This is a genomic window from Micromonospora sp. NBC_01796, from assembly GCF_035917455.1.
Lineage (GTDB): Bacteria > Actinomycetota > Actinomycetes > Mycobacteriales > Micromonosporaceae > Micromonospora_G.
Window position 1 is genome coordinate 4,567,672 of sequence record NZ_CP109078.1, and the last position, 55,175, is coordinate 4,622,846.

Annotated in this window: 57 protein-coding genes and 1 riboswitch (1 of these 58 running past the window's edge); of the genes, 37 read left to right on the top strand and 20 right to left on the bottom strand. The window is 71.2% G+C overall.

The window, feature by feature from the left end; translation table 11 throughout:
* Positions 1–43 precede the first annotated feature (43 nt).
* A complete protein-coding gene (locus tag OIE47_RS21080; RefSeq protein WP_326556258.1) occupies positions 44–688 on the top strand; it encodes an MOSC domain-containing protein in 645 nt (214 codons plus the stop codon).
* A 15-nt stretch (positions 689–703) separates the two neighbouring features.
* Positions 704–1,444, top strand: a complete 741-nt coding sequence (locus OIE47_RS21085; protein ID WP_326556259.1) for a VOC family protein — start codon at positions 704–706, stop codon at positions 1,442–1,444.
* Between the two features lie 10 nt (positions 1,445–1,454).
* Here OIE47_RS21085 and OIE47_RS21090 read toward each other — a convergent pair whose 3' ends face one another.
* Positions 1,455–2,318 (bottom strand): hypothetical protein, encoded by an 864-nt coding sequence (locus OIE47_RS21090; RefSeq protein ID WP_326556260.1) that lies wholly within the window; start codon positions 2,316–2,318, stop codon positions 1,455–1,457.
* 191 nt (positions 2,319–2,509) lie between these two features.
* Entirely contained in the window at positions 2,510–3,295 is a 786-nt protein-coding gene (locus tag OIE47_RS21095) for an enoyl-CoA hydratase family protein (RefSeq protein ID WP_326556261.1), read from the bottom strand.
* Positions 3,296–3,312: 17 nt separating this feature from the next.
* Here OIE47_RS21095 and hemW point away from each other — a divergent pair, with 17 nt between their 5' ends.
* Positions 3,313–4,533, top strand: a complete 1,221-nt coding sequence (hemW, locus tag OIE47_RS21100; protein ID WP_326556262.1) for a radical SAM family heme chaperone HemW — start codon at positions 3,313–3,315, stop codon at positions 4,531–4,533.
* 74 nt (positions 4,534–4,607) lie between these two features.
* Here hemW and OIE47_RS21105 read toward each other — a convergent pair whose 3' ends face one another.
* Positions 4,608–5,285: a DUF4870 domain-containing protein gene (locus OIE47_RS21105; RefSeq protein WP_326556263.1), complete on the bottom strand. Its 678-nt coding sequence runs from the start codon at positions 5,283–5,285 to the stop codon at positions 4,608–4,610.
* Between the two features lie 251 nt (positions 5,286–5,536).
* On the opposite strand from OIE47_RS21105, the gene hrcA reads away from it, so the two are divergent.
* From hrcA to OIE47_RS21120, 3 genes are all read left to right on the top strand, one after another.
* Entirely contained in the window at positions 5,537–6,559 is a 1,023-nt protein-coding gene (gene hrcA, locus OIE47_RS21110) for a heat-inducible transcriptional repressor HrcA (RefSeq protein WP_326556264.1), read from the top strand.
* A gap of 100 nt (positions 6,560–6,659) precedes the next feature.
* Entirely contained in the window at positions 6,660–7,793 is a 1,134-nt protein-coding gene (dnaJ, locus tag OIE47_RS21115) for a molecular chaperone DnaJ (protein WP_326563186.1), read from the top strand.
* Between the two features lie 135 nt (positions 7,794–7,928).
* Positions 7,929–8,663, top strand: coding sequence for a 16S rRNA (uracil(1498)-N(3))-methyltransferase (locus tag OIE47_RS21120; RefSeq protein ID WP_326556265.1), 735 nt, complete (start codon positions 7,929–7,931; stop codon positions 8,661–8,663).
* Between the two features lie 10 nt (positions 8,664–8,673).
* Here OIE47_RS21120 and OIE47_RS21125 read toward each other — a convergent pair whose 3' ends face one another.
* Positions 8,674–11,118, bottom strand: coding sequence for a beta-glucosidase family protein (locus tag OIE47_RS21125; protein WP_326556266.1), 2,445 nt, complete (start codon positions 11,116–11,118; stop codon positions 8,674–8,676).
* 191 nt (positions 11,119–11,309) lie between these two features.
* On the bottom strand, positions 11,310–12,776 hold the full coding sequence (locus tag OIE47_RS21130) for an IS4 family transposase (RefSeq protein ID WP_326556267.1): 1,467 nt from the start codon (positions 12,774–12,776) through the stop codon (positions 11,310–11,312).
* Positions 12,777–13,364: 588 nt separating this feature from the next.
* Between OIE47_RS21130 and OIE47_RS21135 the strand changes: the two genes are divergently transcribed.
* Positions 13,365–13,649 carry a hypothetical protein gene (locus OIE47_RS21135; RefSeq protein WP_326556268.1) on the top strand — a complete coding sequence of 95 codons (285 nt, stop codon included), beginning with the start codon at positions 13,365–13,367 and terminating at the stop codon, positions 13,647–13,649.
* A gap of 107 nt (positions 13,650–13,756) precedes the next feature.
* Positions 13,757–13,915, top strand: coding sequence for a hypothetical protein (locus OIE47_RS21140; protein ID WP_326556269.1), 159 nt, complete (start codon positions 13,757–13,759; stop codon positions 13,913–13,915).
* Positions 13,916–14,075: 160 nt separating this feature from the next.
* Here the strand turns inward: OIE47_RS21140 and OIE47_RS21145 are convergent, their stop codons facing one another.
* Entirely contained in the window at positions 14,076–14,831 is a 756-nt protein-coding gene (locus OIE47_RS21145) for an SDR family NAD(P)-dependent oxidoreductase (RefSeq protein ID WP_442791975.1), read from the bottom strand.
* Between the two features lie 22 nt (positions 14,832–14,853).
* Here OIE47_RS21145 and OIE47_RS21150 point away from each other — a divergent pair, with 22 nt between their 5' ends.
* A complete protein-coding gene (locus tag OIE47_RS21150) occupies positions 14,854–15,213 on the top strand; it encodes a histidine triad nucleotide-binding protein (protein ID WP_442791976.1) in 360 nt (119 codons plus the stop codon).
* 30 nt (positions 15,214–15,243) lie between these two features.
* Here the strand turns inward: OIE47_RS21150 and OIE47_RS21155 are convergent, their stop codons facing one another.
* Positions 15,244–16,122 carry an alpha/beta fold hydrolase gene (locus tag OIE47_RS21155; protein ID WP_326556272.1) on the bottom strand — a complete coding sequence of 293 codons (879 nt, stop codon included), beginning with the start codon at positions 16,120–16,122 and terminating at the stop codon, positions 15,244–15,246.
* Positions 16,123–16,233: 111 nt separating this feature from the next.
* Entirely contained in the window at positions 16,234–17,175 is a 942-nt protein-coding gene (locus OIE47_RS21160; RefSeq protein WP_326556273.1) for a sigma-70 family RNA polymerase sigma factor, read from the bottom strand.
* A 206-nt stretch (positions 17,176–17,381) separates the two neighbouring features.
* Here OIE47_RS21160 and OIE47_RS21165 point away from each other — a divergent pair, with 206 nt between their 5' ends.
* The 9 genes from OIE47_RS21165 (at position 17,382) to OIE47_RS21205 (ending at position 25,282) form a co-directional block, all read left to right on the top strand.
* Positions 17,382–18,791: a serine hydrolase gene (locus tag OIE47_RS21165; protein WP_326556274.1), complete on the top strand. Its 1,410-nt coding sequence runs from the start codon at positions 17,382–17,384 to the stop codon at positions 18,789–18,791.
* A gap of 148 nt (positions 18,792–18,939) precedes the next feature.
* The gene (locus tag OIE47_RS21170) at positions 18,940–19,998 is read left to right on the top strand and encodes a PhoH family protein (RefSeq protein WP_326556275.1); all 1,059 of its coding nucleotides are present in this window, start codon (positions 18,940–18,942) and stop codon (positions 19,996–19,998) included.
* 33 nt (positions 19,999–20,031) lie between these two features.
* Positions 20,032–20,499 carry an rRNA maturation RNase YbeY gene (gene ybeY / locus OIE47_RS21175; RefSeq protein WP_326556276.1) on the top strand — a complete coding sequence of 156 codons (468 nt, stop codon included), beginning with the start codon at positions 20,032–20,034 and terminating at the stop codon, positions 20,497–20,499.
* Positions 20,499–21,929, top strand: a complete 1,431-nt coding sequence (locus tag OIE47_RS21180; RefSeq protein WP_326556277.1) for a hemolysin family protein — start codon at positions 20,499–20,501, stop codon at positions 21,927–21,929. Before ybeY ends, OIE47_RS21180 begins: the two co-directional genes overlap by 1 nt.
* Positions 21,922–22,323, top strand: a complete 402-nt coding sequence (locus OIE47_RS21185; RefSeq protein ID WP_326556278.1) for a cytidine deaminase — start codon at positions 21,922–21,924, stop codon at positions 22,321–22,323. Before OIE47_RS21180 ends, OIE47_RS21185 begins: the two co-directional genes overlap by 8 nt.
* An 8-nt stretch (positions 22,324–22,331) precedes the next feature.
* Positions 22,332–23,255: a GTPase Era gene (gene era / locus OIE47_RS21190; RefSeq protein WP_326563187.1), complete on the top strand. Its 924-nt coding sequence runs from the start codon at positions 22,332–22,334 to the stop codon at positions 23,253–23,255.
* A 75-nt stretch (positions 23,256–23,330) separates the two neighbouring features.
* The gene (locus OIE47_RS21195; protein WP_326556279.1) at positions 23,331–23,462 is read left to right on the top strand and encodes a hypothetical protein; all 132 of its coding nucleotides are present in this window, start codon (positions 23,331–23,333) and stop codon (positions 23,460–23,462) included.
* Positions 23,459–23,884 carry a carboxymuconolactone decarboxylase family protein gene (locus OIE47_RS21200; RefSeq protein ID WP_326556280.1) on the top strand — a complete coding sequence of 142 codons (426 nt, stop codon included), beginning with the start codon at positions 23,459–23,461 and terminating at the stop codon, positions 23,882–23,884. The genes OIE47_RS21195 and OIE47_RS21200 overlap by 4 nt, the downstream gene beginning before the upstream one ends.
* 258 nt (positions 23,885–24,142) lie before the next feature.
* Positions 24,143–25,282: an acyltransferase family protein gene (locus OIE47_RS21205; protein ID WP_326556281.1), complete on the top strand. Its 1,140-nt coding sequence runs from the start codon at positions 24,143–24,145 to the stop codon at positions 25,280–25,282.
* Between the two features lie 6 nt (positions 25,283–25,288).
* On the opposite strand, the gene OIE47_RS21210 is transcribed toward OIE47_RS21205, so the two are convergent.
* Positions 25,289–26,071 carry a DUF4097 family beta strand repeat-containing protein gene (locus OIE47_RS21210; protein ID WP_326556282.1) on the bottom strand — a complete coding sequence of 261 codons (783 nt, stop codon included), beginning with the start codon at positions 26,069–26,071 and terminating at the stop codon, positions 25,289–25,291.
* Between the two features lie 147 nt (positions 26,072–26,218).
* Here OIE47_RS21210 and recO point away from each other — a divergent pair, with 147 nt between their 5' ends.
* Positions 26,219–27,061, top strand: coding sequence for a DNA repair protein RecO (gene recO / locus OIE47_RS21215; RefSeq protein ID WP_326556283.1), 843 nt, complete (start codon positions 26,219–26,221; stop codon positions 27,059–27,061).
* 8 nt (positions 27,062–27,069) lie between these two features.
* Positions 27,070–27,870: an isoprenyl transferase gene (locus tag OIE47_RS21220; RefSeq protein ID WP_326563188.1), complete on the top strand. Its 801-nt coding sequence runs from the start codon at positions 27,070–27,072 to the stop codon at positions 27,868–27,870.
* Here the strand turns inward: OIE47_RS21220 and OIE47_RS21225 are convergent.
* A complete protein-coding gene (locus OIE47_RS21225) occupies positions 27,867–28,454 on the bottom strand; it encodes a TetR/AcrR family transcriptional regulator (RefSeq protein ID WP_326556284.1) in 588 nt (195 codons plus the stop codon). The two genes, OIE47_RS21220 and OIE47_RS21225, sit on opposite strands and share 4 nt — an antisense overlap.
* Before the next feature lie 215 nt (positions 28,455–28,669).
* On the opposite strand from OIE47_RS21225, the gene OIE47_RS21230 reads away from it, so the two are divergent.
* Positions 28,670–29,623, top strand: a complete 954-nt coding sequence (locus tag OIE47_RS21230) for an alpha/beta hydrolase family protein (protein ID WP_326556285.1) — start codon at positions 28,670–28,672, stop codon at positions 29,621–29,623.
* Positions 29,624–29,675: 52 nt separating this feature from the next.
* On the opposite strand, the gene OIE47_RS21235 is transcribed toward OIE47_RS21230, so the two are convergent.
* Positions 29,676–30,437 carry an HAD family hydrolase gene (locus OIE47_RS21235; protein WP_326556286.1) on the bottom strand — a complete coding sequence of 254 codons (762 nt, stop codon included), beginning with the start codon at positions 30,435–30,437 and terminating at the stop codon, positions 29,676–29,678.
* A complete protein-coding gene (locus OIE47_RS21240) occupies positions 30,434–30,730 on the bottom strand; it encodes an MTH1187 family thiamine-binding protein (RefSeq protein WP_326556287.1) in 297 nt (98 codons plus the stop codon). The genes OIE47_RS21235 and OIE47_RS21240 overlap by 4 nt, the downstream gene beginning before the upstream one ends.
* Positions 30,731–31,039: 309 nt before the next feature.
* Here OIE47_RS21240 and OIE47_RS21245 point away from each other — a divergent pair, with 309 nt between their 5' ends.
* Positions 31,040–31,294 carry a hypothetical protein gene (locus OIE47_RS21245; RefSeq protein ID WP_326556288.1) on the top strand — a complete coding sequence of 85 codons (255 nt, stop codon included), beginning with the start codon at positions 31,040–31,042 and terminating at the stop codon, positions 31,292–31,294.
* 78 nt (positions 31,295–31,372) lie between these two features.
* Here OIE47_RS21245 and OIE47_RS21250 read toward each other — a convergent pair whose 3' ends face one another.
* Together OIE47_RS21250 and OIE47_RS21255 are read right to left on the bottom strand one after the other, a co-directional pair.
* Positions 31,373–31,903 carry a hypothetical protein gene (locus OIE47_RS21250; protein ID WP_326556289.1) on the bottom strand — a complete coding sequence of 177 codons (531 nt, stop codon included), beginning with the start codon at positions 31,901–31,903 and terminating at the stop codon, positions 31,373–31,375.
* Positions 31,900–33,546, bottom strand: coding sequence for a PHP domain-containing protein (locus OIE47_RS21255; RefSeq protein WP_326556290.1), 1,647 nt, complete (start codon positions 33,544–33,546; stop codon positions 31,900–31,902). The genes OIE47_RS21250 and OIE47_RS21255 overlap by 4 nt, the downstream gene beginning before the upstream one ends.
* A 388-nt stretch (positions 33,547–33,934) precedes the next feature.
* Here OIE47_RS21255 and OIE47_RS21260 point away from each other — a divergent pair, with 388 nt between their 5' ends.
* Positions 33,935–34,462, top strand: a complete 528-nt coding sequence (locus OIE47_RS21260; RefSeq protein ID WP_326556291.1) for a DUF302 domain-containing protein — start codon at positions 33,935–33,937, stop codon at positions 34,460–34,462.
* Positions 34,463–34,494: 32 nt separating this feature from the next.
* On the opposite strand, the gene OIE47_RS21265 is transcribed toward OIE47_RS21260, so the two are convergent.
* On the bottom strand, positions 34,495–35,127 hold the full coding sequence (locus OIE47_RS21265; RefSeq protein ID WP_326556292.1) for a hypothetical protein: 633 nt from the start codon (positions 35,125–35,127) through the stop codon (positions 34,495–34,497).
* A gap of 245 nt (positions 35,128–35,372) precedes the next feature.
* Between OIE47_RS21265 and OIE47_RS21270 the strand changes: the two genes are divergently transcribed.
* The 7 genes from OIE47_RS21270 to OIE47_RS21300 all read left to right on the top strand — a co-directional run bounded on the left by OIE47_RS21270 (position 35,373) and on the right by OIE47_RS21300 (position 43,225).
* The gene (locus OIE47_RS21270; RefSeq protein WP_326556293.1) at positions 35,373–36,680 is read left to right on the top strand and encodes an HlyD family efflux transporter periplasmic adaptor subunit; all 1,308 of its coding nucleotides are present in this window, start codon (positions 35,373–35,375) and stop codon (positions 36,678–36,680) included.
* 90 nt (positions 36,681–36,770) lie between these two features.
* On the top strand, positions 36,771–37,499 hold the full coding sequence (locus OIE47_RS21275; RefSeq protein WP_326556294.1) for a response regulator transcription factor: 729 nt from the start codon (positions 36,771–36,773) through the stop codon (positions 37,497–37,499).
* Positions 37,496–39,223: a sensor histidine kinase gene (locus OIE47_RS21280; RefSeq protein ID WP_326556295.1), complete on the top strand. Its 1,728-nt coding sequence runs from the start codon at positions 37,496–37,498 to the stop codon at positions 39,221–39,223. The genes OIE47_RS21275 and OIE47_RS21280 overlap by 4 nt, the downstream gene beginning before the upstream one ends.
* Before the next feature lie 41 nt (positions 39,224–39,264).
* The gene (locus OIE47_RS21285) at positions 39,265–40,524 is read left to right on the top strand and encodes an efflux RND transporter periplasmic adaptor subunit (protein WP_326556296.1); all 1,260 of its coding nucleotides are present in this window, start codon (positions 39,265–39,267) and stop codon (positions 40,522–40,524) included.
* Complete coding sequence (locus OIE47_RS21290; RefSeq protein ID WP_326556297.1) at positions 40,521–41,294, top strand: ABC transporter ATP-binding protein; 774 nt, start codon at positions 40,521–40,523, stop codon at positions 41,292–41,294. Before OIE47_RS21285 ends, OIE47_RS21290 begins: the two co-directional genes overlap by 4 nt.
* A complete protein-coding gene (locus tag OIE47_RS21295) occupies positions 41,291–42,550 on the top strand; it encodes an ABC transporter permease (protein ID WP_326556298.1) in 1,260 nt (419 codons plus the stop codon). Before OIE47_RS21290 ends, OIE47_RS21295 begins: the two co-directional genes overlap by 4 nt.
* Before the next feature lie 27 nt (positions 42,551–42,577).
* Entirely contained in the window at positions 42,578–43,225 is a 648-nt protein-coding gene (locus OIE47_RS21300) for a hypothetical protein (RefSeq protein WP_326556299.1), read from the top strand.
* Here the strand turns inward: OIE47_RS21300 and OIE47_RS21305 are convergent.
* The 4 genes from OIE47_RS21305 to OIE47_RS21320 all read right to left on the bottom strand — a co-directional run bounded on the left by OIE47_RS21305 (position 43,127) and on the right by OIE47_RS21320 (position 46,948).
* The gene (locus OIE47_RS21305; RefSeq protein ID WP_326556300.1) at positions 43,127–43,843 is read right to left on the bottom strand and encodes a GNAT family N-acetyltransferase; all 717 of its coding nucleotides are present in this window, start codon (positions 43,841–43,843) and stop codon (positions 43,127–43,129) included. The genes OIE47_RS21300 and OIE47_RS21305 overlap by 99 nt on opposite strands.
* A 112-nt stretch (positions 43,844–43,955) precedes the next feature.
* Positions 43,956–44,756: an energy-coupling factor transporter transmembrane component T family protein gene (locus tag OIE47_RS21310; RefSeq protein ID WP_326556301.1), complete on the bottom strand. Its 801-nt coding sequence runs from the start codon at positions 44,754–44,756 to the stop codon at positions 43,956–43,958.
* Between the two features lie 37 nt (positions 44,757–44,793).
* Positions 44,794–46,263 (bottom strand): ABC transporter ATP-binding protein, encoded by a 1,470-nt coding sequence (locus tag OIE47_RS21315; protein WP_326556302.1) that lies wholly within the window; start codon positions 46,261–46,263, stop codon positions 44,794–44,796.
* A 112-nt stretch (positions 46,264–46,375) separates the two neighbouring features.
* Positions 46,376–46,948, bottom strand: coding sequence for an ECF transporter S component (locus tag OIE47_RS21320; RefSeq protein WP_326556303.1), 573 nt, complete (start codon positions 46,946–46,948; stop codon positions 46,376–46,378).
* 79 nt (positions 46,949–47,027) lie between these two features.
* Positions 47,028–47,134, bottom strand: a riboswitch (TPP riboswitch).
* Positions 47,135–47,451: 317 nt separating this feature from the next.
* On the opposite strand from OIE47_RS21320, the gene OIE47_RS21325 reads away from it, so the two are divergent.
* The 3 genes from OIE47_RS21325 to OIE47_RS21335 all read left to right on the top strand — a co-directional run bounded on the left by OIE47_RS21325 (position 47,452) and on the right by OIE47_RS21335 (position 49,785).
* Positions 47,452–48,408, top strand: a complete 957-nt coding sequence (locus OIE47_RS21325; protein WP_326563189.1) for a permease — start codon at positions 47,452–47,454, stop codon at positions 48,406–48,408.
* On the top strand, positions 48,408–49,172 hold the full coding sequence (locus OIE47_RS21330; RefSeq protein WP_326556304.1) for a TIGR03943 family putative permease subunit: 765 nt from the start codon (positions 48,408–48,410) through the stop codon (positions 49,170–49,172). The genes OIE47_RS21325 and OIE47_RS21330 overlap by 1 nt, the downstream gene beginning before the upstream one ends.
* Positions 49,173–49,284: 112 nt before the next feature.
* Positions 49,285–49,785 (top strand): VOC family protein, encoded by a 501-nt coding sequence (locus tag OIE47_RS21335; protein WP_326556305.1) that lies wholly within the window; start codon positions 49,285–49,287, stop codon positions 49,783–49,785.
* Between the two features lie 17 nt (positions 49,786–49,802).
* Here OIE47_RS21335 and OIE47_RS21340 read toward each other — a convergent pair whose 3' ends face one another.
* Entirely contained in the window at positions 49,803–50,333 is a 531-nt protein-coding gene (locus OIE47_RS21340; RefSeq protein ID WP_326556306.1) for a GNAT family N-acetyltransferase, read from the bottom strand.
* An 81-nt stretch (positions 50,334–50,414) separates the two neighbouring features.
* Here OIE47_RS21340 and OIE47_RS21345 point away from each other — a divergent pair, with 81 nt between their 5' ends.
* The 4 genes from OIE47_RS21345 to OIE47_RS21360 all read left to right on the top strand — a co-directional run.
* Positions 50,415–51,035: a TetR/AcrR family transcriptional regulator gene (locus tag OIE47_RS21345; protein WP_326556307.1), complete on the top strand. Its 621-nt coding sequence runs from the start codon at positions 50,415–50,417 to the stop codon at positions 51,033–51,035.
* 93 nt (positions 51,036–51,128) lie between these two features.
* Complete coding sequence (locus OIE47_RS21350) at positions 51,129–51,473, top strand: sigma-70 family RNA polymerase sigma factor (protein ID WP_326556308.1); 345 nt, start codon at positions 51,129–51,131, stop codon at positions 51,471–51,473.
* 105 nt (positions 51,474–51,578) lie between these two features.
* Positions 51,579–51,983, top strand: a complete 405-nt coding sequence (locus OIE47_RS21355; RefSeq protein ID WP_326556309.1) for a hypothetical protein — start codon at positions 51,579–51,581, stop codon at positions 51,981–51,983.
* Positions 51,984–52,227: 244 nt separating this feature from the next.
* Positions 52,228–55,175, top strand: the 5' portion of a protein-coding gene (locus tag OIE47_RS21360; protein ID WP_326556310.1) for a polymorphic toxin-type HINT domain-containing protein. It continues 3,574 nt past the right edge of the window; only the first 2,948 of its 6,522 coding nucleotides appear in the window; it begins with the start codon at positions 52,228–52,230; the stop codon falls past the right edge of the window.

Sequence of the window (55,175 nt, forward strand, 5' to 3'; positions counted from 1 at the left end):
CCGTACGTGCTGGGTGGGTTGCCCGGTCGCTAGGGTGGGTGCCATGACAGGCAGACTCGTCTCGGTCAACCTGGCCGTCGTGACCCAGGCTCCCTGGGCCGGGGATCCGAGCGGACGCAGCGGCATCGACAAGCGCCCGGCCCCGGGGCCGGTGACGCTGCGCGCCGGAGGAGTGGACGGCGACTTCGTCGGTGAACTCTCCGTTCACGGCGGTCCGGACAAGGCGGTCTACTCGTACGCCCGCGAGGACGCCGCCTGGTGGTCGCGGGAGCTGGGGCGGGAGATCCCACCCGGTGGCTTCGGTGAGAACCTCTCCACCGAGGGCCTCGACCTGACCGGGGCGGTGATCGGCGAGCACTGGCAGGTCGGCTCGGCCCTGCTGGAGGTGAGCCAGCCGCGTACGCCCTGCCGGACGTTCGCCGGCTTCTGGGACGTACGGGACCTGATCAAGCGGTTCACCGCGCGGGCGCTGCCCGGCGCCTACCTGCGGGTGCTCCGCGACGGTGCGGTGACGGCGGGCGACACGGTGACGGTGGTGCACCGGCCGGCGCACGGGGTGACGATCGGGGAGACGTTCCGGGCCCTGAACCTCACGCCGGAGCTGCTCCCGCGCCTGCTCGACGTACCGGAACTTCCGGCGCACCTGCGGGAACGGGTCGAGCGGCGGACCGCCCGCCAGCCCCGCTAGCGGAAAGGGGCCCGCATGGCGCTACGACCCGTCCAGGTGAACATCAAGGCCCTCGATGACTCGGCGATCGGCCGGTTCTGGGCCGAGGCGCTCGGGTGGAGTGCGTACCGGCCCGGGGTGACCACCTACGTCGGACCCGTCGGTGGCTTCGTCTGGCCGGACCCGGTCGCCGTCGGCATCAACGTCGTTCCCGTTCCGGAACCCGGGACGACAACGAAGAACCGGGTGCACCTCGATCTCGCCACCACCTCCGCCGCCGACCAGGCCGAGTTGGTTGCGCGCCTGGAGGCTCTCGGTGCGACGCCCGCCGACGTGGGCCAGGGCGACGTGCCGTGGACCGTGCTCGCCGACCCGGAGGGCAACGAGTTCTGCGTCCTGGAGCCTCGGGAGGTCTACCGGGACACCGGGCCGATTGCCGCGGTGGTGGTCGACTGCGAGGACCCACAGGCCATGGCCCGGTTCTGGGGTGGGGCGTTGGACTGGACCCTGCACCAGGTGACCGACGACCAGGCGGTGCTGCGCTCCGCGAAGGGCGTCGGCCCGTACCTCGAGTTCCTCCGTCGGTCGGGCGCGAAGGCCGTGCCGGACCGGGTCCATCTCGACCTGCTGCCGTACCCCGGTGACGACAAGGCGGCGGAGGTGGCCCGGCTGCGGACCCTCGGTGCCACCGACCTCGACCTCGGCCAGGGCGACGTTCCGTGGACGTGCCTGGTCGACCCGGAGGGCCACGAGTTCTGCGTCCTCGCCCCGTCCTGAGGCAGGACCGCTATCCCTCGGCGTAGACCTCGGCCACGACCAGCGCCGAGTTGGCCGACCCGTCGGTGATCGGATGCCACGAGCCCTCGTCGGCGGTCCACTGCAGATTCTCGAAACTGACCCGCTTCACCCCGTTGTCGCCGGCGTGCGAGACGAGCCAGTGGGCGTAACGCCAACCGGTCTGGACACTGGCCGCGGGAACCGCGAGGCCGGTCAGCTCGGCCGGCACCGTGGTCTGCAACTTGCCCCAGTCCAGGTTCAGCCCGGTGGTGAGCGCGGTCGCGGCGGCGGCGCCGCGCAGCAGCGGTTCGTCGCCGACGGTGCAGGCGACGGCGCCGGTCGCGTTGCCCAGCAGGGCCCTGGTGAGTACGGCCGACTCGTCGGCCCACTTCTCGTACGCCTCCGGGAACGCCGAGCGCTGCACCCGCTGGGCGGCGTCGGTGACCCGCATCTGTTCCCAGCCCTTGACCTTCTTCAACGCGGCGTAGAACTTGTCCGCGGCGTACCGCGGGTCCCGGATCTTCTCCGGGGTGCCCCAACCCTGGCTCGGGCGTTGTTGGAACAGCCCGACCGAGTCACGGTCCCCGCCGGCCAGGTTCTCCAACCTGGACTCCTGGAACGCGGTGGCGAGGGCGACGACCACTGCCTGCTCCGGCATCTTGCGTTTGGCGCCGATCGCGGCGATGGTCGCGGCGTTCGCCATCTGCTCCGGGTTCAGGTTGACCCGGCCGTCGGCCTCGACGGTGCAGCCGCGCACCGCCGACGGCAGCGGCAGCTTGCCGACGATTTCGCGCGAGCCCAGGTAGACCCCGAATGCGGCAACCGCCGCGAGCGCCACGCCAGCCGCCACCATCGCTTGAGTCCGCACCCGCACCCCTTGCTCGTTCGTCGGCCGACCCCGTCTGTGCCGGTCCGCCGGCCCGTCGTGGGCCGGGGATGATCGGCGAACAGGGCCTAGCGTACGTCCCGACTCCGTACTCTCGGCCAGCCTTGTTTTCCCGGTAATCCTGTGCTCATCGGTCCTTCACCGGTTCCGTACCGGCGCCTGACATCGCGCGTTGCTGCTCAGGCCCCGGGTACCCAACGAGCGGGCCGTTTCTCGCGGAACGCGAGGATTCCCTCCCGTCCCTCCTCGGAGAGGAAGTACCGGGTCGACAGGGCACCGAGTTCGGCGAGTTCGGCCCGCAGGTCCGTGGCGGCCGGTCGACGCAGCAGCTCCTTGGTCCCGGCCAGGGCGCCGGGTGCCCCCCGGACCAGCGCCGCACAGTACGCGGCCACGGTCTCGTCCAGCGCGTCCGCCGGCACCGCCCGGCTGACCAGCCCGATCCGCTCGGCCCGGTCCCCGTCGAAGGTCTCACCGGTCAGGTAGAGCTCGGCGGCGGCCCGGGGCTGCAACCGGGGCAGAACGGTCGCGGAGATCACGGCCGGGATCACCCCGATCCGTACCTCGGTGAAGGCGAAGGTCGCCTCGGACGTACAGACGGCGATGTCGGCGGCGGCGATCAGACCCAGCCCACCCGCGCGGGCCGGCCCGCCCACCCGGGCGACGACCGGTTTCGGGCACTCCCGCACCGCGGCGAGTACGTCGCCGAGCTTGCCGGCCGGCACCGCGCCGGTGCTGAACGCCGCCGCGGTCTCCTTCAGGTCGGCACCGGAGCAGAACACCGGCCCGGTGTGTGACAGGACCACCGCGCGTACTGTGTCGTCTGTCACAGCGTCGTCCAGTGCGGCGAGGAGCTGGGTCATCAGCGGTGTGGAGAGCGCGTTGCGGTTGTGCGGGCTGTCCAGCGTGAGCGTGGTCACCCCGGGTGCGGTCGACACCCGGACGAGCGTGTCGGGGGCTGCGGTCATGCCGGCACACTAGTCGCATGCCCGGCGTCCTCCCCGAAGGTGAACCCGTACCCGCTGACGGTTCGCTGCCCCGTACCGCCCTGACCGCCGTCGGCGACAGGGGGTTCGGGGTCTACGTGCACGTGCCCTTCTGCGCCAGCCGGTGCGGATACTGCGACTTCAACACGTACACCGCCACCGAACTCGGTGGTGGCGGCCGGGACGGGTACGCCGATTCGGTGCTGGCCGAGCTGGCGTTGGCCGGGCGGGTGCTGGGCGAGGCCCCGCCGCGCCGGGTGGACACCGTATTCGTCGGCGGCGGCACCCCGACCCTGCTGCCCGCCGACGAGCTGGCCCGGATCCTGGAGGGGATCGACCGGACCTGGGGGCTGGCCGCCGACGCGGAGGTCACCACCGAGGCCAACCCGGAGTCGGTGACCCCGGAGTCGCTCAAGACGCTGCGGGCCGCCGGTTACACCCGGATCTCCCTGGGCATGCAGTCCGCCGCCGCCGGGGTGCTCGCCCTGCTCGACCGCAGGCACACCCCCGGTCGGGCGGTCCAGGCCGCCCTGGAGGCGCGTGACGCCGGCTTCGACCACGTGAACCTGGACCTGATCTACGGGACGCCGGGCGAGACCGCCGACGACTTCGCCGCGTCGCTGGCGGCGGTCACCGAGGCGGGGGTGGACCACGTCAGCGCGTACGCCCTGATCGTGGAGGACGGCACCCGGCTGGCCGGTCGGATGCGGCGCGGCGAGCTGCCGTACCCCAGTGACGACGTGGCGGCGGACCGCTACCTGGCCGCGGAGGCCGCCCTCGGCGCGGCGGGTTTCTCCTGGTACGAGGTTTCCAACTGGGCCCGCACCGCCGACGCCCGGTGTCGGCACAACCTGCTCTACTGGACCGGCGGGGACTGGTGGGGCCTCGGGCCGGGGGCGCACAGCCACGTCGGCGGCGTGCGCTGGTGGAACGTCAAACACCCCACCGCGTACGCGTCCCGCCTGGCCGCCGGTGAGTCTCCCGGCCACGCCCGGGAACTGCTCACCGGGGACGATCAGCACGTGGAGGACGTGATGCTGCGGCTGCGCCTGGACTCGGGACTGCCGTTGGCCGGGCTCGACGACGCCGGTCGGGTCGGCGCGGAACGGGCCCTGGCAGACGGTCTGCTGAGCCGTCCCGAGTACGCGGCCGGACGAGCGGTGCTGACCCTGCGGGGCCGGCTGCTCGCCGACGCCGTGGTACGCGACCTGCTGCCCTGACCCCCGGTCGGGCGGGCGCTGGCTCGGGCCGGTCCGGACCGCCCCGAGCCAGCGGATCATGCTCGCCCGATGGCTTACTTCACCAGGCGGTACGTCATCGGGTACTGGTAGAGGGTGCCCTCGTTCGCCCGGAGGCCGCCGATCACCGAGAACACGATGATCACGATCCAGACGATGAGGGGGAGCAGGCCGAGGGTGCAGATCCCGAGGATGACCGCGATCAGCATGACGATCGCCCAGGTGATCTGGAAGTTCAGCGCCTCGACCGCGTGTGCCCGTACGGTCGGCGACCTGTCACCCTTGGCGAGCAGCGCGATCAGCGGGGCGACGAAGCCGACGGCGATGCCACCGAAGTGCGCGATCAGGGCCCAGGTCTTCTCGTCGCTGTTCGCGTAACCGGTCGGAGCCGGGCCGCCCGGATAGCCGCCGCCCGGGGGGTAGCCGCCAGGGTTGTAACCGGGGGTGTAGCCACCGGGCGGCGGGTAGCCACCGCCGGCGGGCGGCGGGTAGCCACCCGGCGGGGGATAGCCACCCGGCGGGGGGTAGCCGCCGGGCGGGGGGTAGCCGCCGGCCGGCGGGGGTGCGCTCGGCGCGCCGTACTGCGGGGCGGCCGGGGGCGGCCCGTAACCGGGCGGGGGCGCCTCGTCCGGACTCGAGTACGAGCCCGGCGACGTGAACGGAGTAGTCGGCGGTTCCGGCGGCGGGTAACCGCCGGGGCCGCCCTCTCCGGGAGGGCGGGGTGGTTCAGTCATGGGGTCACGGTAGGGGTATCGATCAAACGACGCCAACTACCACGAGTGACTTCACTGGACAATTGCCGACTGAAGCTGTTATGCCGACAGGGGGTCGGTTACCGTCCACCAGATCACTCAAGATCTCCGGCCGGGCTCGCGATTGATCATCGCAACCGGTCGGGCCCACGTCGTAGACTGGCACTCGTTACAGTCGAGTGCCAGACTGGTGGGCCGGGTGCTCGCACCGACCCGGTCGCAGGGAGGTGAGGATGGGTCTCGACGACCGCAAGCTCGACGTGCTGCGCGCGATCGTGGAGGACTACGTTTCCACCCAGGAGCCGGTCGGCAGCAAGGCCCTGGTCGAGCGGCACCAACTGGGCGTATCACCGGCCACCGTCCGTAACGACATGGCCGTGCTCGAAGAAGAGGGCTACATCCGGCAGCCGCACACCAGTGCCGGCCGGGTGCCCACCGACCGCGGTTACCGACTGTTCGTCGACCGCCTCTCCCGGGTCAAGCCGCTCACCCCGGCCGAGCGCCGGGCCATCGAACGTTTCCTGGTCGGCGCCGTCGACCTCGACGACGTGGTGCACCGTACGGTCCGGCTGCTCGCCCAGCTCACCCGGCAGGTCGCCGTGGTGCAGTACCCGAGCCTGGCCCGTTCGTCCGTGCGCCACCTGGAACTGGTGCCGATCTCCACCACCCGGCTCATGTTCGTCATGATCGCCGACACCGGTCGGGTCGAACAGCGCCTGGTCGAGATGCCCGCGCCGCTGCTCGCCGACGACGTGACCGACCTGCGCCGGCTGATCAACGAGAAGCTCGTCGGCAGCCGGCTCTCCGACACCCCGCCGCTGGTCCAGGCACTGGTCGACGAGGTCACACCCGACCTGCGTCCGGCCATGGCGACGCTGGCGACCGTCCTGCTGGAAACCCTCGTCGAGCGACACGAGGAACGGATCGCCCTCGCCGGGACCGCCAACCTGACCCGAGGCGGGCTGCTCGACTTCCAGGGCTCGCTGCGACCGATTCTGGAGGCGCTGGAGGAGGAGGTCATCCTGCTCAAGCTCTTCGGCGAGGTCGAACCCAGTACGCTCCGAATTCGGATCGGCGACGAAAATGAGATCGACAACCTGCGCGCCACCTCGGTGGTGAGCACCGGGTACGGCACCGGCAGCAACATCCTCGGCGGGCTCGGGGTGCTCGGGCCGACCCGGATGGACTACCCCGGCACCATCGCGACCGTACGCGCCGTCGCCCGATACGTGGGCGACCTACTGGCACAGAACTGACGGGCAACGGTGCAGCGGGCGGCACCGGTACGGAACTGATCAACAAGCTGACCTGACGACACCGGCGGACGGCACGACTGACATGGGGACACGGAACACAGTGGCCAAGGACTACTACGGGATTCTCGGCGTCAGCCGGGAGGCCTCCGACGACGAGATCAAGCGCGCCTACCGAAAGCTGGCGCGGCAGTTCCATCCGGACGTCAATCCGGATCCGGAGGCGCACGAGAAGTTCAAGGACATCAACGCCGCCTACGAGGTCCTCTCCGACGACCAGAAACGGCAGATCGTCGACCTCGGCGGGGACCCGTTGGCCCCCGGCGGTGGCGGCGGTGGCGCCGGACCCGGCGGTGCCGGCCCGTTCGTCGGCTTCCAGGACATCATGGACGCGTTCTTCGGTGCCGCGGGCGGCAGCCGGGGGCCCCGTCCACGTACGCGTCCGGGTGCCGACGCCATCCTGCGTCTCGAACTCGACCTGAACGAGACGGCGTTCGGCGTCGAGGCGCCGATCACCGTCGACACCGCCGTACTCTGCACCACCTGCGCCGGTGCGGGCACCGCCGCCGGCACCCACCTCGCCACCTGCGAGGCGTGCGGTGGGCGGGGCGAGGTCCAGTCGGTCCAGCGGACGTTCCTCGGCCAGGTCGTCTCGTCCCGGCCGTGCACCGTCTGCCAGGGCTACGGCACCGTCATCCCGCACCCCTGCCCGACCTGCGCCGGTGACGGGCGGGTCCGTACCCGCCGGTCGCTGACCGTCAAGATCCCGGCCGGGGTCGAGGACGGCATGCGGATCCGGCTCGCCCAGCAGGGTGAGGTCGGCCCCGGCGGCGGCACCGCCGGTGACCTGTACGTCGAGATCCACGAACGCGTCCACGACGTCTACTCCCGCAAGGGCGACGACCTGCACTGCCGGGTCACCGTGCCGATGACGGCGGCGGCGCTGGGCACCCGGCTCACCATCAAGACGCTGGACAGCGACGAACCCGTCGACGTCAAGCCGGGCACCCAACCGGGCAGCACGCTGCGGCTGCGCGCCCGTGGCGTACCGCACCTGCGCGGCACCGGACGGGGTGACCTCTTCGTCCACCTGGACGTCCGTACGCCGACCAAGCTCGACGCCGATCAGGAGCGCATGCTCCGCGACTTCGCCAAGACCAGAGGGGAGGAGGTCGCCGAGCTGAGCAAACAGGGCGGCTTCTTCTCCCGCATGCGAGACGCCTTCAACGGCCACTGACCCGCGCCGGGGCCCGTGGTTCGCGCACTTGTAGAGAAAGAGTGGCTATTCCTTCGGGGGTAGCCACTCTTTCTCTACAAGAGGGGCCATAGCGGGGGCGGTGAGCGGGGTGGGGTGGGCGGTTAGCCTGGGGGCGTGTCGGTGCCGTTGTTTTTGGTGGAAGCCCTGCCTGTGGGGGAGTCGTTCACGCTCGGTGGGGCGGAGGGGCATCACGCGGCCACCGTGCAGCGGTTGCGGGTCGGCGAGGAGTTGCTGCTCGCCGACGGGAAGGGCGGCACGGCCGCCGCGTCGGTGACCGCCGTCGGCCGGGGCACCCTGGAGCTTCGGGTGGCCTCTTTCGCGTACGCCGACGCGCCCGACCCGCGACTCGTGGTGGTCCAGGGGATCGCCAAGGGAGACCGGGGCGAGTTGGCCGTGCAGGCGATGACCGAGGTCGGGGTGGACGAGATCGTGCCCTGGGCGGCGTCCCGTTCGGTGGTGCAGTGGCGCGGCGAGCGGGGCGGCCGGGCCAGGGAGAAGTGGGTGGCGACCGCGCGGGAGGCGGCCAAGCAGGCCCGCCGCCCGTGGTTGCCGGTGGTGGCCGGAGCACCGGACGAGTCGACCGGGCGGGTGGTGGACCGGATCACCGGGGCGGCGGCCGGTTTTGTGCTGCACGAGGAGGCGACGGTCGGTCTCTCCGCTGTCGACCTGCCGTCGACCGGGGAGATCGTGCTGGTCGTGGGGCCGGAGGGTGGCATCACCCCGGCCGAGGTGGCGGCGTTCGAGTCCGCCGGTGCGCGGACGGTACGACTCGGTCCGGCGGTGTTGCGTACGTCGACCGCAGGGGTGGCGGCACTCGCCGTCCTGTCGGCCCGACTGGGGCGCTGGTAACGGGTACGGCCTACCCGGTGACGTCGACCGTGGCGGTCAGGCGTACGTCGGCGACGCCCCGGGCCGCCTCCACGGTGTAGCGACCGGGAACGGTGGACCACTGACCGGCCCAGATCTGGGTCGTACGGGCGGCCAGCGGCACCCGTACGGTGATCGTCTCGTCGGGTGCGGCGGTGACCGTGGCGAAGCCGGCGAGTTGCCGGGTCGGGCGCTCCGGGTCGGGGTCGGACGGGCCGACGTAGACCTGCACCACCTCACGCCCGGTACGCGTCCCGCTGTTGCGCACCGTCACCACCGCGACCAGGCCATCACCGCTGGAGTCGGGTTCGACGGTCAGCGACTCGTACGACCAGGTGGTGTAGCCGAGGCCGTGGCCGAACGGGAACAGCGGGTCGGCCCGCCACCCCCGGTAGCCGACGAACACGCCCTCGTCGTAGTCGAGTTTGCCGTCGACCGGGGTGGTGGAGAGCACCGGTACGTCGTCGGCGTGCCGGGGCCAGGTGGTCGGCAGTCGCCCACCCGGTTCGGCCCCGCCGAGCAGTACGTCGGCGAGCGCGGCGCCGGCCTCCTGCCCGGGGAACCAGGTGAGCAGGATCGCCGCCACCTCGTCGGCCCACGGCATCAGGACCGGTGAGCCGGCGTTGACCACGACGACCGTACGCGGATTGGCCGCCGCGACCCTGGTCACGAGTTCGTCCTGGCGGCCGGGCAGGGCCAGGGTGGTCCGGTCGAAGCCTTCCGACTCGACCTGCTCGGTGGTGCCGACCACCACGACCGCGACGTCCGCCTCGGCGGCGGCGCGGGCCGCCGCGTCGAGCAGTTCGTCGGCGTCGGCGGTCGGTTCGGCGTGACCGAGGGCGAACTGCACGAAACCGGCCATCCCCTCGACCACCTGCAGGGTGAGGGTCACCTCGACCGGTTCGCCTTCGCGCATGGTGGTCGGGAAACGCCGTTCGACCGGGGCGAAGAACGTGACCGTGGGGTCCTGGTCCTCGTCGAAGACCGGCCCGTCGAAGATCGCGGTGCCGGCGACGGTGAGGTTGAACATCCCGAACCCGTCGATCGAGAGCTGGTGCTCGCCCCCGGTCCGTGGGGTGTGGCGGGCGGTCAGTTCCACCGACGCCAGGTCGGCCGGGTCGACCCCGTCGGGCAGGCCGCCCATCCACCGGACGATCGCGGTGCCGAGTTCGGCCCGGTAGAGCACCTCGCCGCCGGCTCCGCGCAGGGTCGCGGTGATCGGGGACCACTGTGCGCCGGTGGCCGCCGGGAGCTTCGGCCGGGGATCGGCGCCGATCGTGTACGTGACCTCGGCGCCCGGCAGCGCGGCGGTCAGCCCGGCCAGCGGGGAGACGATCCGCTCCGGGACGACCTGGGCGCTGCCACCGCCGAGGATCCGGGCGTCGGTGGCGAGCGCACCGGAGACCGCGACCCGGCGCAGCGTGGTCCGGTCCAGCGGCAGCACCGCCCCCTCGTTGCGGGCGAGCACGAACGAGCGGGTCGCGATGTGACGCGCCACGTCCGGTCCGTGCAGCGGCGCCGGCCGGTCGGCCGGTTCCACCGCCGGGGGTACGCCGTCGAGCAGGCCCACCCGCGCGGCGAGGCGCAGGACCCGCCGTACCTTGTCGTCGATCACGTCCTGGGCGACCCGGCCGGCGCGTACGGCGGCGACCAGCTCCGGTCCCCACGGGTCACCGTGTGCGGGCATCACCACGTCGAGCCCGCCGTTGGCGGTGCCCACCGCGGACCGGGCGGCGGTCCAGTCGGAGACGATGAACCCGTCGAAGCCCCAGCGTTCTTTCAGGAGCCCGTGTTGGAGTTCGGCGTGCTCGGTCATCGTGGAGCCGTTGACCCCGTTGTACGCGGCCATCACGCCCCACGCCCCGGCGGCCACGATCCGCTCGAACGGGGCAAGGTACAGCTCGTGCAGGGCCCGTTCCGACACCCGTACGTCAACGGTGAACCGGTCGGTTTCGGAGTCGTTGGCGACGAAGTGCTTGACCGTGGTGCCGACGCCCTGGTCCTGCACCCCGGTCACGTACCCGGCGCCGATCTCGCCGGTGAGCAGCGGATCCTCGGAGTAGCACTCGAAGTGCCGGCCACCGAGCGGGCTGCGGTGCAGGTTGACCGTCGGCGCCAACAGCACGTGTACGCCCTTGCGTCGCGCCTCCTGCCCGAGCAGCCGACCGGCTTCCCTGGCCAACTCCGGGTCCCAGGTGGCGGCGAGCGCGGTCGGGCTCGGCAGCGCCACCGACGGATCGTCCGGCGCCCACCCGATCCCGCGTACGCCGATCGGCCCGTCGGACATCACCAGCGAACGCAACCCGATCTCCGGGAGCGCGGGCAGGGTCCACCAGTCCTGACCGGACAGCAGCCGTACCTTCGCCTCCAGATCGAGCACGCCCAACGCCCGCTCGATCGCCGCCTCGGTCACCGAAGTTGTCGCCGCTGCCGTCATCGCGCCGCCCCCTGAAGGTCGATTCCGATCGATCCTGCCAGCGATCGACCATCCCCGCACGCCGTCTGCGTTGACGTCGGGTGGGCTGGGGGAAAGCACTGCCGGGGCTGCCTCGGTGGCGGCATTGCTCGTCCGGAGAAATCAACGCCTTCATCTCGTACATCGTCTTTGATGTACGCACACAATGCCGCTTAGTTAAGGCGTTGGTTGGTGATTTTGGTGGTGGTTTGGCTGGGTGTGATGGTGATGTGGTGGTGGGTGTGGGTGGGTGGTCGGGGTTGGTGGCGGGGTTTTGTGGGGTAGGGGGTGGCGGTTGGTCGTCGTTGGCGGGGGTAGGTGCGGTGGCGTCTGGTGAGTGGTGGTTCGTTGAGGATGTCGGTGATGGTGTGGTTGCGGGTGTGGTGGGTGGGGGGTTGGTGGAGGGCGGTGCGGGCGGTGCGGAGGGTGAGGGTGAAGGAGATGTGGTCGGGGTCGTGGTTGGCGGTGGTGGCGGCTTCGGTGCGGAGGTGGCAGAGGGCTTGGTAGGTGATGAGGAGTGCGTAGATCTCTTGGGTGATGCCGGTGGGTGTGTGTGAGCGGAGGGTGGTGTTGGTGCCGATGAGGCGGGGTTTGAGGAAGCTGTAGTGGGTTTCTGATTCCCAGCGTTGTTGGTAGAGGGTGGCGAGTTGTTGCGCGGGGGCGTGGTGGTGGTCGAGCAGGGTGGTGAGTAGCCGGTATTCGTCGGTTCGGGTGTCTTGGCCGGTGGTGGTGGTGATGGTGAATTCCACGACGCGGATTTGGTGGCCGTGGCGTGGTGGTTGGGGTGCGCGGCCGCGGGCGCGGGCGCCGTTGAGGCGGGCGGTCTCGCGTCTGGTGGGGAGTGTGGCGAGGAATGAGCCGTCGGGTAGGTGGGTGGTGGGGACGAGTTGGAGGTTCTTCTTCGCTCGCCAGATGAGGTCGGCGCCGGTGGCGGTGGCGTGTGACCACAGGTCGTGACTGGTGAAGTTCCGGTCGGCGAGGAGGAGCATGCCGGGGGTGAGTGAGGCGAGGAGCCGCCGGGCGAGGGCGGGTTCGCTGGAGGTGACGACTCCGTCGAAGGCGGCGTCGATGATGCTGTGGGTGCCGCAGTCGATGAGTGTCATGAGTCGGATCAGTGGGGTGCTGCCGAGCCGGCGTAGGTAGCTGTCCACTTGTTTTTTGGTGGGTTTGCGGGCTTGGCCGTGGTAGCCGAATTCGGTGGCGTTGGCGGGGGTGTCCGGGGCGGGGAGGGTGGTGGCGTCCCATGCGACGAGACGTCGACCGAAGGCGTAGGTCGAGCCGGTTGTGGGGGTGTTGGTGGAGTCACGGACCCGGTCGAAGAGCAGGTGGAAGGGCTTGACGCCGAGTCGCTGCCGGGCCTGGGTCAACGCTGAGCTCGACGCGATCACGCATCCCTGACACAGGCCCCGCCACCGTAGGACCAGGATCCGTAGGACGGCCCGGTATCCCGGTGGGCGGTAGCCGTCGGCGGCGCTGAACAGTGTTAACGCGAGTACGAAGTAGATCACCACCCGGGCGGGTAGGACCCGGCGTCGTTGTTCCCGGCAGCCGGTGGTCTCGATGACCTCGTCGACCAGGTCGGGTGGGACGGTACTGGTCAACACCCCGAGATCGATGTGATCGCGGGCTGGGCCACTCATCGCGGGCATGGCAAACTGAACCGACAACGGAACTCCCGGGACAGACGGTCTTTCTTGGTCGATCGACAGTCATACCGGTAGTTCCGTTGTTCCATGTTCCGCCACGCCGCCGTGACCATCCGGCGTCACCCGACCACCCACCGCCCTAACTGAGCGGCATTGTGTACGCACATCAAAAACGATGTACGAGATCGACGCTCAGTTACTCGTCTACTGGCGGTCGGTTTGCCTTGAGCCAGGCTTGGATGTCCGCTCGGGCCCAGATTCGACCCATCTTCAGAGTCAAGACCGGGTCAGGGAAGCCCTTCCGATTGACAAGGATCGCGGCGCGCTGCTTCGAGATACCACCGAGCAGCTCGCGTATCTCATCCAAGCCAACGAGGTCCAGATCCACGAACCTGACGCTAGAGAACGCAGCAGGTGACTACTGTCAATCGGGACGGTACTCACCCTAGGGGTTGACGGTAGCGATTGACTGTGTTCGCATAGATGGATGACCATCCTCAGGTCCCTGACGTCCCTCTTCTGTCCCCGACCCCGCCGGATCCGTGGGCACGAGTTGGTCCGTGACGTGAAGGGGGCGCACCGATGAGCGCCCGGCCCCTGGTGCAGCCCGGCGACGAGGTGAGAGTGGGAAGCGGCGGGTACCTGATCGGCACGATGGGGAATTTCGAGGTCTCGCCGCACGGGTTCATCGGTACGGTGGTCAGCCTTCCCAACGGCGTGACCCCCATTAGGGGAAACTGGATCGCCCTGGTCGCCACCGACTCCCGTACAGGTGGGGATGTGTCCCTCGCGGTGCAGGACCATTACCTGCCGGGGTTCGTCCCGAGGTTGGACGGCCTGCCGGACATGGCAGACCCGAGATGGTGACGGGGCCGATGCATATCGCTGGCCGACCGCACTGGGGCTGTACGGCGTGTGGTCAGCCTTGGCCCTGCGAGGCGGCACGTACAGAGTTGCTGGCGGGATATCACGGGATGCCGCTGTCGCTGAGCCTGTTCCTGGCGTCGCTGTACCTGGACTGCCTGAACGACCTCTACAAGTTGAACCCGAACCCGGACGACTCGGTTCCGGAACCGTCCGAGGTGTTCACCCGGTTCTACGGATGGACGGTGCCGAGGCGGGGGGCGGATTAGTGGAGGACATCGCGCAGGTCTGCATCCGGTGCAAGAACCGCGAAGCGGCCGGTGTCCTGCACGAGTGCATCGACCAGCCGGACACCCGCCCGTACCGGGACTGGCGGTGCCAGTGTCCCTGTCCCCGCCAGCCCCCGACCGGAAGGCTCAGGGCACTTCCTTAACGCAGGTACGAGGCGCCGTTGAGGTCGATGATGGTGCCGGAGGCCCATTCCGCAGCCGGTGAGGCCAGCCAGTGGACGGCGGCGGCGATCTCCTCGGGGCGGGCGACCCGGTTGAACGGGCTCTGTGCCCGCATCGCCTCGTTGCGGGGGACCTTGATGTGTTCGTTGGTCAGGTCGGGCTCCACGAAGCCGGGCGCGACGGCGGCGACCGCGATGCCGTACGGGGCCAGTGCCACCGCGAGCGACTGGCTGAGCGAGTTCAGCGCGGCCTTGCTGGCGCCGTACGCGGGGTGGTTCGGCTCGCCCCGGAAGGCGCCCCGGGAGGAGACGTTGACGATCCGGCCGCCGCCCCGTGCCCGTAGGTGCTGGACCGCGCACCAGGTGACGTTGGCCGCCCCGACCAGGTTCAGGTCGATGGTCTGTCGCCAGTGCTGCTGCCACTGCTCGTACGTGGTCTCGGTGATCGGGTGCGGGGTGGACTGCCCGGCGTTGTTGACCAGCACGTCGAGCCCGCCGAGCCGGGCAGCGGCGTCGTCGACCATCCGGCGTACGGCTTCGGGGTTGGTCAGGTCGGCCTGGACCACGACGTGGGCGGTGCCGGGCAGCGCCGCCGCGAGTTGTTCGGCCAGTTCGGCGGACTCCCGGTGGTGGATCGCCACCCGGTCCCCGCCCTCGGCGAACGCGGTCGCCACCGCCCGTCCGACTCCCCGGGAGGCCCCGGTCACCAGTACCGCTCGTCCTGTCACGCCCATCATCATCCCCCGGAGGCATACCATGCCGTGGGTGGAGACTGACTGCTTGTTCTGCCGGATCGTGGCCGGCGAGATCCCGGCGACCGTGGTCCGGGAGACCGACACGATGCTCGCCTTCCGCGACATCTCGCCGAAGGCGCCGGTGCACATCCTGGTGATCCCGAAGGAGCATTTCGTGGATGTGGCGACGCTGGCCCAGGCCGACCCGGAGTTGGCGGGCGCGCTGCTGGAGACGGCGGCGACCGTGGCCGAGCAGGAGGGGCTGACCCTGGACGGCTTCCGGTTGATCTTCAACACCGGGCAGTGGGGCGGCCAGGAGGTCTTCCACGCCCACGCGCACCTGCTCGGCGGCGCCCCACTCGGCCCGATGCTGGCCGGCTGACCGCCGGCCGGGGCAACCGGCCCCTGTGGGTCAGCCGACGAATTCCACGATGGCTCGGGTGAACTCCTCGGGCTGTTCGAGGTGGCCGAAGTGGCCGCTGTCGGTGAGCAGGACGTGCCGGGAGCCGGGGATGCCGTCGTGCAGCATGGTGGCCCACCGCGTACCGCAGATGAAGTCGTGCTCACCGACGATGACCAGGGACGGTGCGGTGATCGAGCCGAGCTGGTCGCGTACGTCGAACGGGGTTGGTTCCTCACCGAGCTGCGGGCCGAGCCAGCCGCGTACGGCGGCGCGCATCGGTGCGTACTCGCTCTCGCGGCCCCAGTAGTCAGCGAAGTAGACCGGCAGGATCCGCTGCAACTTGGTGCTGACCCAGTTGTCGTCCGGCTCGGCCGGCGTCTCCTGGAACGCCACGGCGACGTCCGCCGCCTCCGGACGGTCGGGGTGCCGCTCGACGTAACGCTGGACACCCGCCATCGCCTCGGCCCAGAACCCGGCGCCGGTGACCGGCGAGGTGTCGTACAGGATGAGGCCGGCGACCCGGTCGGGGTGGTCCAGGGCGTAGCGCTGGATCACGAACCCGCCGTGCGAGTGCCCGAGCAGGAGCACCCGTTCCTGGTCGAGGTGTTCGACCACCCCGTGCAGGAACCGGGAGTAGGTGTCGAGACGGTAGTCGCGGGGGTCGGCGAGCTGACCCGACGCCCCGGTGCCGACCGGCTCCAGGTAGACCATGGTCAAATGCTCTTCGAGCGTGGGCATCCGCAGGTACGCCCATTCGATCCCCGGGCCGCCGGAGTGCACGATGCAGACCGGTCCGGTGCCGGCGACGTGGTAGACCTGCCGTACGCCGTCGATGTCGATCTCGTGCGTGCCGGCGGTGAGGGCGCCGGCGGTGGTGGTGGAACCCATCGGATGATCTCTCCCCGAACTGTGGCCTGTCGAAGGCGATCCTGAGCTGTCGCCTACGAGATGCCGCAGCGGCGGAAAAGTTCGATCGGCCGGGGAAGGTGTTCCGGCGGGTCAGGCGGCGGCCAGTGCCGGCCGGGGGTGGAACAGGCGCATCCGGGCGGTGCGTCCCTCGCGCAGGGTGTGCAGCCAGACCGCGCCGGGTGGGCAGTGGGTCGGGTCGTCCGGAGGGCTGATCAGGTCCGCCTCCCAGATCATCACGTCGCCGCTGGCCGCGACGTTGGTGATCCGCTGCCGTACGCCCGCGGAGAGGTCACGGTCCATCGCCCGGACGGCGAACTCGCGACCGCCGGCCACCTGACCGTCCGGGGCGACGAACTGGGCGTCGGGTGTCCAGTGTTCCCGTACGAAGTCGGAGAACTCACCCCGGCCGGCGGTCACCAGCGCCTCCTCCGCCTCGCGTCGGCGGGCGGCGGTCAGCGCGGCGGCGTCGTCGTGGGCCAGGCTCGCCGTTTCGTGCAGGGCGGTGGCGAGCTTGCTCCTGGCCTGGCTCAACCGGCTGCGTACGGTCCCGACCGGGATCCCGCACAGGGCGGCGATCTGGTCGTACGACGATACGTCGCTGAAATACCTCAACATGGTCACCAGGCGGACAGGCTCCGACAACTGTCCCATCGCGTGCCAGACCCAGTCCCGCATCGACCGGCCCTCCAGCAGGTCCTCCGGGGTGGGATCGGCGGCCGGCAGGGCGAGCGCCTCCAGATCGGCCACCGGGACCGTACGCGAGCGGCGCAGCCGCATCCGGGCACCGTTGCGTACGACCGCCCGCAGCCACGGGCCGACCGCCGACGGGTCGCGGAGTTCCCCGATCCGGCTCAGCGCGACCAGGACGGCGTCCTGCACCACGTCCTCGGCGTCCGGTCCGTAACCGAGCAGGCTCAACGCCACCGCCTGCATGCCCGCCTGGTGCCGCGACACCAGTAGACCGAGCGCGGTCGGATCGCCGGACTGGGCGGCCCGTACCAGGTCGGCATCGGACTCCGGGGTGGAAACCACACCTGTCTCCTTCTCTCGCACACCTCTTCCGGGACTGGATGCGGGAGCCGGCCGGAAAGTTCGACGGAGGGGCGAAATTGACTGTGGGTGATCGTCTTGCCGGTTCCACGCTACCCGGAGTAGATAACGCCTGGCTGGTGTGGTCCCGGCCGGTCCGCCGATATCATCAGCGTGATCTTGACGGCGGCGGCGGAGGGTTGGCTTCGATGACCGAGGTGGGCCGGCGACTGACGCGGATGACCCGGCAGGTCCAGGCGGAGGAGCGGGTGCCGGCGCTCTCGGTGGCACTGCACCGGGCCGACCGCCCGCTCTGGACCCTGGCGGTCGGCGGGACCGGCAACAACGCCCCGCTCGGTCCGCAGACCCCGTTCCGGATCGGCTCGGTGACCAAGACCTTCACCGCCGTACTGGTGATGCAGGCCCGCGACGAGGGCCTGCTCGACCTGGACGACCCCATCGGGACCCACCTCGACCTGCCCGCGCACGGCGAGCTGACCGTACGCCGGTTGCTCTCGCACACCGCCGGGCTGCAACGCGAGCCGTACGGCGACGTCTGGGACACCCTGCGCGCGCCCGCCGTGGACGAACTCCTCGCCGAGCTGGACCGGGCCGAGCGGGTGCTGCCGCCGGCCCGCCGCTACCACTACTCCAACCTCGGGCTGGCCCTGCTCGGCCACGCGGTCGCCCGGCTGCGCGGCGGCACCTGGGCCGAGGTGCTGGCCGACCGGGTGCTGAACCCGCTCGGCCTGTCCGCGACCACGCTCGTCCCGGCACCGACCGCCGCGACCGGATTCCTGGTCGACACCTACTCCGACCACGCCCACCCGGAGCCGCCCACCGACTTCGGCGCGGTCGCCCCGGCCGCACAGCTCTGGAGCACCGCACCGGACATGGCCCGGTGGGGCGCCTTCCTGGCCGACCCCGCCGGGGTCGACCCGGCGGGAGCGGTGCTGCGGCCCGACACCCTGGACGAGATGCGCTGGCCGCTCACGGTCACCGACCAGACGCTCTGGCACCGCACCTTCGGGCTCGGGCTGATCATGGTCCCGCAGCCGGACCCGGTGACCGGGCAGGCGCGGCGGGTGGTGCACGTCGGGCACGACGGCGCCATGCCCGGCTTCCTGGCCGCCGTCTACGGCCGCCGGGGCGGACCCGGTACGCCGGGCGCGATGGGTGCCGCGGTGCTCGCCTCGTCCGGTACGGCCAGCGCGATCCTGGACCTGCCGCACCGCCTCCTCGACGCCGCCGTCGCCGACGACCCGGCCGAGATCGTCGCCTGGGCGCCCGGCGAGCCCGCTCCCGAGCGTTACCGGGGCATGCTCGGCCGCTGGTGGGGCGAGGGGTACGAGTACGTCTTCGGCTGGCACGACGGAACCCTCCAGGCCCGGGGTGCCGACGCCCCGGCCGGGTGGCCCCCGTCGATCTTCGTCCCGCTGCCGGACCGGCCGGACGTGCTGCGTACGGTCTCGGGGCGGGAGACGGGTGAACTGCTCCGGCTGACCAGGGACGATCGGGGCACGGTGGTACGAATGCACTGGGCGACGTACCGGTTCACCCGGTCCCAGGAGACCTTCGACGGCTTCGACTTCCGGGCCGTCACCGAACGTCAGCCGTGATGTCGACAGGTGTGGCGCCAGGTGGGGAAATGGGCGGCGCCCTGTCGGCGTTGAGCAGATACGATGGGAAAGTCGTCCGTACGCTGCGCCATCAGGGCGTGGCCATGAGATCGAGAGCAGGTGGCGTGGGGCCCGCCGGGCCCGACCTATGACCGGTACCCCACCTCCCGGCCAGGCCCGGGTGCAGACCAGGATCACCGTTCCTGACTCGCAGATCATGGTTAACCTGCTCGGGCCCGGAGACGAGGTTCTCCGCCTGGTCGAGCGCTCGATCAACAGCGACGTACACGTACGGGGCAACGAGATCACCATCACCGGTGCCCCGGCCGACAACGCGCTCGCCGAGCGGCTCTTCACCGAGCTGCTCGAGCTGATCGAGAAGGGCGAGACCCTGACCGTCGACGCCGTCCGGCGTACCGTCGGCATGCTCGAACAGGGCACCGCCGAGCGCCCCGCCGAGGTGCTGACCCTCAACATCCTGTCCCGGCGCGGGCGGACCATCCGCCCCAAGACGCTCGGGCAGAAGCGCTACGTCGACTCGATCGACGGGCACACCATCGTCTTCGGCATCGGCCCCGCCGGTACCGGCAAGACCTACCTCGCCATGGCAAAGGCCGTCCAGGCACTCCAGGCCAAGCAGGTCAACCGGATCATCCTGACCCGGCCGGCGGTCGAGGCGGGGGAGCGGCTGGGGTTCCTGCCCGGCACCCTCTTCGAGAAGATCGACCCGTACCTGCGCCCGCTCTACGACGCGCTGCACGACATGCTCGACCCGGACTCGATCCCGAAGCTGATGCAGGCCGGGACGATCGAGGTCGCGCCGCTGGCGTACATGCGGGGTCGTACGCTCAACGACGCGTTCATCATCCTGGACGAGGCGCAGAACACCACGCCCGAGCAGATGAAGATGTTCCTCACCCGACTCGGGTTCGGTTCCCGGATCGTGGTGACCGGTGACATCACCCAGGTCGACCTGCCCGGCGGCACCACCAGCGGCCTGCGGGTCGTCCGCGACATCCTGGCGAACGTGGAGGATGTCCACTTCGCCCAGCTCGCCAGCTCGGACGTCGTACGTCACCGACTGGTCGGCGACATCGTCGACGCCTACGCCCGGTGGGACGCCGAGCGGGAGGCGAAGCAGGCCCAGGGCGTGCACGCCGTGCCCGGAACTACCGCACAGGGTGGCCGCGCCAGCCGGCGCCGCTAGACCAGCAGCCCAAGAGAGCAGCAGGGGAACAAGTTGTCCATCGAGATCGCCAACGAGTCGGGCGCCGAGGTCGATACCGACGCGGTGCTCGCCGTCGCCCGCTACGCCCTGGACGAGATGGGGGTCAACCCCCTCGCCGAGCTGTCGGTGCTGCTCGTCGACATCGAGTACATGGCGGAGCTGAACCACCGTTGGATGGGCGGGGACGGTCCGACCGACGTACTCGCCTTCCCGATGGACGAGGGCAGCGTCGACCACGGCCCCGGCGAGGTCAGCGGCGGTGAGCCGGCGTTGCTCGGCGACATCGTCCTCTGCCCCGAGGTGGCGGCCAAGCAGGCGGCCACCGCCGGCCACTCGGCCGCCGACGAGCTGCACCTGCTCACCGTGCACGGGGTGTTGCACCTGCTCGGTTACGACCATGCGGAGCCGGAGGAGGAGCGCGAGATGTTCGCACTGCAGGCCAAGCTCCTCTCCGGTTGGCGAGCAGCGCGGGCCCAGTGATGCCGGACCACTTAGCCGCCGCCGGCGCCACCGCCGCCGGCCTGCCCGATCTGCAACTCCTGTTCTTCGGTGCCGCCCTGGTGGTGCTCGCCGGGCTCTTCGCGATGACCGAGGCCGCGCTCGCGGCGGTCTCCCCGGCCCGTGCCGGTGAGCTGGCCCGCGACGGGGCACGCGGCGCGCGTACGCTCCAGATCGTCGCCGCCGACGCGGTCCGGCACCTGAACCTGTTGCTGTTGCTGCGACTGCTCTGCGAACTGACCGCGACCACCCTGGTCGCCCTCGTCGCGGTCGACACCTTCGGTGCCGGTTGGCGGGCGGCACTGGTCACCGCCGGTGCGATGACCGTGGTCAGCTTCGTGGTCGTCGGCGTCGCGCCGCGCACCATCGGCCGGCAGCACGCGTACGCGGTCGGCCGGGCGAGCGCGCCGCTGGTGCGGTGGCTGGGCCGGGCCCTGAACCCGCTCGCCTCGCTGCTGATCCTGATCGGCAACGCGGTCACCCCCGGTCGGGGGTTCCGCGAGGGTCCGTTCGCGACCCAGGTGGAGCTGCGCGAGCTGGTCGACCTGGCCGAGCAGCGGGGCGTGGTCGAGCACGGCGAACGGCAGATGATCCACTCGGTCTTCGCCCTCGGTGACACCATCGCCCGCGAGGTGATGGTCCCGCGTACCGAGATGGTGTGGATCGAGGCGCACAAGAAGCCGCCGCAGGCGATGCTGCTGTTCCTGCGCTCCGGTTTCTCCCGGATCCCGGTGATCGGGGAGAGCGTCGACGACGTCCTCGGTGTCCTCTACCTCAAGGACCTGATCCGGCGCACCCAGGGCGGCGACCCGGCCGCCGAGGAGGTCCCGGTCTCCGAGCTGATGCGCGAGGCGACCTTCGTACCGGAGTCCAAGCCGGTGGACGACCTGCTCTCCGAGATGCAGGCCGCCCGTACCCACCTGGTGATCGTCGTGGACGAGTACGGCGGCACCGGCGGCCTGGTCACCATCGAGGACATCCTCGAGGAGATCGTCGGCGAGATAACCGACGAGTACGACGTGGAACGCCCGCCGGTGCAACGCCTCGACGGCGGCGACGTACGGGTCACCGCCCGGCTCCCGGTCGAGGACCTCGGTGAGATCTTCGACGTGGAACTTCCCGCCGACGAGGTCGAGACCGTCGGCGGCCTGCTCGCCCAGGCCCTCGGTCGGGTGCCCATCCCGGGTGCCGCCGCCGAACTCGGTGGCCTGCGACTCATCGCCGAGGGCACCACCGGGCGGCGCAACCGGATCGACTCGGTGCTGGTCAGCCGGCTCGCCACCGGCGACAAGGACGACCCGGCGAACCGGAGCGACGGCGGCGACCGCGAGTCCCGCCGGAACCCCGAACAGAGCAAGTCCCAGAAGCAGAAACAAGACCGATCCGAGGAGAGGCAACCCGCTGATGCCTGAGTCGTACGCCGTATCCGCCGCCGCACCGGCCGGGCCGATCGGCTCCGCCGACGTGTCCGCCGAGTTGAGCGCCGAGGACGCCAAGCTGGTCGTCCTGGCCCGGGGCGCCCGCGCCCGGATCGGCGCGGTGGAAGGAGCGGCCGTACGCGACCAGGACGGCAGGACGTACGCCGCGGCCAGCGTCAGCCTGCCCTCGCTGACCATCACCGCCCTCCAGTTGGCGGTCGCCTCCGCGGCTGCCGCCGGTGCCAGCCGGCTGGAGGCCGCCGCGGTTGTCACCGAGGCGTCGACCCTCGACGGTGCCGGACACGCCGCCGTACGCGACCTGGCCGCCGAGGCGCCGATCCACGTCGCCGCCCCGAACGGCACCCTGCTCGGCACGGTGCTCGCGTGAGCGGCCGGATGCCGACCCCGCGCGGGATCCGGGGGGCGGACGGGACCAACGGGCAGCCGTACAAGGCGGGCTTCGCCTGCTTCGTCGGACGGCCCAACGCCGGCAAGTCGACCCTGACCAACGCGATCGTCGGCCAGAAGATCGCCATCACCTCCAGCAAGCCGCAGACCACCCGGCACGTCATCCGGGCCGTACTGCACCGGCCGGAGGCCCAGCTCGTCCTGGTCGACACCCCCGGCCTGCACCGTCCCCGTACGCTGCTCGGCGAGCGCCTCAACGACCTGGTCCGGTCCACCTGGAGCGAGGTCGACGTGATCGGCCTCTGCGTGCCGGCGAACGAGCCGGTCGGGCGCGGCGACCGGTTCATCACCGGCGAGCTGGCCGAGCTGAAGGCCAGCGTGATCGCCGTGGTCACCAAGACCGACCTGGTCGACAAGAAGCGGCTGGCCGAGCAGTTGCTCGCGGTCAACGACATGGGCGAGTTCGCGGCCGTGGTCCCGGTCAGCGCGGTCTCCGGACACCAGGTCGACACCCTGGTCGACGTGATGACCGGCTACCTGCCGCCGTCGCCGCAGCTCTACCCCGACGACATGCTCACCGACGAACCGGAACAGGTGCTGGTCGCCGAGCTGATCCGGGAGGCGGCGCTGGAGGGCGTACGCGACGAACTGCCGCACTCGATCGCGGTGGTGGTCGAGGAGATGGTCCCCGAGGACAAGCTGATCCGGATCTACGCCGACGTCTACGTGGAACGGCCCAGCCAGAAGGCGATCGTGATCGGTCACCAGGCCAGCCGGCTCAAGGACGTCGGCACCCGGGCCCGGCAGCAGATCGAGGAACTGCTCGGCAGCCGGGTCTACCTCGACCTGCACGTACGGGTGGCGAAGGACTGGCAGCGGGACCCGAGGCAGTTGCGCAAGCTCGGCTTCTAGCCCCGCAGCGGGCAACGCCCGCCCTGCCGGCGCCCGCGCGGGGCCGGCGAGGCAACCGCCGCCGACCGGTTGGCCATGCTGCGCGAACACCGCAGCGCGTTGGCTGACCGCATCCGGTGTCTGCGCCGCAACGCCAGGGCACTGGACGACAAGATCGATCACTACGAACATCTGCTCACCGAACGGCAGGGAACGGAAACACGATGACCGACAATGCCACCACCGCAGAGACCAGGCAGGACCGCTTCGACCGTGGCATGAGGGTGCTCACCGAGATCGACGGCGAAGTCGGTCAGAAGGTCATCGACTCCCTCGCCGACGTCTCGCCCGAACTCGGCCACCAGGTCGTCGCCTGGGCGTTCGGCGACATCTACCAGCGTCCCGGACTGCCTCCCCGGGACCGGCAACTGGTCACCCTCGGGATGCTCACCGCCCTCGGCGGGTGCGAGCCCCAACTGGACGTGCACATCAACGCCTCCCTCAACGTCGGGCTCACCCCCGAAGAGATCATCGAGGCGCTGCTGCACTCCGCGGTCTACTGCGGGATGCCCAGGGCACTGAACGCCACCGCCGTAGCCAAGAAGGTCTTCGCCGATCGGGGCCTGCTCCCGGTCAAAACCCAACCGTGATCCGTTTCCGGTGAAAGCGGAACAGGGCGGGGAGCGGAGTACGGCCGGGCTGATGGGCGCGGGGTTCTGCACGTACCCGCTCGGCGTCGTCCCGCACTACGACGACTGAAGCCACCGTTACCGTGTGACGGCTTAGCCGTATATAGCCGAATCCTATGGGATTGTTCACCTGTGGGACACCCCGTGCATCGTTCGAACGGTGGACCGGCAGGGTAGGAAAACGTACGCCCCCCGTCGCCCCGGTTCAGATGCAGGCTGATGCGAAACAGATACGTAGATCTCCTCCGTTTTCTGGCAATCATCCGAGTTGTCGTCTACCACACCACCGGTTGGGCGTTCCTGACCATCGCGTTCCCCGCGATGTCGGTGATGTTCGCCCTCGCCGGATCGCTGATGGCAGCCTCCCTCGACCGCTCCGGTGTCGGGGCGGTGGGTCGCCGGTTACGCCGCCTGCTTCCGTCGCTCTGGCTGCTCGCCGCGTTCTTCGTACCGGCCATGTTGCTCACCGGGTTGCCGGTGAACTGGCGGCTGCTGCTCTGGGTCGCACCGATCGCCGACCCGCCGAGCAACGGCTGGGGCGCGCTCGCGTTGAGCGCCATCTGGTACCTGCGCGACTACCTCTGGTTCGTACTGGTGTCGCCGCTGGCCCTCTGGCTGTTCCGGCGCTTCCCGCTGCCCACCCTGGCGGCGCCGTACGTGCTGCTGGTCGTGGTGGAGTTCGGGTTCCCGAGCGCACCGAACGTGCTCCGCGACTTCGGGCTCTACTTCGGAGCATGGCTGATCGGCTTCGCGCACCACGACGGGATGCTGCGGCGGCTCTCCCGGCGGGTGCTGATCCCGGTCGCCGGTACGCTCGCCGCTCTCGGCGCCGCATGGATCTTCACCCATCCGGGCCCTCGCGGGTTCGACCTGAACGACATCCGGCTCGGCAACGGGCTCTGGTCCGCCGGGTTCACCCTGCTGCTGCTCGGGCTCGCCCCGGCGGGGGCCGCCTGGGTGGACCGCAACGAGATCTTCAGCCGGGCGGTGACGGTGCTCAACCGGCGGGCGCTGACGGTCTACCTCTGGCACATGCCGATCGTGATCGGCCTGACGGCACTGATGGTGCGAGCCGGCTGGAGCCTGACCGACACCACCGGGGTCACCGTACGGCTGATCGTGGTCACCACCCTGGTCGCGCTGGCCACCGCGCTCTTCGGGTGGATGGAGGATCTCGCCGCGCGTCGCCGTACGGCCCTGCTGCCCGGTGGCGAGGCGGGTAGCGCGCAACCGAGTCCGGCACGCCCGGTGATTCCGACCCAGCGGAACGGGCGCGGGTCCGGGGACCGGAGTGGACCGGCCCGCCCGCCGGGGAGCGGGGACCGGATCGGGGCGGTGAACCGGGCCGGCGGGGAGTGAACCGGATCAGCGGGGAGTGATCGTGATATCCCCGCTGCCGGTCTCCAGGTCGAGCCGGTTGGTGGCGGTCGGGTCGTCGGCCAGCTCGGAGCGGGCCGTGCCGGACGAGGTCGTGGACCGGACCCGGTACGCCCCGGCCGGCACGGTCAGCTCGATCGAGCCGCTGGACGCGCGGGCGTTCACCGAGCCCGCCGTGTCCAGGGTCAGGACGATGTCGCCGGAACCGGTGGTGGCGTCGACCGTGCCGCCGAGACCGTGCCCGTTCACCGACCCCGAACCGGTGCGTACGGTCGCCGCGGTGCCGACCCGGCTGAGGTCGATGTCGCCCGAACCGGTCTGCGCCCGGACCGTGCCGGTCGCGCCGATCAGGGTGATGTCCCCGGAGCCGACCTTCACATCGACGTCACCGACATCGGTCAACTCGATGTCCCCGGAGCCGTTCTCACCGTTGACCGAGACCCCGGTCGGGGCGACGATCTCGTACGAGACACCGCACCGGGACCCGCAGTCGGTGTCGATCCGCAGTTCGGTGCCCTCGATCACGTACGTGGAGCCGGGCTCGGAACCCCAGTACCGGACCACCCGCTTGATTCGTACGTCGGACACCGCCGCCGTCGACACCACGACGTCACCGGAGCCCGGCGCCACCGCGATCTTGGTGATCTTGACTTCTTCGGTCTGGTCGAAGTCGAGCCGCCGCTGCCCCATCGAGAAACCGTCGCAGCCTGCCAGGATGCCCAGAGTGAGCGCGCCCGCCGTGACGGCGGTGACGATCCGGAACGTGGTCATACAGACGAGGCTAGGAGCCGGCGGCCATCCGGACATCAGGGAGAAGCCACGCATCCGTCCCGGAGAAGACCCTGAGAACGCACTCAGGGTCACACCGGTCCGACCCGGGTGTGCGGGGGAGGACCGGGGGCAGGGGAGAATGGTCGGATGGCCGGGTACCGCAGGCAGCTCTACCGCGACGACGCGGTGGTGCTGCGCGTACAGAAGCTCGGCGAGTCCGATCGGATCATCACCCTCCTGACCCGCAGGCACGGCCGGCTCCGGGCGGTCGCCCGAGGGGTACGCCGGACCACCTCCCGGTTCGGCGCCCGGCTGGAACCGTTCGGCCACGTCGACCTGCAACTCGCCGGTGACCCGCAGGGCAACATCGGCAGCCCCCTGCACACGGTCAGCCAGGTCGAGGGAATCGACCTGTACGGGCGGCGGTTCCTCGAGGACTACCCCCGCTACACCACCGCCAGCGCCATCGCCGAGACCGCCGAGCGGCTCACCCCGGTCGAACGCGAACCGTCGCTGCGGCTGTTCCAGCTCACCCTCGGCGCACTGCGCGCCCTGGCCGAGGGGAGCCACGCCAGCAGCCTGGTGCTCGACGCGTACCTGCTGCGGGGGATGGCGCTGGCCGGCTGGGCGCCGGCCCTGGTCGCCTGCGCCGTCTGCGGCACCCCCGGACAGCACCGGGCTTTCTCCGTACCGGCCGGGGGTTGTGTCTGCCCGGACTGCCGACCACCCGGCGCGGCCCACCCGGCCCCGGCCACCATCGATCTGATGTCCGCGCTCACCACCGGTGACTGGCGGGTGGCCGACGCGACCGAGGTCAACCACCGGCGCGAGTGCAGTGGCCTGGTCGCCGCTCACCTGCAGTGGCACCTGGAACGCGCGCTACGCTCGCTGCCGTTGGTTGATCGAGACGACCGGTCCGTCCGGACCGATCCGAACGAACCGGCCGGGACCTCGGAGTACGGGCCGGAGCAGGGGGAGACAGCGCAGTGATCCGATCCATGACCCGGGGAGCACGTCGGCAACCGATCGCGCCGACCCCGCACCCGTCCGGTGCCCGTCCGCCGGCCCTGCCCGCGGACGCCCTGCCCAAGCACATCGCGGTCGTGATGGACGGCAACGGGCGGTGGGCCAAGGATCGGGGCCTGCCCCGGACCAAGGGACACGAGGCCGGCGAGTTCTCCCTGTTCGACACGATCGAGGGCGCGATCGAGATGGGGGTGCCCTACCTGTCCGCGTACGCGTTCTCCACGGAGAACTGGCGGCGCTCACCGGACGAGGTGCGCTTCCTGATGGGCTTCAACCGGGACGTGATCCGGCGCCGCCGCGACCAGTTGGTCGACCTCGGCGTACGGGTGGTCTGGTCGGGGCGGGCCGGGCGGCTCTGGAAGAGCGTGATCTCCGAGTTGCAGACCGCGGAGGAGATGTCCCGCGACAACACCAGGCTGACGCTCCAGTTCTGCGTCAACTACGGCGGCCAGGCCGAGATCGCCGACGCGGCGGCGGCCATCGCCCGGGACGTCGCGGCCGGCAAGGTCGACCCGGCGAAGGTCAACGAGAAGATGGTCGCCCGTTACCTCTACCACCCCGAGGTGCCCGAGGTGGACCTCTTCCTGCGCCCCTCCGGCGAGCAACGGACCTCGAACTTCCTGCTCTGGCAGAGCGCGTACGCCGAGCTGATCTACCTGGACGTGCTCTGGCCGGACTTCGACCGCCGTCACCTCTGGTACGCCTGCGAGCTGTACGCCCAGCGCGACCGCCGCTTCGGTGGCGCCCTGCCGAACCCGGTGGCGCCGAGCTAACCGGGCCGTAGTCCCCGCAGCAGCAGTTCGACCAGTCGGCGCGGGTCGTAGCCCGGATCGCTGTCCCGTCCGATGCAGAGGTTGCCGATGCCGCGCATCAGTTCGTAGGCGTGCGTACCGGGCCTGATCTCGCCCGCGTCGACCGAGGCGTCGAGCAGTTGCCCGCAGACGGGCACCAGACGGTCGAGGAAGTACGTGTGCAGCGCCTCGAACCCGCTGCTGTCCGACTGCATCGCGTTGGCGAGCCCGTGCTTCGTGACCAGGAAGTCGACGAACAGGTCGACCCACCGGCGCAGTGCCTCGTACGGGGATTCGGCGCCGGCCAGCAGGGTCGGCCCGGCCTCGGCGCACTCCTCGACCTGGTGCCGGTAGACGGCGACGACCAGATCCGCCCGGGTGGGGAAGTGGCGGTAGATCGTCCCCATCCCGACGCCCGCCCTGGCCGCGATCTCCCGGATCGGTGCGTCGACGCCGGAGGTGACGAACACCTCGGCGGCGGCGGCGAGCAGCGTCTGCTGGTTGCGTACCGCGTCGGCCCGCTTGCTCCGGGCCGGCACCTCCCCGGACGGGCTTGTACTCGCCACCACCGTCTCCTTCCGATGACCTGCTGACCATCGCCGCGCCCCTGGTCGAGGGGTGGCGGCCGGCTCCGGCCGTTGACAAAGCGGAACGTTGCTCCGTATATTAATCGGAGCGGCGTTCCGCTTCAGCGTAGCCGAAGCCGGTCGCCGCGACCGCCTCACCCCACCGCTCGTCGAACAGGACCGGCGGCAGAGGCCATCGAAGGGAAACATGCATCATGAGTGAATCGAATTACCCAGCCGGCAACTCGCCCACCCAGGTCCTCTCGGTCAGCCCGGTGGTGCTGCCGGCTCCCGACCGCGCCGTGGACCTGGAGCTGCGGATCTCCGCGCCGGTGACCGGCAGTGACCTGCCGATCATCCTGCTCTCGCACGGCCACGGCCCCTCGAACAACCTCTCCTCGCTGAACGGGTACGCCCCGCTCGCCAACTTCTGGGCCGCGCACGGCTTCGTCGTGATCCAGCCGACCCACCTGAGCTCCCGGACGCTGAGCCTGCCCCCAGACACGCCCGGAGCGCCGCTGTACTGGCGGTCACGGGCCGAGGACATGACCCGCATCCTCGACCACCTCGACGTGCTCGAAGCCGCCGTACCGCAGCTGCACGGGCGCCTGGACCACAGCAGGGTCGCCGTGGCCGGGCACTCGATGGGCGGGCACACCGCGAGCCTCCTGCTCGGCGCCCGGCTCACCGACCCGGACGACGGCACGGAGGTGAACCTGGCCGAGCCCAGGATCAGGGCGGGCGTGCTGCTCGCCGCCCCCGGCCGGGGTGGCAACGCCCTCAGCCCGTACGCGGCCGAGAACTACCCCTTCTTCCTGACCACGGACTTCTCCCGGATGGCAACGCCCACCCTCGTCGTTGTCGGGGACCGGGACAGCTCCACCCACCTGACGGTCCGGGGGCCGGACTGGCACGTCGACCCGTACCGGCTCTCGCCGGGGCGCAAGGACCTGCTCACCCTGTACGGGGCGGAGCACGGGCTCGGCGGGGTCTCCGGGTACGACGTCGCCGAGACCACGGACGAGAGCCCCGAACGGGTCTCGGTGGTCCAGCGGCTCACCTCGGCGTACCTCCGGTCTCAGCTCCACGCCGGAGATTCCGCCTGGCAGGCGGCGCGGGACGCGCTGGCGGCGGACTCCGATCCGCTCGGACGGGTCGAGTCCAGGTAACTCGGACGGGTCGGGGTGAGGAGTCGACCCGACCACGTGGGGTGCGGTGCGGTCAGGCGATGCTGGGCGCGGCCTCGCGGTCGGTCCCGGCGAGGATGCGTACGACCGGTTCCACCGCGCCGAGGTCGGTGAGGACTATCTGCGCCCCGGCCTCGGCCAGGTCGGCGGCGGAGGTGGTGCCGGTGGCCACGCCGACAGCGGTCACCCCGTTGGCGAGGGCACCGGCCACATCGTGCACGGTGTCGCCGATGACCAGGATGTCGGCCGGGGCGAACCGGTGGCCGTACTTGGCCTCGGCCAGGTCGCGGCACTGCCGGACCAGGTCCGCGCGTACGGTGTTGTGCCGGCCGTACCCGCCGATGTCGAGATCCAGGCCGGCGCCGAGGCCGAGGGCGGCGAGCTTGTGCACGGCCGCCGACGGGATGTTGCCGGTGACCAGGGTCTGGATCACGTGCGGGTGACCGGCCAGCCCGGCGAGCACCGCGCCGACACCGGGTAGTACCCGTCCCTGTTCGGCGATCAGGTGCCGGCGGGCGGCGAGCGCGGCGGCGTACCGGTGGAAGAACTCCTCCAGGTACGGCTCGTAGTCGGCCACACCGTGCGTGACGAACGCCTCGGCGGCCAGGTCCCGGTCGGTCCGGCCGGCCGAGTGCGGCATCCGTTGCCAGGCCACCCCGGTCAGCGCGGTGAACGCCTCGGCGTACGCGAGCTTCGCCGCCGCACCGGTGTGCACCAGGGTCCCGTCGATGTCCCACATCAGCAGCCGGGGTGCCGCCGCCACCGGATCCGGCGGTACGGACGCCGGGGCGGTCATCCCTCGCCCAGCCGGGCCTCGATGTGCGCCACCTTCGCGGTCATCGCGTCGGTCACACCGGCCCGGATGTCCGCCTTGAGGACCAGGCTCACCCGTGGCGACTCCTCGGCGAGTACGTCGACAGCGCGTCTCACCACCGCCATCACCTCGTCCCACTCGCCCTCGATCAGGGTGAACATGGCGTTGGTCTCGTTCGGCAGCCCTGACTCCCGGACCACCCGGACGGCCTCGGCCACCGCATCACCCACGGACTCGCCGCCGCCGAGTGGACTCACCGAAAACGCGATCAGCATGCCGTTGATGGTCGCACTGTCACCCGGCCCGGACCATCATGATCGCCGCTGTCGAGATAAATCGGATGCGTCGGGGGACCCCTGGGGTTAGCGTGGGGTCCATGCGCTACTGACGCTCTGTGCACCGTGCCGGCCCGCCGCGTTTCCGCCGTGGGCCCGTGCCGGGGCGTCCGCGCACTCCGTCACCCGTCTCGACGATTGATCGTCGACACCGTTGGCGGGTCGCCGCTTTCCAGGACGCTCCGGGCACTCCCTTTCTCACCTGACCGCCCCGGCGTGACAGGGCGGAGATCCTCGGAGGAGGCCAGAATGCCTGGTAAGCGACACTCTCGTAGCAACGGTCAGCGCACGGGTGGGGCCGCGTTCGCCGTACCGGCGGAGCAGCGGGAACCCGACCTGACCGGGAAGCTCGGGCCGATCGAGGTGCCCGAGACCGGTGCACCGGCAGCGGCTGCGTCGTCCGCACCGAAGGCCGGCCCACCGGTACGGGGTGGGCGTTCGGGTGGTGTCGGCCGGTCCCAGGCCGCCCGTTCCACCCGCCAGTACGCCTTCCGCCGTAGCTGATCCACCCGGTCCCCGCCGCGTCGGGGCGAAGGCAGGGCCCCTTCCGGTGCACGAACGACCGGAAGGGGCCCTGCCGTACTAGTGGTCGGCGCAACAGGGGGTCGGGTCGGGCATCTCGAACGGAACCAGGATGCCGCCGCGCGCCGGCTGCGTGGTCAGCACCAGTTCACCGTGCTGCCACAGCGGACGGACGAAGTCCCGGGTGTGGATCCGGGTCTCCTCCTGCGCCGGGGAACCGCCGAGCACGGCCACCCGGTCGATCGCGCTCCAGGCGAGCAGTTCGCCGACGGTGATGGTGCCGACCAGCCGCTCCACCCCGGCGAAGTACACCGCCCGTCCGGATCGGCGGGTGGCGTGCTCGGCCGCCGCCGCCGTGGCCGCGTCCCGGAGTTCGACCGGCACCGCCGGCAATGTCGCCGACTCCGTGCCCGTACCGCTCAGGCTCAGCGCCACATGCGGGTACGGCTCCCGCATGAGGTGCGTACAGGCGGTCAGATCCGGCAGGCTGAGCGGCAGCACGACGTCGCGCAGCCACTGCTCCGCCTCCAGGTCGTTGCGGTGACCGAGGCTGATGCCCCGGTGACCGAGGCTGACGCCCAGGTAGGTCACTTCGTCAGGACCCAGATCGGGTTGCCGTAGAACCACAGGTCGGCCCACGGGTCGGCATCGCCGACGACGTCCATCGCCGGTCCGTGCGGGTCCACCGAGGCGCCCATCAGACCGGTCGCGCTGCGGTTGCCGTCGGTGCCCCGGACGCGCAGGTAGAACGGCTCGTTCACCCGGCCGAAGTTGTAGCTGAACGACACCCGGCCACTGCTCTTGGCGCTGACCTCGAACGACTTGACCACCCGGGTACGCGGTGCGGTGAAGGTGTCGCCGTCGCGTACCGGGCCGGTGACCGCGCCGGCGATCACGTCGACCCGGGCCAGCTTCGCCACGAACTGCGACCAGTTCGGGGTGGTCGCCAGGTCGATGTCGATGGTGACCTCGACCTGCTCGCCCCGGCGTACCCGCAGTGTGCCGCCGAGCGGGGTGCCGGAGTCGCGGTGGCGGTCACCGGCGATCCGGGCCCGTACGTCGAGGCCCTTGATCAGGCCGCCGTGGTCGACCCAGACCCGGCCGGCCCGCAGGCCGTCCATCACCGCGCGGTAGCTGTCCGAGCTGGCACCGACGTGGGTCCGGCTGTAGAAGCCCGGCCAGTAGTCGCCGGCCGCGGTGAGCAGCGGACCGCGTACGGGGTCGGCCTGCTTGCCGTCGCGGTCGAAGTTGCTGTCGGGGCCGCGCTGCGAGGTGTCCAGGTAGTTGACGTGCGAGTCGGAGTTCGCGCTGATCCACCAGGGCTTGCCCTCGGCGAGCAGGCTGTCCCAGAGCCCACCGACGGTGGAGGTCATCCAGTCGAAGCCGCCCCAGGTGCGGTAGCTCTCCAGCGGGTAACCGGGGAAGGACTCGGCGCCCGGGCTGCTCTCGTAGTAGCCGCGGCCACGGCCGGTGCCACCGGGGATGCCGGCGGCCTGGTGGCCGGGGGCACCCTCCATGCCGATCGCCACGGTCGGGTCGGCGTCGCGCCAGGCCCGGATCTCGTGCGGGGAGTCGACGCCCCGGCGGGCCGGGTGGTTGGCGAGGAAGAGCGCGCCGTCGACCCGACGCCTGCGTACGGCCTCGGCGAGGAACTTCACGCCGGCGATGGCGAGCGCCTCGTTGGCCGCACCCGGGCCGGAGGTGCCGGTGACCGAGCCGTCGAACCCGTTCTCGAACTCCTTGAGTACGGCGACCTCGTTGCGCCCGGGGTGGACAAAAACGGTGCCGTGCTCGGCGGCCGGGATGTTCCACTCCATGCCCTGGAAGATCAGCAGTTCCTTGAGCTGGGCGCGGGCCGCCACGATCTCCGGGTTGACCTTGTCGACGCCGATCTTGGCATGGGCGACGCTGCCGTGGTCGGTGATGACCATCCAGTCCAGGCCGTACGCCTGCGCGTGCCGCGCCTGGTCGATGACCCGGTACTGGGCGTCCGAGCTGTACTGGGTGTGGATGTGGTGGTCGCCGGCGAGCCACTGGAAGCCGCCGGTGCGCTCCCGGTCGTCGGTGGAGTCGGGCCCGTGCGCATGCGCCAGTTCCGGCGTGGCGAGTACGGTCGCGGCGGCGGCACCGGCGCCGAGCAGGCCGGCGTTGCGCAGGAAACCGCGCCGGGACAGTTCCGACGGCGACAGCTCGCTGTCCGGTACGGCCAGGTCGAGCGCAGGCGTCAGGTCCACGTTGTGCTCGTGGCCGTGGTCGTGACTATGGCCGTGGTCGTGGCCGTGATGAGAGTGATCGTGACCCATGGAGGACTCCGTTTCGGGCGGTATGTGGCGCCAATCTCGCGAAGCCCGGGGAACGGAAGGTGTACTGATCGCGGCATGGGTGCGAACATGCGGCTGCGAGCATGCGTGGCCGAACACATCGTCACTGCTCGGGGCGGGGGGTCACGCTGGGTGCGTGCCGGGAACCCCTGCGCGCGTTGCCGGCGCCGATCTCGGCGACCCGGTCCGCGCTCCCACCCTCCTCCGCGGTGGCTGAAAAGTGGCGTTTCCGGCGTGGGCGGTGGCCGGTCCGGGCTACGGTGCGCGGGTGTCACCGGGATCAACCGAGGAGGTGGGGGTCATGGGCACCCGTCAGGTCGTACGGACCGAGTACCAGGCCCGCCGGCTCGCCATTGCGGTGGACGCGCCCTTCGACGACTTCCGGCGGCGGTACGAGGAGGCCGTACCGGTGTTCGACCCGGCGGCGTTCAAGCCCCTGTACGACCGGAAGGCGGACTGGTCCGAGTGGGTCGAGGTGACGCACCGGGCGGCGCCGCACGACTTCCTCCGCTACTGGCAGATCGACGCGCAGCCGATGATGGGGGTCGCGGGTGACCCGGCCGACTGCGTCCAGTACCTGATGGGCAACCACACCGTCGCCGAGCGGATGTTCCGGCACGACCCGACCGTCTTCCTGTACGTGCCGCTACGGGTCAGCATCAGCGACGACGGCAGCACCGGCACCTGGTTCTCGATCGACCAGCCGAGCCGGAACCTGGACTCGTACGGCCGCCCGGAGATCACCTCGGTCGGGGTCGAACTGGACCACAAGGTCGGGCGCCTGCTGGAGTTCCTGGGTGTGTCCGTACCGCCGGACCTGCTGCCCTGACCGCGCCCGGCGCGGTTCCGGGCCGGCCGATGTCAGCTCGCGGCGGGCGACGGGGCGGGGCTGAGCACCTTGCAGGCGTCCAGGGCGGCGGTGACCTTCGGGTCGGTGGTGTTCAGGTCGGGGGCGAGGGTCACGCCGTGGTCGGTGAGGCAGTTCGCGTACGCGCCACCGGGTGCTGCACCGCCACCGGGACGGGCGCCCTGGCCCCGGCCGGGGCCGCCGGTGGGCAGGGTGGAGGCGCACGCCTGCTGTGCCTTCTGCCAGGTCGCGTCGTCCACACCGGAGGGTCGCAACCCGCCGAACCCGCCACCGGGTCCCCGGTTGCCGCCCGGCCAGCCGGACGCACCCGGCGACGGCTGGCCGGACGGACGCCCGGAGGGGAAGCGGGACGGCCGTCCGGACGGAAAGCCGGACGGTCGACCGGAGCCGTCGGGCCGGGGTCGCGCGGACGGCCGCCCGCCGGGCAGGTTGTCAGGTACGTCGATCCCCTGTTGTTTGAGGCAACCGACGTACGCGGCGAAGGCGTCGGGTCGACCACTCGACGCCGGTGCCGCCGCATCCTGACCGCTGGTGTCGGCACCGCCGCAGGCCGTCGCGAGAATCAGGGCCGCCGACCCCGCCGCCGCGGTCAACGTCCAGCGCGCCCGCCAGCTCAACACCGCCACCGGTACCTCCCTCTGGGTTGACGCCACCGGGACGGAGAGGGTGAGAGGGGCCCCGGGGCGCGTCCACAGACAACCGGCACCACCTCCGGACCAGATAGGACCAAGCTCGACGCCGGCTGGGAATCGCGCCGCGCGAACCGTCGGTTCCTGCCTCCCGGCCCGGGAGCGGTCGCTCCGGGGACTCTCAGGCAATTCCGAGGTACGGCCGAGTCAGCCCCGAGCCGGGGCGACGACACTCGCCGGTCATGGGGATCGGCCTGAGTGCGTCGGGGCGTGCCGGACGCGGCCGGCGGGTGTGGTGGCTTTCCGGTGTCGTGGCCGTCGTGCTCGTACTGTCCGGCTCGGTGGCGGCGTACGCGTTGACCGGCGACGACAGCGAGCCGTCCCGCCCGGCGGCGACCGCCCGGGTGGACCGGGGCGACGTCACGCTCGCCATCGCCACCACCGGGGCGCTGCGACCGGCACAGACCCGCAGTCTCGGCTTCACCGGCGCCGGTACGGTCACCGAGGTCAAGGTGCGCGCGGGTGACCAGGTGACCGCCGGCCAGTTGCTCGCCCGGACCGATCCCGCCGCCGCCCAACAGCGCGTCGACTCCGCCCGGGACGCGCTCACCGAGGCACGGACCGCGCTCGACGCCGCCGAGCAGAGACAGGCCACCCCACCCACCACCTGCGGCCCCGCGACCGGCAACGGCGGCACGGGCAACGGCGGCACGGGCGGCGGCGCGGGGGAGCCGACGCCGAGCGGGTCCGCCACACCCACCACCTCCACCCGTCCCGGCTCGCCGACGCCGAGCCCGGCCGCCCCGTCGGGACGGGTGTCGGCGCCGACCGGGACCGGGCAGAGCGCGGGCCAGCCCTCGGGCGGCGCGCGGGACTGCACCGGCCGGAGCGGTTCCGCGTCGACGGGCGGCCCGGACCCCGTACTCCGGGCACAGCAGCAGGTGACCAACGCCCAACTGAACCTGGACACCGCCTCGGACGCGCTGGCCGGCACCAGCATCACCGCACCGATCGCCGGCAAGGTCCTCTCCGTCGCCGGTGGCGTCGGCGCGGTGGTCGGCGGCGGCACCACCTTCATCACCCTGGGCGACGTGGCCGGGATGGAGGTCGGGACGAGTTTCCCCGAGGCGGACGCCGGGCGGCTGGCCGTCGGTCTGGCCGCCACCGTGACCCTGGCGAACCGGCCCGGTGAGGAGTTCCCGGCCAGGGTGACCCAGGTCGACCCGGTCGGCACCGCAGACGGGCAACTCGTCCGGTACGGCGCCCTGCTCAGCTTCGACCGGGTGCCCGCCGACGCGCTGGTCGGGCAGAGCGCGAACGCCCGGGTGACGATCGAGTCGGTGCCGGGGGTGCTGCGGGTGCCCGCCACAGCCGTCCACCTCACCGGGACCGACGGGACCGGCGGCGGGCCGGCGACCGGCGAGGTGCGGCTCCGGACCCCGGCCGGCGGCACGGAGACCCGCCGGGTGACGGTCGGCGTACGGGGTGACCAGTACGCCGAGATCACCGACGGCCTCGCCGAAGGGGACGAAGTCGTACTCGGCTGGTGATTCCCCAGCCCATCGTGACCCGGCTCCCAGGTCGCTCCCAGCGGGCTCGGCTAAAGATGACCCGGAGTTCGAGGGGGAGGAGGTCGACGGGTGCGCCCATCGGCAGGAGAGTCGGCCCGGCGGTCGACCAGGGTGCTCGTGGTGGACGACGAGCCGAACATCTGCGCGTTGCTGTCGGCGACCCTGCGGCTGATCGATTTCGAGGTCCGGATCGCGTACGGCGGGCACGAGGCGTTGACCGCCGCCGCCGAGTTCGAGCCGGACCTGGTCGTACTCGACGTGATGATGCCGGACCTGGACGGCTTCCAGGTGGCGCGACGGTTGCGTACGACGGCCGACGGCCGGGGCGTACCGGTGCTGTTCCTGACCGCGCGGGACGCGGTGGAGGACCGGATCTCCGGGCTGACCGTCGGCGCCGACGACTACGTCACCAAGCCGTTCAGCCTGGAGGAGGTCGTGCTGCGGATCCGGGCCATCCTGCGGCGCAGCCGGGTCGAACCCGAGTCGGGCGTGATCCACTACGCCGATCTGGAGCTGAACGAGGACGCGCACGAGGTACGCCGCGCCGGCCGGTTGGTGGACCTGTCGCCGACCGAGTTCAACCTGCTGCGGTACCTGATGGTCAACGCCGGTCGGGTGGTCAGCAAGGCGCAGATCCTGGACCGGGTCTGGAGTTACGACTTCGGCGGCGACGGCCGGATCGTCGAGTCGTACGTCTACTACCTGCGCAAGAAGATCGACCGGTGGGACCCGCCGCTGATCCAGACGGTACGGGGCGTGGGGTATGCGCTCCGGCTGCCTCGACCGGCCGGCGAATGACCGCCCGGCCCGGCCAGCCCGGCGCTCCCGCCCCTCCGGGTGGGACCGCCGTACCCGGCTGGCCGCCCCCGCCACCGCCCGACTGGACGGCGGCACCCCCGGTCGGGCGGTGGCGGCGGCGACTGGCCCGGGTACGCAGGTGGAGCCACTGGACCCTGCGCGCACGGCTGGTGGTGGTGATCGCCGTACTGACCGCGATCGCGTTGATCGTGGCGAACGCGGCCGGGCTGGTGCTGCTGCGGTCGTACCTCACCGACCGGGTGGACGAGCAGCTCGCCCGGTCGATCCGCCCGTACGTCGCGGGTATGGTCCCGGACTTCGGACCCGGAGCGGCCCGCGGCGGCCGACCCGCTCCCGCCGGTGGCCCCGGCCAGGCCGTGGTGATCTACGACCCGGGCGGGCGGGTGCTGGTCGCCGTCCTGTCCCACGACGAACTCTCCCCGCCCGACCTGACCGGCCTCACCGACCTGGCCGAGCGCGGTGAACCGTTCACGGTCGACTCGGCGGACTCGCACAGCACCTGGCGGGTGCTGGCCGCGCCGACCGCGAACGGCGGGCTGGCCGTGGTGGCCTCCTCGCTGCGCGACGTCGACGCCACCGCGGACGGCCTGCTGCTGATCGACGGGGCGGTGATGCTGCTGGTCCTGCTCGTGCTCGGCCTGGTCGCCGCCCTGGTGGTACGGATCGGGTTGCGCCCGCTGACCCGGATGGAACGCATCTCCAGCGAGATCACCGCCGGCAACCTGGCCCGGCGGGTGGAGGACGCCGACCCGCACACCGAGTCGGGACGGTTGGGCATCGCGCTCAACGTCATGCTCGACCGGATCGGCGCCGAGATGGCCGCCCGTACGGTCTCCGAGCAGCGGTTGCGGCAGTTCGTCGCGGACGCCTCGCACGAGTTGCGTACGCCCCTCACCTCGATCCGTGGTTTCGCCGAGCTGTACCGGCGCGGCGGGGCGCCACCCGGACCGGTGCTGGACGAGACCATGGGCCGGATCGAGAACGAGGCGGCCCGGATGGGGCTCCTGGTCGAGGACCTCCTGCAACTGGCCCGCATGGACCTGAGGCGGCCGATGCGACGGGCACCGGTGGACCTGTTGGCGATCGCCGCCGACACCATCCGGGACGCACATGCCCGCCGCCCCGACCGCCCGGTCCGGCTGGTCCCGCTCGGCGGTGGTCCGGCGCCGATGCCCGGCGGCGGCCCCGATCCGTCCGGCGGTGGGCTGGAGCCGGTGACCGTGCTCGGCGACGAGCACCAGTTGCGCCAGGTGGCGGCGAACCTGGTCACGAACGCGTTGCAACACACCCCGTCGACCGCCGAGATCACCGTCCGGGTCGGCCGCTGGTCCGCCCCCGCCGATCCGGCCCTGCCCGGCGCCGGCACCGAGTACGCCGTGCTGGAGGTCGCCGACACCGGTCCGGGTGTGCCGCCCGAGCACGCCGGACGGATCTTCGAGCGGCTCTACCGGGTCGACCAGAGCCGTACCCGTACTCCCGGTGTCGGTTCCGGGTTGGGGCTGGCCATCGTGGCCGCGATCGTCCAGGCCCACGGCGGCCGGGTCGACCTGGTCGGCGCGACCGGTGCCGGCGCGACCTTCCGGGTGGTGTTGCCGACCATGATGGACCCCGCCCCGGTCGACCCCGTCGAACCGGACACCACCACTCGCGACGGTGCCCCGCCGTCCGAGCACGCCGGTGGTTCCCAGCTTGCTCCGAGCTGACGCCGGGGCTGTTCCGAGCCGGACGATCCAGGCTGGCCCGCATGCCGGTGCGACGTCTGGTCTCGCTACGCCGCCCGTCGGTGCTCGTCAACGCCGTACTCGGCCTGGCGATCATCGGCGGCGGCGTCTGGAGCTACACCTCCTTCGTCAAGCCCGAGTCGAGTTCGGCGGCGACCGGTGGTGCCACCCGTACGATCCCGGTCGGGCAGGGCACGGTGACCGCCACCGTGTCGGCGGCCGGTACGTTGCGCAGCGCCGCCACCGCGAGCGCCACCTTCACCACCGGCGGTACGGTCAGCGAGATCCGGGTCAAGGTCGGTGACCTGGTCACCCAGGGCACGGTCCTGGCCAAGGTGAACCCGACCGCCGCGAACCGGCAGCTCACCGCCGCGCAGGCCAATCTGGACGCGGCCAGGGCGGCCCTGGACCGCGCCGAGGCGGCCGGTACCGACACCACCGACGCCCGGACCCAGGTCACCACCGCCCAGTTGGCCGTCGACACCGCCCGGGACGCGGTCGACGGCACGACGCTGAAGGCGCCGATGGCCGGGACCGTGGTGGCCGTCAACGGCAGCGTCGGCAGCTCCACCGGCGGGTCCGGGTCCAGCTCGTCCGGTTCCGGGTCGAGCGGTTCGGGATCGTCGTCGGGGGGATCGTCGTCCGGCAGCGGCTCCTCCGGCGGTGGCTCGGCGTCCGGTGGCTCCGCGTCGGGTGGTTCGACCGGCGGGTTCATCCAGCTCGCCGACCTGGGCAAGCTGGAGGTGTCCGCCTCGGTCGCCGAGGCCGACGCGACCAAGCTCAAGGCCGGCCAGCCGGCCACCATCACCTGGAACGCGCTCGCCGGTGCGACGGCGACCGGCACTCTGTCCTCGATCGACCCGAACGCCACCACCAGCAACAACGTGGTCACCTACGGGGTGGTGTTCGGGGTGTCGCAGCTCCCGCCCGGCGCCCGCCCCGGCCAGACCGTCCAGGCGACGGTGACGGTCGGCCAGGTGGAGAACACCGTCTACGTCAACTCGGCGGCGCTCACCACCGTCGGCAACCGGCACACCGTCACGGTGCTGGAGAACGGGCAGCCGGTGACCCGTCCGGTCGAGGTCGGGCTGACCGGCGACCAGACCGTACAGGTGACGTCCGGGTTGCAGGTCGGTGAGCTGGTCGTACTCCGGACCACCGGCACCGGGACGACCGGAACCACCGGTGGCGGCCGACCGGGCGGCGGGCTCACCGGTGGTGGCGGTTTTCCCGGCGGCGGGGGCTTCCCACGGGGTGCCGGGGCTGCGGGAGGCGGGCGATGACCGCGCCGGACCGCGCGGTGCTCGACGTCCGCCGGCTGACCAAGCGGTACGGCGAGGGCGAGGCGACCGTGCACGCCCTGCGCGGGGTGTCGCTGGTCGTCGGTGCGGGGGACTACCTGGCCATCATGGGCTCGTCGGGTTCGGGCAAGTCGACGCTGATGAACATCCTCGGCTGTCTGGACGTCCCCACCACCGGGCAGTACCTGCTGGACGGGGTGGACGTGAGCCGACTCAACGACCGGCAGCTCGCCCTGGTCCGCAACCGGCGGATCGGCTTCGTCTTCCAGGCGTTCAACCTGATCGCCCGTACCAGCGCGGTCGCCAACGTGGAACTGCCGCTCGCGTACGCCGGGGTCAGGGCGAACGAGCGGCGCCGGCGGGCGCTGGCCGCGCTGGACCTGGTGGGGCTGGCTGACCGGGCCGGACACGAGCCGAACCAGCTCTCCGGCGGTCAGCAGCAGCGGGTCGCGGTGGCTCGTGCACTGGTCACCGAACCGGCGCTGATCCTGGCCGACGAGCCGACCGGCAACCTGGACAGCCGGTCGACGGCGGACGTACTGGCCATCTTCGACCGGTTGAACGCGGCCGGTCGGACCATCGTGATGATCACGCACGAGCCGGAGGTGGGCGACCGGGCCAAGCGCCTGATCCGGCTCTTCGACGGGGAGATTGCCAGCGACCAGCGCCAGGACGGTCCGGGCGACGATACCGGTGCCGGCGTTGACGACGGGTCGGAGCGGGCGACCGTACGGCTGGAGCGGATCGGATGAGCTTCTTCGAGATCCTGCGGTTCGCCGTACGCGGGATCACCGTGAACAAGCTCCGCTCGGCGCTGACCATGCTCGGCGTACTGATCGGGGTCGGCGCGGTGATCCTGCTCGTCGCGGTCGGCAACGGCTCGGCGAAGCAGATCACCGACCGGATCGCCGCGCTGGGCAGCAACACCCTCACCGTGCAGAGCACCGCGCGGGGCGGCAGCAGCAGCGACGCGATCACCGTACCGACCGCGTTGGCGCTGAAGGACCCGGTACTGGCGCCGGACGCGCGCTCGGTCTCCCCGGTGGTGAACGCCTCGGCGACCATCACCTACCAGGGCGCCGACCACCAGGTGTCGCAGTTCGTCGGCACGTACCCGAGTTATCTCGGTGCGTCGAACACCTCGGTTGCGACCGGTGCCGCGTTCAGCGACTCGGACCTCGCCCAGGGCCGGCGGGTGGTCCTGATCGGACAGACCGTCGCGGCCGAGCTGTTTCCCGGTACGGACCCCCTCGGCGCGCAGGTGACCGTCGGCGGTGCGCTCTACACGGTGGTCGGCGTACTGGCGGAGAAGGGTTCCGCCACCGGTTTCCAGGACGCCAACGACGTGGCGATCGCGCCGCTGACCGCGGTCCAGCAGACGTTGACCGGTTACGGCGCGGTCAACTCGGTGCTCGTCGAGGCCACCGGACCGGACCGGGTGGACGACGCCCAGGCACAGATCGCCACCATCCTCGACCAGCGACTCAAGGTCGCACCGGCGGCGAGTGGGGCGGTCGCGGGTGGGGCGGTCGCTCGGGGTGGTGCCGCCGCCGGGCGGGCGCAGGGTACGCCGTACCGGATCCAGAACGCGGCCCAGTTGCTCCAGACCCAGACCGAGACCGCGGACACCTTCACCGTACTGCTCGGTGCGGTGGCCGGGATCAGCCTGCTCGTCGGCGGTATCGGCATCACCAACATCATGCTGGTCACGGTGACCGAGCGGACCCGCGAGATCGGCATCCGCAAGGCCCTCGGTGCGCCCCGCCGGGTGATCCTCACCCAGTTCCTCGCCGAGGCGACCATGCTCAGCCTGGTTGGCGGGGGACTGGGGGTGCTGGCGGCACTGGCCGGCAGCCATTTCACCATCGTCGGCGTCAAGCCGGTGGTCGTACCCAGCTCGATCGCCCTGGCGCTGGGCGTATCGGTCGCGATCGGGCTCTTCTTCGGCAGCGTGCCGGCCAGCCGGGCGGCCGGTCTGCGGCCCATCGACGCCCTCCGCTACGAGTGAGCCACGAGTGATTCCGGGGAAGCAGCGATGAGCAGAGCAGTGCGATGGGGTCGCCGTTCGCCGGGTGCGCCCGGAGTCCACCGGGACGACGCGGCGGACGCCCCGACCGTCGTCGGCCCGCCCCTCGTGGTCGCCGATACGCCCACCCCGCCGATCGGGGCGGGCCACGACGATGACGGGGACCTCGCCGTCGAGTTGGCGGCCGTGGCGGGTCACCGCTGGTGGAACCGGGCAACCCTCTACCTCGGGGCGGCGGTGCTGCTGATCGGCGGTTTCCTCGGCGGGGTGCAGGTGCAGAAGTCGTACGGCGATCCGCCCGGCACCGGTCCCGCAGCCGCCACCGGTCGGGGTGCCCAGCGCGGCGCCGGTGGTTTCGCCGGCTTCCCCGGCGGCGCCGGCCGCCCGGGCGGCACCGCCACCGGCGGCGTCCCCGACGCCGACGGCGGTACGGCACAGACCACCACCGGCACGGTGAAGCTGGTCGACGGCACCACCGTGTACGTCCAGACCGCCGACGGCACCGTGATCACGGTCCGGACCGGCACCGACACCGCCGTGGCGGTCGCCAGGGCCGGTTCACTCAAGGACCTCAAGGCCGGTGACACGGTCACCGTCGACGGACCCAACTCCGCCGGTACGGTCACCGCCACGAAGGTCACCGCCCAGTCGAAGTGACCGGTTGTCCGAGGATGGTGCGGAGCCGCTCGAGCCCGTAACCCCCGCGCCGCCGATGGGTCGGGCGGCATGGCGGAGGTGCAGGTGACCGTCGTTGGGGAAGGGCGGCCGGGCCGCCATCACCTGTTCGAATGCGTACCCGGCCTTCTCCGCCACCCGGCACGAGGCGACATTGTCCACCTGGTGGAGCAGGTCAAGACGGGTCAGTCCGTCCGGGGCGAAGGTGTCGAAGGCCCAGCGGGTCAGTGCCTCCAGGGCCACCGGGGCGATGCCCCGACCACGGGCGTACGCCGCCGTCCAGTAGCCGACCTCGGCGGAGCCGTTTGTCGGGTCGACCGCCTTGAGCGCCACGTTGCCCAGCAACCTGCCCCCGTTGTCGTCGCCCACCAGGTCCTCCAGGACGGCGAAGCTGTGCCGCTGGCGGCTGCGCCAACCGTCACCCTGTACGGCCAGCCAGCGCACCGCGTCCTCGGCGTCCGCCACCGGGGACCGGGTCCACCGGCGCAGGACCGGATCACGGTACGCCTCGATCAACGCCTCGGCGTCGGTGTCCAGCCAGGGCCGGAGCAGGAGGGCGGGCGTGGACGATGTGGCATCCACCCGCAGGACATGGGTCATCAGAGTCCTCCCCGTTACGGCGTTACCGGCGGGCCGGTGCTGAGCGTTACCGGCCGGCGGTGCTGAGCTTTACCGGCTGGCGGTGCTGAGCGTTACCGGCTGGCGGTGATGATCAGCCGAGCAAGGGTTGGAACGTACCGAGCAGGATGCTGACCGTCAGCGCCGCCCCGGCCAGCACGGCGGCACCGGCCACCAGCGCGGTGTCGGCGACGGTGAACCGCTGCCGCCGGGCGACCGTACGCGGGGTGCCGCCGTCGAACCCTCGGGCGTCCATCGCGGTGGCGAGCCGGGTGCCGCGCCGGATCGCCCCGACGAGCAGGGCGAACGCGGTGGCGCCGAAGAGGCGCAGCCGGGCGATCGGGTTACGTCCGGCGTCCACGCCCCGGGCCCGCCGGGCCATGCCCAGCAGTTGCCACTCGGTGGCGAGCAGGGGCAGCATCCGGAACGCGGCCAGCGCGCCGAGCGCGAACCGGGATGACACCCTCGCGTTCTGGATCAGCGCGTCGGCCAGGTCGGTCGGGTCGGTGGTGGCGAAGACCAGCACGCCGGGCAGCGCCACCGCGAGCACCCGCAGGACCAGACCCAGGGCGGAGGTGAGCACACCGGTGGTGACCGTGATCGGGCCGGCGTCGAGCAGCACCGCCCCGGTACGGTCGGCGGCGAACAGCACCATGGTGAGCACGATGCCCAGCGAACCGATCAGCAGTGGCCAGGCCCGGCGGGCCAGGGTGCCGTAGCCGAGGCCGAACAGGGGCAGCACGGCCAGCTCGATGGCGATCGCGACGGCGGGCGCGACCGGGTCGATCGTGGCGACCAGGGTGAACGAGAACACCAGCGCGGCGGCGAGCTTCGCCACCGGATTGCGCCGAGCCAGCGGCGCCGTCGCCCTCCCCACCGGCCCAGTGCTGATCACGCCGCGACTCCCCGGTTCACGCGGGCTTCTACCCGGTTCACGCCGCGACTCCCCGGTTCACGCCGTCGGAGATCGGGTCGGGCGCGGGGTCGTCCCGGCGGGAGAGGGTCACGGTCCGGTCGGCGATCGCGGTGACGAAATCGGCGTCGTGGGTGACGGTGACCATGCCGTGCCCGGCGTCGCGCAGGTCGGCGAGCAGGTCGACCAGCTCGATCCAGGTACGCCGGTCCTGGCCGAAGGTCGGCTCGTCGAGTACGAGCAGCCGGGGCGCGGTGGCCAGGGCGGTCGCCACGCTCAGCCGCCGCGCCTCACCACCGGAGAGGGTGTACGGGTTCGCCCCGGCGAGCCGGTCCAGCCGGAGCCGGACGAGCAGATCGTCCACTGTGGAGCGTACGACGGGTTCCGGGAGGCCGGTCCGGCGTGGCCCGAGGGCCAGTTCGTCGAAGACCGTACCGGCGAGGAACTGGTGTTCGGGGTCCTGGAAGACCGAGCCGATCCGGCGTACCAGGGACTTGGCCCGCCAGCGGTGCGGTGGCGTACCGGCGTCGGTTCCGGCCAGGGCGGAAGTGGCCTCCAGTCGACCGGTGCCCGGTTTCATCAGCCCGCCGAGTTGCAGGGCCAGGGTGGTCTTGCCGACCCCGTTGCGCCCGAGTACGGCAACCGCCTCGCCGGCCCGTACGGTCAGATCGGTCGGGGCCAGCCGGGGTGGTAGGCCGAGCCGGTCGGCGGTGAGCAACAGGTCGCCGGCGGCGGTGGTTGCCGGTCGGGCGCGCACCGACCGGCCGGGTACCCAGACCCCGGCGTCGGCGAGGGCGTCCCCGTGCGCGGCGAAGACCTCGTCCGGGCTGCCGTCGGCGCGGATGCCGCCGCCCGGCTCCAGGACCACTACCCGGTCGACCAGGGGGAGTGCCTCCGCGACCCGGTGTTCGACCAGGATCAGGGTGGTGTCGCGGTCCACTGCGGCGGCGATCGCCGCCCGGACCAGGGCGGCACCGGCCGGGTCGAGGTTGGCGGTGGGTTCGTCGAGCAGGAGCAGCCGGGGCCGGAGCGCGAGTACGCCGGCCAGGGCGAGCCGTTGCTGCTCGCCGCCGGAGAGGGCGGCGGTGGAGCGGTCCCGTCCGTAGGGGAAGCCGACCCGGTGCATCGCCTCGTCGACCCGGTTCCAGATTTCGCCGGCCGGCACGCCCCGGTTCTCCAGCCCGAACGCGACGTCGTCGCCGGCCCGTGCCATCACGAGCTGGCTCTCCGGGTCCTGGAACAGGATGCCGACCCGGTCCCGGACCGTACGCGGATCGGCCCCGTCGACCTCGATCAGCCCCGCCTGTTCACCGGAGTCCTCGGCGAGCAGCCCCGCGAGCGCGGCCAGCAACGTGCTCTTCCCCGCCCCCGAACCCCCCAGCAGCAACACCCGCTCCCCAACTCCAACCCGCAGATCAACCCCCCGTACCGCCCACCCCTTCCGCCCCGCATGCCTCCACCCGAACCCCCCAACAACCACCCCACCCACCCCACTCACCCCTTCCTCTAGTCGTTGATCATGAAGTTAGATACCTCAGAACAAGATCGAATCGTCGCTAACTTCATGATCAACGCGAAAGGGCCGGCGGGCCGGGTGGGGGTTAGATCGTGGGGCGGGTGCGGCCGGCGGGGAAGCGGTCTAGGGCGCCGGTGTTGGCTAGGGCTCGGGTTAGGGCGATGCTGCCTAGGCCGGCCACTACCAGGGAGCTTGCGGTGGTCAGGGCCAGGTAGGGGAGGCGGAAGCTGTCCCAGGCGGTGCCGGGGTACCAGACGAAGATGTCGTAGATGGCGGCGGCGAGACCGGCCAGGGCGGCGGCCAGCAGGGTCACCGGCAGCCGGTAGATCCGGTACGCGAACACGGCGAAGGCCAGCTCCGCGGCGGCGGCCTCGATCGGACCCTGGACCACCAGGGTCCAGCCCCAGCTCGTGCCCAGGGCCACCGAGACCAGGGCGGCCAGGGTCAGGGTGTAGAGGGCCGCACCCGGCTTGCGGATCACCAGTGCGCCGAGTACGGCCGGCACCAGCCACACCCCGTAGATCACGGCGCGACCGGGCAGTGGAATGGCGTCGGCCGGACCGTTCCAGAGCAGGCCCCAGGCCCAGAAGATGACGCCGAACGCCACCCCGAGGGTCGAGGCGATGACGATGTCGAGCGTCCGCCAGCGGTTGTTCATGATGTTGGCTCCCAGTTCTCGAACGTGAACCAGGAGAAGTCGCACGCCTCGGCCCGGCCTCGTGCCGGACTCCGGCGCGGCCGGAGCATGACCGAACTCCCTGCGCTGGCATTACCCAGATCAGGTTCGAGGGTCTGCGGATGTCATCCCGCACTCTCAGCGCTGTGCGCTCCCCTGTCGGATGTGAAGTTGTTTCGGCGACGCTAGCACCGACCGGTGATGCGGCACAGCGCCGTATCGATCGGGTGTGGTGGTGGACACCGGGGCTCGGGTTAGGGTGAGCTGCCCCGACCCGGCCGAGCGAGGAGAGCAGAGACGCCGTGACCGCCTCCGACCGCGCGACCGAACGCCGCGCCGGGCCGGGCGACGAGATCGACTGGACGATCCCGCCCACCACCGGCACCGTCGACCGCGCCGCGCCCGGTTCGACCACCGGTCAGGGCCGCGCCCACACCACCCCCGGCGGTACGCCCGCAGCAGGCGACCCATCACCCCGGCAACGGCTGTTCGGCGACCGGATCGGGTCGGTGGAGGTGCTCGCCGGGCTCCTCATCCTGCTGGTCGTCTTCCGTGGCCCGGTCGCCGACGCGATCTCCGGCCCACGACTGCAGACCTGGACCACGGTTTTCGTCTCGGTGATGGTGCAGGCGGTGCCGTTCCTCGTCTTCGGTGTGGTCCTCAGCGCGGTGATCGCGGTTTTTGTGCCCCGTACCTTCTGGGCGAAGGCGTTGCCGAAACATCCGGCGCTGGCCGTACCGGTGGCGAGCTGCGCGGGAGTGATCCTGCCCGGTTGCGAGTGTGGCGCGGTCCCGATCGCCGGGTCGCTGATCCGCCGGGGCGTCACCCCGGCCGCCGCGCTGGCGTTCCTGCTCGCCGCCCCGGCGATCAACCCGATAGTGCTCACCGCCACCGCGGTCGCCTTCCCGCAGAACCCGGAGATGGTGGTCGGCCGGGGCGTCGCCAGCCTGATCGTGGCGATGCTGATGGGTTGGCTCTGGCTGCGGCTGGGTCGGGCCGACTGGATCCGGCTGCCGCACCGCCCCGACCTGGACGGACTGTCGAAGGGGCGGGCGTTCTTCTCGGCCGTACGGCACGACGTGGTGCACGCGGGCGGCTTCCTGGTGCTCGGTGCGATGGCGGCGGCCTGTATCAACGTGCTGGTGCCGGAGCGTTGGTTGCAGACCCTGGCCGACAACCCGATCCTGTCGGTGCTGGCGCTGGCGGTCCTCGCGGTGCTGCTGTCGATCTGCTCGGAGGCGGACGCGTTCGTGGCCGCGTCGCTGTCCCAGTTCTCGCTCACCGCCAGGCTGACGTTCCTCGTCGTCGGGCCGATGGTCGACCTCAAGCTGATCTCGATGCAGGCCGGTGTCTTCGGGCGGCGGTTCGCGTTCCGGTTCGCCCCGGCGACGTTCGCGGTCGCCGTACTGGTGGCGGTGGGAGTGGGAGCGGTGGTGTTCTGATGAACCGACAGGCACAGGCGGTGGTGTTGCTGCTGCTCGGCGGGGCGGTGCTCAAGGCCAGCCTCACCGACATGTACCTGCGTTACGTCAAGGAGGGGCTGCAACCCTTCCTGATCGGGTCCGCGATCCTGCTGATCGCGGTGGCGGTGATGACCCTGGTCCACGACCTGCGCCCGGCCCGGCGTACGGCCGGGGCGGCGGTGGACAGGTCGGCCGAGGAGGACCACGACCACGGGCACGACCACGGGCACGGGGGTAAGGGCCACCACGAGCCGAGGGTCGGTTGGCTGCTCATCCTGCCCGTGCTCGGCCTGCTCCTGGTCGCCCCACCGGCCCTGGGCTCGTACGCGGCCGGTCAGGCCGGGACCGCCCTCGGCAGCCAACCGCTGTCGGACTATCCGCCGCTGCCCGAGGGTGACCCGGTCCGGATCGGGGTGCTCGACTACGCCTCCCGGGCCATCTTCGACAAGGGTGTCTCGCTCGGCGACCGGCGGGTGCAGCTCACCGGTTTCGTCGCCACCGGGGCCAACGGCGAACCGATCCTGGCCCGCATGATCCTGTCCTGCTGTGCTGCCGACGGTCGGCCGATCAAGCTCGGCCTGGCCGGCGACCCGCCGACCGGCCTGGCCCCGGACACCTGGGTCGACGTGGTCGGCCGCTACTCCGACCGGATCGCCAAGGACCCGGTCAACGACGAGGAGATCCCGTACCTCGAGGTGGAGTCGTGGCGCCAGGTCGACCCACCGAAGCAACCGTACGAGTGAAGCAAGGCCGGTCGGGGTGAGTTGCCCCGGTCGACGGTTAGTTCCCCGGCCAGTGGGCACTGCCATGGGATCGGCACGCGCGGGCGTGACCGGGACCGTGGAAGGGAACAGCATGCCAGCCACACCAGAGGGTTCGTTCGGCCTCGACACGGCCGCACACGTCGGGATCTCCGTCTCCGACCTCGACCGCTCGGTCGCCTTCTACCGGGCGTTGACCGGGTTGGAGCCGGCGGTCGACAACGAGAGCATGAAGGGTCAGGGCTTCGCGCACGCGCAGGGGCTGCCCGTGTCGAAGCTGCGCTACGCCACCTTCCACCTGAGCAATCTCGGCATCGACCTGATCGAGTTCGAGGACCCGGTCGGTGCTCCCGGCCAGTCCGCCGCCAACCGGCCGGGATCGATGCATCTCTGCTTCCAGGTGGACGACCTCCGATCGGTCCACACCCGGATGCGCGAGGCCGGGTACGACTTCCTCGGTGAGCCGTACACCTTCGCCGCCGACGAGGTGACCCCGCCGGACGCGGTCGGCACCCGGGTCGCGTACTTCAACGATCCGGACGGGACCAACCTCGAACTGATCGAGCCCAGGGGCGGGTTCGCCGGCCCGAGCTGACCGGGGACCACCGTGGGCTACGCCGCGGTCAGGGCCCAGATCTCGACGTCGTGGCGTACGCCGTTGTGCGGGAACGCCTGGCGGAGCACACCTTCGCGGGTCATGCCCAGCCGTCGGGCCGCCGCGATGCTGCGGTTGTTGTCGGGGACCGTACGCCATTCCACCCTGGTCAGACCGCGTACGCCGAGCGCCCAGTCGATCAGGTGCCGGGCGGCCAGGGTGACCAGCCCCCGGCCCTGCGCCTGCGGGGCGAGCCAGACCCCGATCTCGCAGACCCCGGCGCGGGGGTCGAAGACCCGGAACAGGACCCCGCCGACGAGCACGCCGTCGAGCCGGATGCCGAAGATCCGGCCCCCGTCGGCGGCCTGGGAGTCGGCGTAGCGCTGGAGGAACCGCCGGGCCGATTCGGTGTCGGTGATGGAGACGGCCCAGGGCAGCCACGGGGCCAGGTGCGCCCGGTGTTGTTCGACGTACCCGGCGAACTCGGCCGCCTGCCAGGGTTCGAGCGGTCGGAGTTCGGCGCCGGGGGCGAGGGGATGACCGAGCATGTGGGCTCCAGACTCAGAATGTACGTACCAAACGTTTGTTACGTACTATAGGGCGTTGGCCGTACCGGTGGGGAGGGCGCGATGCCCGCGAAGGGTGACCATGACGCGAGGCGGCGGGACGTCTCCGACGCGGTCTGGGGTGTGCTCGCCGAGCACGGTTTCGGTGGCCTGACCATGCGTGCCGTCGCCGCCCGGATGGGCGCCTCGACCGGCCTGGTCAGCCACTATTTTCCCAGCAAGAAGGCGTTGCTGCGGCACGCTCTGGACCTGGCCGAGGAACGCACCGCCGCCCGACCCCGGCAGGTCGCCACCGGGCCGGGGCTGGCGGCGCTGCGGGCCGCCCTGCTGGACGTGCTCCCGGTGACCCCCGAGTTGACGGCGGGGAGCCGGGCCTGGGTCAGTTTCTGGGACGCGGCACTGGCCGACCCGGCGCTCGGCGCCAGTCAGGCCGCCCGGTACGACCGTTGGCGGACCCGGCTGCGCACACACGTCGAAGCCGCCCGTGACCTCGGGGAACTGCCGGCCGCGACCGATCCGGACCAGGTGGTGGTGATCGCCGCCGCCTTCGCCCACGGGCTCGTCGTGCAGGCACTGTTCGACCAGGCGCAGTTCCCGCCCGCCCGGCAGGTCGACCTCCTCGACCGTTTCCTCGGCACCCTCGGGCACCCGGCGTCACCGGCCGACTCGCCCCCTAGCGGATAACGGCATGCGGGCAGGTTCCGGATTTTTCCGGGGTCGGCTCAACCTTTGGTGCCCGGTGCGAGTCGTGATGGGTGACCGACCGAGCGGAGGCCCATGTCGGAAGACGACGAGCAGTTCCGGGAGTTCGTCGACGCGCGTTATCTGGATCTGCTGCGCGTGGCGTACCACCTGACCGGGTCGGCGGAGGATGCCGAGGATCTCGTGCAGTCGGCGCTGGTGAAGGTGATGCGGCGCTGGCACCGGATCGACGAGCCGATGGCGTACCTGCGGCGAATGATGATCAACCAGCACATCAGTAGCTGGCGGCGGCACCGGGTGCACGAGGTGCTGACCGCGTTCCTGCCGGACCGGCCCGTACGCGACCTGACGGAGGCGGTGGCGGACCGGCACGCCCTGCACGAGGCGATGCGCGAGCTGGGCCCCGTACCCGTGCGGTGATCGTGCTGCGGTACGTGGCCGACCTGCCGGAGGCGGAGGTCGCGGCAACCCTGGGCTGTACCCCTGGGCGGAGGGAACCGATCTCTCGACGGGCGGGCGACGGTGGTGGCCGCCCCGGCGCAGGGTGGCGGCTGGCTGGGACGGCTGGACGTCGACCACGACCGACCGGCTCCGGACCGGGTGATCGGCACCGGGGTGCTGTTCGACTCGCGTACGGACCCGGCTGATCCGGGCGGTGTGCTCGCCGTACCGCTGGACGAGGAGGGGCGGGCGCTGCTGGTGGTGACCCCCGCCGCGGCCGTCACCGTACGGGTACTGCGCGACGGGCGGGAGGTGGTTCGGGGACAGGTCGTCTCCTCGGGCGCGGTGCTGGCGGTTCCGTACCCCGCTTCCATCGGACCGGTGGTGGAGGCGCTCGACGCGGCCGGTGTGGTGCTGGCGACCGGTACGCCCGCGACGTTCGGCAATGACCAGGGAGACCGTGAGGTGGATGCCTGGGACGAGGAGTGAGCCGCCGTCCCGGTCGTCCGTGACCCTCGGCGACGAGATTGCCGCCTCCATCGCCATCCACAAAGGACAAAATCAACTGGCACAACCATAGCAATAGCTGATGATCGATCTCTATGGGTTTGTCGGCGGAATCTCCTGTCGCTTTGACGACCCCACCAAAACATTGACCAGCGCCTATTATCGGTCGGGTAAATGCCCGGTGATCTGAACCATCGGGCATGGCTTTCACGGGGAGGCTCCGATCGTGTTCAGTCGTACCCTGCTGTGGATTCCGCGCGCCCGATGGTTGGCGCTCCTCTGCATCCTGACCCTGGTCGTCACCTTGGCGCCGCCCGCGAAGGTGGCCCGCGCCCAGGTCGCGCCGGTTCCGACGGCCAGCCCCGGCCCCGGTCCGGTAGACCGGCCGCTGCCCGACTCGGTCCGGCCCGACAAGGAATTCCCGCCGGACAAACGCCCGCCCGTGGTGCCGCCGGGCACCGCCGCGCAGGGCGAGCCGAACCGGCTCTCGGCCGCCGAGTGGGCCCGGGTGCCCAAGCCGGGCGTCGCCCGCGCCGCCGCCGAGGACGAGGTCTTCGACAACCTGCTGCTCCGGTCCGGCTTCGCGCTCGGCGAGACCTCGGTCGTCGCCTACTTCGACGTGGCCGGCGAGGAACAGCCCTGGACCTCCTGGAAGGCGACGCTCTACGACGCCGAGTCCCGTACCGAACAGGCGTCGACCACGCTCGGCAAGGACGAGCTGGAGCGGGCCCGGTGCACCGGCCAGCGCCAGTACTGCCGGTCGTTCGGCACCAGGGAAGGCTGGGTGCTCGACCCGACCAAGGACTACTACCTCACCGCCACCGCGATCTTCGACGACGGCCGGGAAATCATCTCCGAGCCGTCGGACAACGCGAAGCCGCGTACGACCATCGAGCCGCCGGCCATCCCGGCCGGTCAGGCCGCCGGCTGCGGCTGTGGCAACGCGCTCGGCCTGACCGCCGCCAGTCAGGCGGTACGCGGCATCGGCGTGAACACCGCCACCGGCGCGTTCATCCGGGTCGAGCCGGACCTCGGCATGGCCTCGTTCGGCATCCCGTTCTCCTCGTCCCGTACCTATTCCTCGGCGAGCCCGGCCGGCGGTCCGTTCGGGCCCGGCTGGGCCTGGTCCTACGGGATGACCGTCACCGAGTCGGCCGACGGCGTGGTGGTCCGGGCCGAGGACGGCGCCGAGGCGCTCTACCGGCTCGACGGCGAGAGCTACCGGCGCCCGCCGGGCGTCCGGTCGAACCTGCGCCGGCTCGCGGACGGCTGGGAACTGGTCACACCCTCGCAGATCACCCACCGGTTCGACGCGCAGGGCCGGCTGGTCTCGATCGCGAACGCGCGTGGCATGGGAACGCGGCTCGCGTACACCGCGACCGGGGTGACCATCACGGACGCCTCCGGGCGCGAGGTGAAGGTCAAGGTGGACGCCGGCCTGATCCGGGAGATCCGGCTGCCGGACGGCCGCCAGACGGTCTACTACTACACCGGCACGGTGCTGACCGCGGTCAAGGACGCGCGCGGTTACCACTGGAAGTACACCTACGGTGCCAACGGGCTGCTGACCGAGGTCATGAACCCGCAGCGGATCGTCGAGCTGCGCAACGAGTACGGCGCCGACAACCGGATGGTGCGCCAGACCGACGCGCTCGGCAAGGCGACCACCTTCGAGTGGAAGGCGGCGGAACAGGAGGCGCTGACCGTCGACCCGGACGCGGTGAAGGTCTACGACGGCTACCGGGGCAACGTGCTGATCTACACCCAGCGCGGCAACGGCGACGCCGAGAACCACCGCTACGACGGCTCGCTCAACCGCCCGCTGGTGGTCAACGCCAAGCACAGCCAGCACGAGGCGACCTTCGACGACGCCGGCAACCGCATCTCGCAGACCGCGCCGAGATCGCTCAACTTCGGCACGAAGACGAAGTACGACGCCCGGAACAACCCGACCGAGCACACCGACGCCAACGGCAACGTCTGGACGGACACCTACAACGAGTTCGACGAGCTGGTCGAGAGCGTCGACGCCGAGAAGAACAAAATCACCTACGCGTACGACGAGCGCGGCCTGCTGGTCAGCCAGACCGACCAGCGCGGCAAGGTGACCCGGTACGAGAACCTGCCGGTGGGGGACCACAACTCGGGCCTGCTCAAGGCGGTTGTCTCGCCGGAGGGGCGCCGTTCCGAGGTCGGCTACGACCGGACCGGGCGGGGAATCCTGTCCGTCGATCCGCGCGGCACGGTCCGGCACGCCGACCGCGACGACTACACCACCCGGTACGAGTTCGACGCCCAGGACCGGCCCACCGTCGTGCACCAGCCGGGCAAGCGCGGGGTGGTGCGGACCAGCTACGACGAGGTTGGCCGGACCAGGACGCAGACGACCCAGCTCGACGCGCGCACCGAGTACCGCTACTTCGACAACGGGCTGCTCCGCTCGGTCAGCGACTCCCGGCGTACCACCTCGTACACCTACACCGACGCGGGGCGACGCGCCTCGGCGCGGGTGGAGATGAAGCACGAGCCGGACCTGGTCACCACGTACGCGTACAACGCGAAGGGGTTGCTGAACAAGGTCACCTCGCCGCGCGGCAACGTACCCGGGGCGAACCCGGCGGACTTCACCACGACCTACCACTACGACGCCAACGACAACCCGCTCCGGGTCGAGCGCCCGTATCCGGGGGGCCGCACGGTCAGCCGGGACATCAGCGTCGACGAGTTGGACCGGACCAGGACCAGGACCGACGAGCACAACAAGACCTCGCAGTTCGACCGGGACAACACCGGCAACGTCACCGCCGTCAGCGACAACCTGGGCCGGACCGCCCGGATGGAGTACGACCGGAACGGGCGCCAGACCTCGATCCGGGACGCGGGCACGAACACCTCGCGATTCGAGTACGACGAGGCCGGCAACAAGATCAAGCAGATAGCCGCCACCGGTGGCGTCAGCACCTGGGAGTACGACGGCGACGGTCTCCTCGTCGCCGCGACCGAGCCGCGCGGCAACGTCGAGGGTGCGGACAAGGAGCGGTTCACCAGCCACCACGAGTACGACCTGGCCGGTAACCGGGTCAAGAGCATCGACCCGCTGGACCACGTCACGTCCTACCGCTACGACGCGAACAGCCGGCTGGTCTCGGTCACCGACGCGAAGGACCGCACCAC

Excerpts from the sequence above, each read along its gene's own strand:
- OIE47_RS21155 (WP_326556272.1), bottom strand. The coding sequence starts at position 16,122 with ATGGGTTCCACCACCACCGCCGGCGCCCTCACCGCCGGCACGCACGAG.
- OIE47_RS21125 (WP_326556266.1), bottom strand. The coding sequence starts at position 11,118 with ATGACGGCAGCGGCGACAACTTCGGTGACCGAGGCGGCGATCGAGCGG.
- OIE47_RS21085 (WP_326556259.1), top strand. The coding sequence starts at position 704 with ATGGCGCTACGACCCGTCCAGGTGAACATCAAGGCCCTCGATGACTCG.
- OIE47_RS21230 (WP_326556285.1), top strand. The coding sequence starts at position 28,670 with ATGAGTGAATCGAATTACCCAGCCGGCAACTCGCCCACCCAGGTCCTC.
- OIE47_RS21130 (WP_326556267.1), bottom strand. The coding sequence starts at position 12,776 with ATGAGTGGCCCAGCCCGCGATCACATCGATCTCGGGGTGTTGACCAGT.
- OIE47_RS21235 (WP_326556286.1), bottom strand. The coding sequence starts at position 30,437 with ATGACCGCCCCGGCGTCCGTACCGCCGGATCCGGTGGCGGCGGCACCC.
- OIE47_RS21195 (WP_326556279.1), top strand. The coding sequence starts at position 23,331 with ATGCTGCGCGAACACCGCAGCGCGTTGGCTGACCGCATCCGGTGTCTG.
- OIE47_RS21095 (WP_326556261.1), bottom strand. The coding sequence starts at position 3,295 with ATGACCGCAGCCCCCGACACGCTCGTCCGGGTGTCGACCGCACCCGGG.
- OIE47_RS21150 (WP_442791976.1), top strand. The coding sequence starts at position 14,854 with ATGCCGTGGGTGGAGACTGACTGCTTGTTCTGCCGGATCGTGGCCGGC.
- era (WP_326563187.1), top strand. The coding sequence starts at position 22,332 with ATGCCGACCCCGCGCGGGATCCGGGGGGCGGACGGGACCAACGGGCAG.
- recO (WP_326556283.1), top strand. The coding sequence starts at position 26,219 with ATGGCCGGGTACCGCAGGCAGCTCTACCGCGACGACGCGGTGGTGCTG.
- OIE47_RS21340 (WP_326556306.1), bottom strand. The coding sequence starts at position 50,333 with ATGCTCGGTCATCCCCTCGCCCCCGGCGCCGAACTCCGACCGCTCGAA.
- OIE47_RS21270 (WP_326556293.1), top strand. The coding sequence starts at position 35,373 with ATGGGGATCGGCCTGAGTGCGTCGGGGCGTGCCGGACGCGGCCGGCGG.
- OIE47_RS21260 (WP_326556291.1), top strand. The coding sequence starts at position 33,935 with ATGGGCACCCGTCAGGTCGTACGGACCGAGTACCAGGCCCGCCGGCTC.
- OIE47_RS21200 (WP_326556280.1), top strand. The coding sequence starts at position 23,459 with ATGACCGACAATGCCACCACCGCAGAGACCAGGCAGGACCGCTTCGAC.
- hrcA (WP_326556264.1), top strand. The coding sequence starts at position 5,537 with ATGGGTCTCGACGACCGCAAGCTCGACGTGCTGCGCGCGATCGTGGAG.
- OIE47_RS21335 (WP_326556305.1), top strand. The coding sequence starts at position 49,285 with ATGCCAGCCACACCAGAGGGTTCGTTCGGCCTCGACACGGCCGCACAC.
- OIE47_RS21140 (WP_326556269.1), top strand. The coding sequence starts at position 13,757 with ATGCCGCTGTCGCTGAGCCTGTTCCTGGCGTCGCTGTACCTGGACTGC.
- OIE47_RS21205 (WP_326556281.1), top strand. The coding sequence starts at position 24,143 with ATGCGAAACAGATACGTAGATCTCCTCCGTTTTCTGGCAATCATCCGA.
- OIE47_RS21350 (WP_326556308.1), top strand. The coding sequence starts at position 51,129 with ATGTCGGAAGACGACGAGCAGTTCCGGGAGTTCGTCGACGCGCGTTAT.
- OIE47_RS21210 (WP_326556282.1), bottom strand. The coding sequence starts at position 26,071 with ATGACCACGTTCCGGATCGTCACCGCCGTCACGGCGGGCGCGCTCACT.
- OIE47_RS21280 (WP_326556295.1), top strand. The coding sequence starts at position 37,496 with ATGACCGCCCGGCCCGGCCAGCCCGGCGCTCCCGCCCCTCCGGGTGGG.
- OIE47_RS21145 (WP_442791975.1), bottom strand. The coding sequence starts at position 14,831 with ATGGGCGTGACAGGACGAGCGGTACTGGTGACCGGGGCCTCCCGGGGA.
- OIE47_RS21320 (WP_326556303.1), bottom strand. The coding sequence starts at position 46,948 with ATGAACAACCGCTGGCGGACGCTCGACATCGTCATCGCCTCGACCCTC.
- OIE47_RS21285 (WP_326556296.1), top strand. The coding sequence starts at position 39,265 with ATGCCGGTGCGACGTCTGGTCTCGCTACGCCGCCCGTCGGTGCTCGTC.
- OIE47_RS21105 (WP_326556263.1), bottom strand. The coding sequence starts at position 5,285 with ATGACTGAACCACCCCGCCCTCCCGGAGAGGGCGGCCCCGGCGGTTAC.
- OIE47_RS21180 (WP_326556277.1), top strand. The coding sequence starts at position 20,499 with ATGCCGGACCACTTAGCCGCCGCCGGCGCCACCGCCGCCGGCCTGCCC.
- OIE47_RS21305 (WP_326556300.1), bottom strand. The coding sequence starts at position 43,843 with ATGACCCATGTCCTGCGGGTGGATGCCACATCGTCCACGCCCGCCCTC.
- OIE47_RS21290 (WP_326556297.1), top strand. The coding sequence starts at position 40,521 with ATGACCGCGCCGGACCGCGCGGTGCTCGACGTCCGCCGGCTGACCAAG.
- OIE47_RS21135 (WP_326556268.1), top strand. The coding sequence starts at position 13,365 with ATGAGCGCCCGGCCCCTGGTGCAGCCCGGCGACGAGGTGAGAGTGGGA.
- OIE47_RS21185 (WP_326556278.1), top strand. The coding sequence starts at position 21,922 with ATGCCTGAGTCGTACGCCGTATCCGCCGCCGCACCGGCCGGGCCGATC.
- OIE47_RS21240 (WP_326556287.1), bottom strand. The coding sequence starts at position 30,730 with ATGCTGATCGCGTTTTCGGTGAGTCCACTCGGCGGCGGCGAGTCCGTG.
- OIE47_RS21295 (WP_326556298.1), top strand. The coding sequence starts at position 41,291 with ATGAGCTTCTTCGAGATCCTGCGGTTCGCCGTACGCGGGATCACCGTG.
- OIE47_RS21300 (WP_326556299.1), top strand. The coding sequence starts at position 42,578 with ATGAGCAGAGCAGTGCGATGGGGTCGCCGTTCGCCGGGTGCGCCCGGA.
- OIE47_RS21170 (WP_326556275.1), top strand. The coding sequence starts at position 18,940 with ATGACCGGTACCCCACCTCCCGGCCAGGCCCGGGTGCAGACCAGGATC.
- OIE47_RS21245 (WP_326556288.1), top strand. The coding sequence starts at position 31,040 with ATGCCTGGTAAGCGACACTCTCGTAGCAACGGTCAGCGCACGGGTGGG.
- OIE47_RS21220 (WP_326563188.1), top strand. The coding sequence starts at position 27,070 with ATGACCCGGGGAGCACGTCGGCAACCGATCGCGCCGACCCCGCACCCG.
- OIE47_RS21330 (WP_326556304.1), top strand. The coding sequence starts at position 48,408 with ATGAACCGACAGGCACAGGCGGTGGTGTTGCTGCTGCTCGGCGGGGCG.
- OIE47_RS21080 (WP_326556258.1), top strand. The coding sequence starts at position 44 with ATGACAGGCAGACTCGTCTCGGTCAACCTGGCCGTCGTGACCCAGGCT.
- OIE47_RS21165 (WP_326556274.1), top strand. The coding sequence starts at position 17,382 with ATGACCGAGGTGGGCCGGCGACTGACGCGGATGACCCGGCAGGTCCAG.
- hemW (WP_326556262.1), top strand. The coding sequence starts at position 3,313 with ATGCCCGGCGTCCTCCCCGAAGGTGAACCCGTACCCGCTGACGGTTCG.
- OIE47_RS21345 (WP_326556307.1), top strand. The coding sequence starts at position 50,415 with ATGCCCGCGAAGGGTGACCATGACGCGAGGCGGCGGGACGTCTCCGAC.